At 65.3% G+C, this 57,671-nt stretch carries 51 protein-coding genes (1 of these 51 running past the window's edge); 34 read left to right on the top strand and 17 right to left on the bottom strand.

Features of this window, described 5'->3' with window-relative positions; translation table 11 throughout:
• Positions 1-1,574 carry the 3' portion of an NAD(P)/FAD-dependent oxidoreductase gene (locus GXP34_14390; GenBank protein ID NOY57156.1) on the top strand. It extends 7 nt beyond the left edge of the window, so only the last 1,574 of its 1,581 coding nucleotides appear in the window; its start codon lies beyond the left edge, outside the window; it ends in the stop codon at positions 1,572-1,574.
• Between the two features lie 28 nt (positions 1,575-1,602).
• Here the strand turns inward: GXP34_14390 and GXP34_14385 are convergent, their stop codons facing one another.
• From GXP34_14385 to GXP34_14350, 8 genes are all read right to left on the bottom strand, one after another.
• Complete coding sequence (locus GXP34_14385) at positions 1,603-2,754, bottom strand: aminopeptidase P family protein (GenBank protein NOY57155.1); 1,152 nt, start codon at positions 2,752-2,754, stop codon at positions 1,603-1,605.
• Positions 2,751-3,674, bottom strand: a complete 924-nt coding sequence (locus tag GXP34_14380) for a 2-dehydropantoate 2-reductase (GenBank protein ID NOY57154.1) — start codon at positions 3,672-3,674, stop codon at positions 2,751-2,753. The genes GXP34_14385 and GXP34_14380 overlap by 4 nt, the downstream gene beginning before the upstream one ends.
• 12 nt (positions 3,675-3,686) lie before the next feature.
• Positions 3,687-4,637, bottom strand: a complete 951-nt coding sequence (locus tag GXP34_14375; protein NOY57153.1) for a 2-dehydropantoate 2-reductase — start codon at positions 4,635-4,637, stop codon at positions 3,687-3,689.
• 4 nt (positions 4,638-4,641) lie between these two features.
• A complete protein-coding gene (gene aksA, locus GXP34_14370; protein NOY57152.1) occupies positions 4,642-5,826 on the bottom strand; it encodes a homoaconitate hydratase in 1,185 nt (394 codons plus the stop codon).
• Positions 5,823-6,992, bottom strand: coding sequence for an aminopeptidase P family protein (locus GXP34_14365; GenBank protein NOY57151.1), 1,170 nt, complete (start codon positions 6,990-6,992; stop codon positions 5,823-5,825). The genes aksA and GXP34_14365 overlap by 4 nt, the downstream gene beginning before the upstream one ends.
• Positions 6,989-7,798, bottom strand: coding sequence for a fumarylacetoacetate hydrolase family protein (locus tag GXP34_14360; GenBank protein ID NOY57150.1), 810 nt, complete (start codon positions 7,796-7,798; stop codon positions 6,989-6,991). The genes GXP34_14365 and GXP34_14360 overlap by 4 nt, the downstream gene beginning before the upstream one ends.
• Before the next feature lie 86 nt (positions 7,799-7,884).
• Positions 7,885-9,135, bottom strand: coding sequence for a M20/M25/M40 family metallo-hydrolase (locus GXP34_14355; protein ID NOY57149.1), 1,251 nt, complete (start codon positions 9,133-9,135; stop codon positions 7,885-7,887).
• Positions 9,132-10,181, bottom strand: a complete 1,050-nt coding sequence (locus tag GXP34_14350; protein ID NOY57148.1) for an LLM class flavin-dependent oxidoreductase — start codon at positions 10,179-10,181, stop codon at positions 9,132-9,134. Before GXP34_14350 ends, GXP34_14355 begins: the two co-directional genes overlap by 4 nt.
• Positions 10,182-10,417: 236 nt before the next feature.
• Between GXP34_14350 and GXP34_14345 the strand changes: the two genes are divergently transcribed.
• The 12 genes from GXP34_14345 (at position 10,418) to GXP34_14290 (ending at position 22,907) form a co-directional block, all read left to right on the top strand.
• Entirely contained in the window at positions 10,418-11,632 is a 1,215-nt protein-coding gene (locus GXP34_14345) for an ABC transporter substrate-binding protein (GenBank protein NOY57147.1), read from the top strand.
• 14 nt (positions 11,633-11,646) lie between these two features.
• On the top strand, positions 11,647-12,564 hold the full coding sequence (locus tag GXP34_14340) for a branched-chain amino acid ABC transporter permease (protein NOY57146.1): 918 nt from the start codon (positions 11,647-11,649) through the stop codon (positions 12,562-12,564).
• A gap of 2 nt (positions 12,565-12,566) precedes the next feature.
• Positions 12,567-14,000 (top strand): branched-chain amino acid ABC transporter permease, encoded by a 1,434-nt coding sequence (locus GXP34_14335; GenBank protein NOY57145.1) that lies wholly within the window; start codon positions 12,567-12,569, stop codon positions 13,998-14,000.
• The gene (locus tag GXP34_14330; protein ID NOY57144.1) at positions 14,000-14,791 is read left to right on the top strand and encodes an ABC transporter ATP-binding protein; all 792 of its coding nucleotides are present in this window, start codon (positions 14,000-14,002) and stop codon (positions 14,789-14,791) included. The genes GXP34_14335 and GXP34_14330 overlap by 1 nt, the downstream gene beginning before the upstream one ends.
• Positions 14,784-15,497, top strand: a complete 714-nt coding sequence (locus GXP34_14325; GenBank protein NOY57143.1) for an ABC transporter ATP-binding protein — start codon at positions 14,784-14,786, stop codon at positions 15,495-15,497. The genes GXP34_14330 and GXP34_14325 overlap by 8 nt, the downstream gene beginning before the upstream one ends.
• 19 nt (positions 15,498-15,516) lie before the next feature.
• Positions 15,517-16,662, top strand: a complete 1,146-nt coding sequence (locus GXP34_14320; protein ID NOY57142.1) for an aminotransferase class V-fold PLP-dependent enzyme — start codon at positions 15,517-15,519, stop codon at positions 16,660-16,662.
• A 204-nt stretch (positions 16,663-16,866) separates the two neighbouring features.
• Complete coding sequence (locus GXP34_14315; protein NOY57141.1) at positions 16,867-18,144, top strand: amino acid ABC transporter substrate-binding protein; 1,278 nt, start codon at positions 16,867-16,869, stop codon at positions 18,142-18,144.
• Between the two features lie 2 nt (positions 18,145-18,146).
• A complete protein-coding gene (locus tag GXP34_14310) occupies positions 18,147-18,932 on the top strand; it encodes an ABC transporter ATP-binding protein (GenBank protein NOY57140.1) in 786 nt (261 codons plus the stop codon).
• Complete coding sequence (locus GXP34_14305; protein NOY57139.1) at positions 18,817-19,641, top strand: ABC transporter ATP-binding protein; 825 nt, start codon at positions 18,817-18,819, stop codon at positions 19,639-19,641. Before GXP34_14310 ends, GXP34_14305 begins: the two co-directional genes overlap by 116 nt.
• On the top strand, positions 19,638-20,519 hold the full coding sequence (locus GXP34_14300) for a branched-chain amino acid ABC transporter permease (GenBank protein NOY57138.1): 882 nt from the start codon (positions 19,638-19,640) through the stop codon (positions 20,517-20,519). Before GXP34_14305 ends, GXP34_14300 begins: the two co-directional genes overlap by 4 nt.
• Positions 20,516-21,532, top strand: a complete 1,017-nt coding sequence (locus GXP34_14295) for a branched-chain amino acid ABC transporter permease (protein NOY57137.1) — start codon at positions 20,516-20,518, stop codon at positions 21,530-21,532. The genes GXP34_14300 and GXP34_14295 overlap by 4 nt, the downstream gene beginning before the upstream one ends.
• Positions 21,533-21,707: 175 nt before the next feature.
• The gene (locus tag GXP34_14290) at positions 21,708-22,907 is read left to right on the top strand and encodes an aminotransferase class V-fold PLP-dependent enzyme (GenBank protein NOY57136.1); all 1,200 of its coding nucleotides are present in this window, start codon (positions 21,708-21,710) and stop codon (positions 22,905-22,907) included.
• A 139-nt stretch (positions 22,908-23,046) separates the two neighbouring features.
• On the opposite strand, the gene GXP34_14285 is transcribed toward GXP34_14290, so the two are convergent.
• Together GXP34_14285 and GXP34_14280 are read right to left on the bottom strand one after the other, a co-directional pair.
• Positions 23,047-23,304: a metal-sensitive transcriptional regulator gene (locus GXP34_14285; GenBank protein ID NOY57135.1), complete on the bottom strand. Its 258-nt coding sequence runs from the start codon at positions 23,302-23,304 to the stop codon at positions 23,047-23,049.
• Positions 23,305-23,368: 64 nt separating this feature from the next.
• Positions 23,369-24,484, bottom strand: coding sequence for a GAF domain-containing sensor histidine kinase (locus GXP34_14280; GenBank protein ID NOY57134.1), 1,116 nt, complete (start codon positions 24,482-24,484; stop codon positions 23,369-23,371).
• 108 nt (positions 24,485-24,592) lie between these two features.
• Here GXP34_14280 and GXP34_14275 point away from each other — a divergent pair, with 108 nt between their 5' ends.
• From GXP34_14275 to GXP34_14255, 5 genes are read left to right on the top strand one after another with little or no spacing between them, the layout of a single operon-like run.
• Positions 24,593-25,336 (top strand): response regulator transcription factor, encoded by a 744-nt coding sequence (locus tag GXP34_14275; GenBank protein NOY57133.1) that lies wholly within the window; start codon positions 24,593-24,595, stop codon positions 25,334-25,336.
• A complete protein-coding gene (locus tag GXP34_14270; GenBank protein ID NOY57132.1) occupies positions 25,333-25,764 on the top strand; it encodes a universal stress protein in 432 nt (143 codons plus the stop codon). Before GXP34_14275 ends, GXP34_14270 begins: the two co-directional genes overlap by 4 nt.
• Positions 25,761-26,396 (top strand): CBS domain-containing protein, encoded by a 636-nt coding sequence (locus GXP34_14265; GenBank protein ID NOY57131.1) that lies wholly within the window; start codon positions 25,761-25,763, stop codon positions 26,394-26,396. The genes GXP34_14270 and GXP34_14265 overlap by 4 nt, the downstream gene beginning before the upstream one ends.
• Positions 26,393-27,184: an alpha/beta hydrolase gene (locus tag GXP34_14260; protein NOY57130.1), complete on the top strand. Its 792-nt coding sequence runs from the start codon at positions 26,393-26,395 to the stop codon at positions 27,182-27,184. Before GXP34_14265 ends, GXP34_14260 begins: the two co-directional genes overlap by 4 nt.
• Before the next feature lie 10 nt (positions 27,185-27,194).
• A complete protein-coding gene (locus GXP34_14255; protein NOY57129.1) occupies positions 27,195-28,400 on the top strand; it encodes an isochorismate synthase in 1,206 nt (401 codons plus the stop codon).
• Positions 28,401-28,446: 46 nt separating this feature from the next.
• Here the strand turns inward: GXP34_14255 and menD are convergent, their stop codons facing one another.
• Positions 28,447-30,084, bottom strand: a complete 1,638-nt coding sequence (gene menD / locus GXP34_14250; protein NOY57128.1) for a 2-succinyl-5-enolpyruvyl-6-hydroxy-3-cyclohexene-1-carboxylic-acid synthase — start codon at positions 30,082-30,084, stop codon at positions 28,447-28,449.
• Between the two features lie 20 nt (positions 30,085-30,104).
• On the opposite strand from menD, the gene GXP34_14245 reads away from it, so the two are divergent.
• From GXP34_14245 to GXP34_14210, 8 genes are all read left to right on the top strand, one after another.
• On the top strand, positions 30,105-30,857 hold the full coding sequence (locus GXP34_14245) for an alpha/beta fold hydrolase (GenBank protein ID NOY57127.1): 753 nt from the start codon (positions 30,105-30,107) through the stop codon (positions 30,855-30,857).
• Positions 30,858-30,914: 57 nt separating this feature from the next.
• Positions 30,915-32,219, top strand: coding sequence for a GTPase (locus tag GXP34_14240; protein NOY57126.1), 1,305 nt, complete (start codon positions 30,915-30,917; stop codon positions 32,217-32,219).
• Positions 32,220-32,325: 106 nt separating this feature from the next.
• On the top strand, positions 32,326-33,426 hold the full coding sequence (locus tag GXP34_14235; protein ID NOY57125.1) for a cytochrome C: 1,101 nt from the start codon (positions 32,326-32,328) through the stop codon (positions 33,424-33,426).
• A complete protein-coding gene (locus GXP34_14230) occupies positions 33,419-34,678 on the top strand; it encodes a hypothetical protein (GenBank protein ID NOY57124.1) in 1,260 nt (419 codons plus the stop codon). The genes GXP34_14235 and GXP34_14230 overlap by 8 nt, the downstream gene beginning before the upstream one ends.
• Positions 34,679-34,777: 99 nt before the next feature.
• Positions 34,778-36,310: a cytochrome C gene (locus tag GXP34_14225; protein ID NOY57123.1), complete on the top strand. Its 1,533-nt coding sequence runs from the start codon at positions 34,778-34,780 to the stop codon at positions 36,308-36,310.
• A gap of 124 nt (positions 36,311-36,434) precedes the next feature.
• Entirely contained in the window at positions 36,435-37,400 is a 966-nt protein-coding gene (locus GXP34_14220) for a hypothetical protein (protein ID NOY57122.1), read from the top strand.
• Positions 37,397-38,227, top strand: a complete 831-nt coding sequence (locus tag GXP34_14215; GenBank protein ID NOY57121.1) for an aldolase — start codon at positions 37,397-37,399, stop codon at positions 38,225-38,227. Before GXP34_14220 ends, GXP34_14215 begins: the two co-directional genes overlap by 4 nt.
• Positions 38,227-39,381 (top strand): Gfo/Idh/MocA family oxidoreductase, encoded by a 1,155-nt coding sequence (locus GXP34_14210; GenBank protein NOY57120.1) that lies wholly within the window; start codon positions 38,227-38,229, stop codon positions 39,379-39,381. The genes GXP34_14215 and GXP34_14210 overlap by 1 nt, the downstream gene beginning before the upstream one ends.
• 65 nt (positions 39,382-39,446) lie before the next feature.
• On the opposite strand, the gene GXP34_14205 is transcribed toward GXP34_14210, so the two are convergent.
• The 4 genes from GXP34_14205 to GXP34_14190 form a co-directional block, all read right to left on the bottom strand.
• The gene (locus tag GXP34_14205; protein ID NOY57119.1) at positions 39,447-39,809 is read right to left on the bottom strand and encodes a hypothetical protein; all 363 of its coding nucleotides are present in this window, start codon (positions 39,807-39,809) and stop codon (positions 39,447-39,449) included.
• Positions 39,810-41,402: 1,593 nt separating this feature from the next.
• Positions 41,403-43,559: a cytochrome c3 family protein gene (locus GXP34_14200; GenBank protein ID NOY57118.1), complete on the bottom strand. Its 2,157-nt coding sequence runs from the start codon at positions 43,557-43,559 to the stop codon at positions 41,403-41,405.
• Between the two features lie 148 nt (positions 43,560-43,707).
• The gene (locus tag GXP34_14195; protein ID NOY57117.1) at positions 43,708-44,604 is read right to left on the bottom strand and encodes a 1,4-dihydroxy-2-naphthoate polyprenyltransferase; all 897 of its coding nucleotides are present in this window, start codon (positions 44,602-44,604) and stop codon (positions 43,708-43,710) included.
• Position 44,605: 1 nt separating this feature from the next.
• Entirely contained in the window at positions 44,606-45,505 is a 900-nt protein-coding gene (locus tag GXP34_14190; protein ID NOY57116.1) for a 1,4-dihydroxy-2-naphthoyl-CoA synthase, read from the bottom strand.
• Positions 45,506-45,540: 35 nt separating this feature from the next.
• Here GXP34_14190 and GXP34_14185 point away from each other — a divergent pair, with 35 nt between their 5' ends.
• Positions 45,541-46,866 carry a 2-succinylbenzoate--CoA ligase gene (locus GXP34_14185; GenBank protein ID NOY57115.1) on the top strand — a complete coding sequence of 442 codons (1,326 nt, stop codon included), beginning with the start codon at positions 45,541-45,543 and terminating at the stop codon, positions 46,864-46,866.
• The gene (gene arfB / locus GXP34_14180; GenBank protein NOY57114.1) at positions 46,863-47,291 is read left to right on the top strand and encodes an aminoacyl-tRNA hydrolase; all 429 of its coding nucleotides are present in this window, start codon (positions 46,863-46,865) and stop codon (positions 47,289-47,291) included. The genes GXP34_14185 and arfB overlap by 4 nt, the downstream gene beginning before the upstream one ends.
• On the opposite strand, the gene treS is transcribed toward arfB, so the two are convergent.
• Positions 47,257-48,870, bottom strand: coding sequence for a maltose alpha-D-glucosyltransferase (gene treS, locus GXP34_14175; protein NOY57113.1), 1,614 nt, complete (start codon positions 48,868-48,870; stop codon positions 47,257-47,259). The two genes, arfB and treS, sit on opposite strands and share 35 nt — an antisense overlap.
• Before the next feature lie 90 nt (positions 48,871-48,960).
• Between treS and GXP34_14170 the strand changes: the two genes are divergently transcribed.
• The 6 genes from GXP34_14170 to GXP34_14145 all read left to right on the top strand — a co-directional run bounded on the left by GXP34_14170 (position 48,961) and on the right by GXP34_14145 (position 56,804).
• Positions 48,961-49,401: a hypothetical protein gene (locus tag GXP34_14170; protein ID NOY57112.1), complete on the top strand. Its 441-nt coding sequence runs from the start codon at positions 48,961-48,963 to the stop codon at positions 49,399-49,401.
• A gap of 133 nt (positions 49,402-49,534) precedes the next feature.
• Positions 49,535-50,536, top strand: a complete 1,002-nt coding sequence (locus tag GXP34_14165) for a YihY/virulence factor BrkB family protein (protein ID NOY57111.1) — start codon at positions 49,535-49,537, stop codon at positions 50,534-50,536.
• Positions 50,533-52,299 carry an ABC transporter ATP-binding protein gene (locus GXP34_14160; GenBank protein NOY57110.1) on the top strand — a complete coding sequence of 589 codons (1,767 nt, stop codon included), beginning with the start codon at positions 50,533-50,535 and terminating at the stop codon, positions 52,297-52,299. The genes GXP34_14165 and GXP34_14160 overlap by 4 nt, the downstream gene beginning before the upstream one ends.
• Positions 52,296-54,077: an ABC transporter ATP-binding protein gene (locus GXP34_14155; GenBank protein NOY57109.1), complete on the top strand. Its 1,782-nt coding sequence runs from the start codon at positions 52,296-52,298 to the stop codon at positions 54,075-54,077. Before GXP34_14160 ends, GXP34_14155 begins: the two co-directional genes overlap by 4 nt.
• 218 nt (positions 54,078-54,295) lie before the next feature.
• Positions 54,296-55,708 (top strand): Fe-S cluster assembly protein SufB, encoded by a 1,413-nt coding sequence (gene sufB / locus GXP34_14150; protein NOY57108.1) that lies wholly within the window; start codon positions 54,296-54,298, stop codon positions 55,706-55,708.
• A gap of 256 nt (positions 55,709-55,964) precedes the next feature.
• Positions 55,965-56,804 (top strand): hypothetical protein, encoded by an 840-nt coding sequence (locus tag GXP34_14145; protein NOY57107.1) that lies wholly within the window; start codon positions 55,965-55,967, stop codon positions 56,802-56,804.
• 78 nt (positions 56,805-56,882) lie between these two features.
• Here GXP34_14145 and GXP34_14140 read toward each other — a convergent pair whose 3' ends face one another.
• Positions 56,883-57,521, bottom strand: coding sequence for a DUF4389 domain-containing protein (locus GXP34_14140; protein NOY57106.1), 639 nt, complete (start codon positions 57,519-57,521; stop codon positions 56,883-56,885).
• Between the last annotated feature and the right edge of the window lie 150 nt (positions 57,522-57,671).

Raw genomic sequence — 57,671 nt, 5'->3', positions numbered from 1 at the left:
ACCGGTACGACATCGTCATCGTGGGCAGCGGGATGAACTCGCTGGTATGCGCGGCGATTCTCGCACGGGCGGGGAAGCGGGTCGCGGTGCTCGAACGCAACGAGCGCCTCGGCGGCTGCATCCGGACCGAGGAGCTCTTTCCCGGCTTCAGCCACGACGTCCTTTCGTCGTGGTACCCATTGTTCACCGGCGGCCCCGCCTACGCGGAGCTCGGTGAGGAGCTCCATGACAGGGGGCTCGTCTTGGAGAACACGACGACGCCGACCGGGGTTCTGCTCCCCGATGGCCGCAGCCTCGTCTTTGGAACGGACCGGGCCGAGAACGTTCGCCGCATGAACGATGCCGGCGACGGCGACGGGGACCGTTTCGCGGCTGCGATGGACAGGTTCCTCGAACGGGACGCCGCGATCTCCTTTGGTCTCCTCGGGAATGAGATCTGGTCGCGTTCGACGGCGAAGCTTCTCATGAAGGAGGCGCGACGCCGGAGTGTGAAGGGGGTCGCAGCGTTCTTTGGTGAGGGGCTCGAGACCTGCCGGGCGTGGCTGGAGCGCGATATCCGGTCCGAGACGGTGCGGGCTCTCATCGCTCCGTGGGTTCTTCACAACGGGCTCGGGCCGGACCAGGCGTTCTCGGGTCTCATCGGCAAGATCATCATCGCCGCCCTCGAGATGGGCGGCCTCCCCGTCGTGGTCGGTGGAAGTGAACGGATCACCGAGGTCTTCCGCTCCATGGTCGAGGAGCGGGGCGGGGTGATGCGGACCGGCGTGGAGGTTGCGGAAGTCCTTCTCGTCGGCGGGAAGGCCGGCGGTGTGCGCACGGTCGACGGGGACGTCTACGAGGCCGGAGATGCGGTGGTATGCAACGTCACGCCCACGCAGCTCTATGGGCGCCTTCTTCCCTCGGAAGTCGTCCCGGAGGCGGTCGCCGGGTCGGCTCGCGCCTACCGGTACGGCAGGGCCGCCATGCAGATCCACTTCGCGCTCGGCGCGTCGCCCGTGTGGTCGGACCCGGAGATGGGCAGCGTCGCCCTGGTGCATCTCACCGACGGGCTCGATGGGGTCTCCCGAGCGGTGAACGAAGCCGAACGCGGGCTACTCCCGGCCCGTGCGACGGTCGTCGTCGGGCAGCCGACGGTACTGGATCCTTCGCGGGCGCCGCAGGGCGGTGCGGTCCTGTGGATCCAGCTCCAGGAGCTGCCCTCGAAGATCGACGGGGATGCTGCCGGGGAGATCGACGTTCCGGCCGATGGCCGGTGGAACGTGGAGGTGCGCGAGGCGTACGCCGACCGCATCCAGGCACGGCTCGCCGAGCACATCGAGAACCTGGATGAGATCGTCGTCGGCCGCCGGACATTCTCGCCGGCGGACCTCGAGTCGCTCAATGTGAACCTCGTCGGCGGCGACCCCTACTCGGGGTCGTGCACGATCGATCAGTTCCTCCTCTGGCGACCGTTTCCCGGTAGTCGGGGGCATCGCACGGCGATCAAGAACGTCTTCCACATCGGCGCGTCGACACATCCGGGGCCGGGGCTGGGAGGAAACTCCGGGTACCTGGTCGGCAAGGCGTTGAGCTGAGCGTGCCGGCCACGGGCCGTTTCGCGTGTCACGGCGCCTTCCTTCGTTCGGATCCGTCGAAGCTCACGATGGGAACCCCCGAGAGCTGCTTCCCGCCCGACGCGGTGACCCGGAACGTCTCTTGCACGTAGAGGCAATGGCGCTCGTCGTTCGTCACGATGTGGGGGTGGATGGAGATGATCATGTTCTCCTCGAGCACGGTCTCGACACCGACTCCGATGCGCGGATGCGCCACCATGATCATGTCGATCGAATGCCCGGTCACGTGGCCCGCCTTGACGTCGAGACCCGCGAAGGCCCCGAAGACGGCGGTGTGGACGTCGTGGGCGGTGTTGCCGGCGCGCAGGGTCGTGCGGGCCCGCTCGAAACAGTCCTGATATGCGGCCATGATCTCGATCGTGGGGGAGGCGAGGCCGCCGGCGCAGATCGGGCGGGCGAACTCGGCCCAGTATCCGGATGGGCCGGCGATCTCGATCGAGTAGAGGAGGAGGTCGTCGGCCGCAACGGGACGCGACGGATCGGGGTGTTTGAACTCCGGGCCGGCCGTGCCGTGCCTGCCCGAAAGGACCATGTTCATCGTCGTGCGGGTGGTGCCGTGAGCGACGAAGAACGCCTCGGCGGGGGCCATGATCTCCGCTTCCGTCTTCCCGGGTTCGTAGGCGTCGAGAACCTCCCAGAATCCTTGCTCGTTGAGATCGAAGCTCGAGCGGACGAACGTGAGCTCCTCCTCGCTCTTGACCGCACGGATGAGATCGAACTCGACGTCGTAGTCGACGATCTCGACGTTTCCCGCCGTGAGCGCGACGTGGTCACGTACCGGCATGATGAAGTTGACACCGTACACGCCGATACGGCGCCATCCCCGTGCCTGTGCGAGTTGGCGGATCCACAAACCGGGTATGTCCGCGAAGACCTGTTCGTCGAGCCAACACTCCGCATGCCTGCCCACCCATCTGGCCTCGGTGGGGAACACGGCGATCGGATCTCCGTCTCGCGGCACCACCGCATACGCATAGCGGTGCACCATCCGAAATCCCGAGACCCATCGGATTGCCCCCTCGAAGCCGGTGTACTCGGAGCCGGCGACGACGAGGGCGTCGAGATCGTCGCGGGCGAGCGCATCACGGATCACGCGGTGGCGGCGGTCGATCTCGGCACGGCTGGGTGTGGGCGTCGTCATGTCTCCTCCAGTTGCCACGAGGCTTCGAGACCTCGGACGAGATACCAGGCGGTGCGGTTGAACGGTGTCGCGATCCCGACCTCGTCACCGAAGCGGCAGATCCCTCCGTTGAGCTGATCGATCTCGGTGCGGCGCCGTGAGGAGACGTCCTGGAGCATGCTCGGCTTGTGATCGAGTGCGACGGCGATGCTCTCCTCGAGCAGATCCGCGGGATCCTTCTCCATCGTGATGCCGAGTGCGTCGGCGACCGTCTTGCCCTCGGCGATGACCGCGTCCATCACCCAGCGAACGTCGGGGTGCAGGGCGGCCCGGCCGTGGGGGAGGTGCGTCAAGGAGCACAGGGCGTTCGATGCCGCGTTGAAGATGAGTTTCGTCCACTGTGCTCCGCGAGCATCCGCAAGTGCCTCGGTCTCCATGCCGGAGCGTGTCAGCGTTTCGGCCAGTCGGGTGACATCCTCCATGGACGCCGGTTTCGGCTCGAAGGGGCCGATCCAGGTCTTTCCTGCCGCATCCCACTGCACGAGACCCGGGGCGGTGACGCGTCCCGCCGGGAACGTCGTCCCCCGGATCACGCGCGGCACGTACTCGGCGATGACTTCCTCATTGCCGACGCCGTTCTGCACCGAGCAGACGGCGGCATCGGCGAACGCGTGGGCAGATGCGGCGATGGCGTCGCGGGTGTAGAGGCCCTTGGTGGCCACGATGCCGAAGTCGAGTGCGGGAAGCCTGTTCGCGTCGGCCGTGGCTCGTGGTCGCGTGTGAAGCTCTCCGATTCCGGTCAGCCGCAAGCCGTCGCGCTCGATCGCTTCCACGTGCTCCCGCCAGACGTCGAAGATCCAGACTTCGACGTCGTCGAGTGCGGCAAGATGTGCGGCGAACAGGCTTCCGACTGCGCCACATCCAATGATCCCGATCTTCACATCGATCCTTCCTCAGTCGTCGAACGAGCGGTCGCGTGCCTTCACGAGCCGGTACAGAGCGGTGGTCAACGGCACCGCCACGCCGGCCAGGGCCGCCTCCCGCACAAGTGAGCCCTGGATGAAGTCTGCCTCGGTGCGGCGCCCGGCCCGGACGTCGGCAAGCATCGACGGGACGTGTGCGTAGTCCTCGGCGAGTGTGCTCCCGCGGCTGACGGCTTCGACATTCATCTTCCACGGGTCTTCCCAGAGGGTCAGGCCTTGCGCCGCTGCCACCTGTAGGCCTTCCTCCATGAGGTCGTGGACGAGATGTCCGAGGTCGCTCTCACGATCGCGCCGTGCGAACAGGGCCACATGCGGGAGGTCGGTGACGGCCGCCACACCGTTGACTGCGGAATTGAAGATCAGCTTGGACCACTGGGCGGGGCGCAGGTCGGCGAGCACTTCGACACGGAGCCCGGCTTCCTGGAACAGACGCCCGACGTCCTCGACGTCGGGGAGCGGTGTGGACGTGCCGGCGTAGGGCCCCATCCACGTGGCGGTGTCCAGTTCGTACTCGACGTGGCGATCGTCACGTCGAGTACCGCTCATGAAGGTCACCGCCGAGATGAGCCGCCACGGGCCGTGGCGACGGATGACCTCTTCCACGCCGAGACCGTTCTGTATCGACATGACGGTGGCATCGGGAGAGTGTCCGGTGAGAGAAGACACGGCGGTTGCGACGTGTGGAGCCTTCGTGGCGACGATGGCAAGGTCGAACTCGGGAAGGGTGGCGGGATCGGTCGTGGCGTGCACGCGTACCGTGAAGTCCGACTTGCCGGAGATACGGAGCCCCGCGCCGTTGAGTGCTCGGGCCTGCTCCGGGCGCCGCACGAGGATCGAGACATCGGCGACGCGAGCCAGATGGCCGGCACAGAGCGAGCCGATCGTCCCTGCCCCGACGACACAGATCCTCGCCAAGGTCATCGGCTCACCCCTGCTCTTGGCGGTGGGCGACGATATGTCGGAACTCGGCGTCGGTCACGAGGTCTCGTTTGGCCGATCCGAGGGCCTTGACGTCCGCGAGCACTGCGGCTTCGAGTTCGTCGGGGAGGTCGATGCCGAGCTCGACGGCTTTGATGCGGATGCTCACGATTCCACTCTTCTTGCCGAGGACGATCCCGCGTTCGGCTCCGACGAGTTCGCAGGAGTACGGTTCCACGGCGGCCGGCTCGTGAAACTGCATGGCGACGGCTCCCGACTCCCGCACGAAGAGGTTCTTTCCGGTGACCGCCTTCCACGGTGCGAGGTCGTAGCCGGAGAGTTCCTGGATGAGACCGGCGACGGCGGTCATCCGCTCGAATCGCAGTCGTGTGGAACCGCCGTAGAGTGCTTCGAGGGCGAGCGCGAACTCTCCGAGGTCGGTGTTGCCCGCTCGTTCCCCCATTCCGTTGATCGACCCTTGCACCCAGGAGGCGCCGGCCCGGACGGCCGCGAGAGAGCCCGCGACGGCGAGGGCGAAGTCGTTGTGGCCGTGCCAGTGGATCGGGATGTCGGGGCCCACCCACGCGCGGCACCGTTCGACGAGCAGTGTGACCGCTTCCGGGGATGCGACGCCGAGGGTGTCGACCATGGCGACCTCGGCCGCACCCGCGTCCACCGCCGCCCGATAGATACGTTCCATGAAGACCGGATCGGCGCGGGAGCCGTCGACTCCGAAGAAACATACCGTGACGCCGTGCCCGGTGGCATATTCGACCGCCCGAACGACCCGTTCGGTCACCTTCGCCCGGTCGAGGCCGTAGGCGGCGAGCTTGCCGTCGCTGACCGGCGCCTCGATGACCGCAGAACCGACGCCGAGTTCGGTGAGCTGCTCCACGTCGGCGGGGACCGCACGGGAGAATCCCCAGATCTCGGCGTCGAGGCCATCGGCCATGATGAGCTCGTAGGCGCGGGCATCCTCGGGCGTCACTCTCGGGAAGCCGGCCTCGATCCGGTCGACGCCCAGTGTGTCGAGTGCACGGGCGATCTCGAGTTTCAGTTCGGCGCCGAGGACGCACCCGACGGCCTGCTCGCCGTCGCGCAGGCTCGTGTCGTAGATACCGACATGACCGAGAGGACGATCGATGGCTTTCTCGTTGAGTGTGCCGGTCCAGACTCGGGATCGGTCGATCATCGGAAGTCGTCCTCGTACCGGCAGAGTTTTCTGGCACCGTCGGCGGTGATGAGGAAGTTGTCTTCGAGGCGGAGCCCGCCGCCTCCTGGGAAGTATGTCCCGGGTTCGATGGCGAGCACCATTCCCTCCTCGATCATGCCTTCACCCGCCTGGTGGGGCCATGGTGCCTCGTGTGCTCGGGTACCGACACCGTGCGAGACCGGGTGAGAGGGCGAATCGTACCCTGCCTCGACGATGCCTTCCCGAATGATCCGGTCGAGTCCGGCCAGGGGGACGCCCGGTCTCGCGTACTCGATCGCGCGCCGGAAGACGGCCAGGAGGTCGTCGAGGAGTCGGTCATAGCGGGGAGTGAGGGTACCCACGAGCAGATTCTTCGTGAGGTCGTTCCAGTATCCGTCGGCACAGACCCAGATCTCGAAGAGCGTGGGCTCGTCGGAGACGACAGGCTCCCCCTTGGTCGGCGTGAAGGTGCGGATCCCGTCTCCGGACCAGACGAGCGAGAAGCCGCGGGCCATGAGCACCTTGTCGTCATACCCGACGCCCACCTCGTGGACGTGACCTTCCCAGAGGGCGCCGAGTTCGGCGGTGCTCATTCCGACGCGGATGCGCTCCCGGCAATGTTCCAGGGCGAGGGCGGCAAGCTCATTGGCGATGCCCATCCGCTCGATCTCCTGGGGGGTCTTGATCAGCCGGGCGCGAGTGAGGAGTGGGACGGCATCGACGACCTCCTCGGCGACGCCGTCGAAGGCACGGAAGTATGCCTCGGTGAACACGGTCGGTTCTCCAGCCATCCGATCCGCGCCCTGGGAGAGTTGGGACCGTTCGATCCCGATTCGCCCCGTGAGGCCCCGTTCACGGAGGACTTCCAGGGTTCGGTCGAGTGAGCGGGCGGCCGGTGGTCGCGGATCTGTGGGATCGTACCCGTTGAAGAGGTGGATGTCGGAGGTCCATGCCATCTCGTGGGCTTCCTCCTCCTGGGGTACGAGGACCATGAGGATCGGGTCGCCCTCGCGAGGGAAGACCGCCATGGCATAGCCCTTCATCGGCCAGTAATTGGTCAGGTAGCAGACGTTGTCGGGAGCTCGAACGACGAGCGCATCCAGACCGTCGCCGGCCATCAACGCCCGAACCCGGTCGAGTTTCGTGGTGTCGATCGGATAGGTCACGGTCCTGGCCTCCTGGTCGCCGGCGGTGGGGTTCCGTACGCCTGTTCCCACGAGATGATCGGGTTCGCGAGAATCCCGATGTTCTCGATCTCGCATTCGACCTGATCACCCGGTTGCAGGTAGAAGTCCTCTGCATCGGCTCGGAACGCGGCGACGCCTGCCACCGTCCCGGTCGAGACGATGTCGCCGGGGCTGTATCCGAGCGGGGAGTAGTGGGCGATGATCTGGGGGATCGTGACCGTCATGTTGGAGGAGTGTGACTTCTGCCGTGTCTCTCCGTTGACGCGAAGCAGCATGTCCAGTTGGCGCGGGTCTCCGAGCTCGTCCGGCGTCACGATCCACGGACCGATCGGGCAGAACGTGTCGATCGCCTTGCAGAAGCTGAAGACACCCGATTTCATCTCGACTCGCTGGATGTCACGAGCCGTGACATCGTTGAAGATCAGGTAGCCGCCGATGTAGTCCTCGGCCTCCTCGGGGCCGAAGTGCTTGCCTGCCTTCTTGATGACGATCGCGAGCTCCAACTCGTAGTCGAGCTCCGAGGTGAGGTGGGAGGGGTAGATGATCGGTTCGTCCGGCCCGATGATGGCATCGACATTCTGAAAGAACACGATCCATGGGGCGATCTCGTGCGACCAGCCGACTCGCTTCGACTCGTCCTCGTGCTCCCGAAAGTTCCCGGCGGTGTGGAAGAACTTCTTCGGGATGATCGGCGCCCGGAGTGTGACATCGGCGAGCGGCCAGGACGGGCCTCGGCTGTTCGCCGCATCTCCCTGGGCGTTGCCGTTCTCGAACACGCTTCGCATGTCGGGCGCATCGATGGCGACTGCACGATCGTCGCGAATGAGACCGGGGTGTCGTGTACCGGTCGGGTCGTCGAACGTGATCAGTTTCATGCTTTCACCCCACAGAAGGAGACGGCTGTCATTGCATACGATTTCGCGATGTTGACGAGAGACTCGATCGGAACGCTCTCGCCTTCGGGCCCTGGAAGGGCCGACGAGATCGGACCGTAGTTCACGGCCGGCACGTCGTATCGCTGCAGCGTGGAGGCGTCGGACGCCCAGCGCACGTAGCCGTACTCGGGAGCGTTCCCGAAGGCCGTTCGATGCGCCTGGTCGATGGCCGCCACGATGGGGTGGTCCGCATCGATCTCGGCTCCACAGGCGGTCACGTAGACCTCCATCCCGATGCCCGACTCCGGGTGGCGTTCATCGAGGTCGTGTACGAGCTCGCGGATCGCCGCCTCCGCAGCCTTCATCGGCATGGTCGGTGGGACACGGACATCGAGGAACAGATCCGTCTGGTGTGGAGTTCGACTGACGCGCCACGGGAACCCTCCTCGGATCGCTCCGATGTTGACGACACCCGGGACACCGTGGAAGGTGGATCGTTTCTCCCAGGAGGGGATCCACGCGGTGATGTCATCCAGGACGCTCTGCATCCGGATGATCGAGTTCTCGCGGATTCGGCCTTGGCTGTAGGCGGAGTGGAAGAAGGGTCCTTGCGTCGAGATGCGAACCCACATCGTTCCGAAATGCCCGAGGACGACCTTCTCCTCGGTCGGCTCGCCGAGCACGCAGGCATCGGCGAGGACGCCGTGGGTCACCAGGTGGCGCGTCCCGACTCCGTACCCGCGGTATTCGGCACCCTTGAAGGCATCGCTCCATTCCGCCTTTTCGATCTCTCCGGCGACGCCGGCGACGATGACATCGCCCTCGAGTCGGATGCCGGCGTCGAGGATCGCACGGACGGCTTCGACGTAGCATGCGACCGAACCTTTCATGTTCATGATCCCGAGCCCGAGGATGGCGTCGTCTCGGATGATCGGATCCGGCTTGAAACCTGGGCCTTTCAACCACGGTTCGTCCCCCGAATAGGACGTGTCGAGGTGTCCGTTGAACATGAGCGATCGCCCGACGCCCGCCCCGGCGAGCCGGCCGACCGCGTTCGCGCGCCCGGGCTCGATTCGCTGTTGGATCGTGGTGAGCCCGAGATCGGAGAAGACGGTGCAGAGGTAGGCGGCTGCCTCCTCTTCCCGGCCGGTCGGGCTGGGAATGGCAACGAGTTCCATGGCCGTTTCGACGAGTCGGTCTCGGTCCACCGCCTCACCGACGAGGCGGATCGCGTCGGCCGGGATCATTCGACTGCCCTTACCTTGGGTAGCACGTCTGATCCGAACAGCTCGAGTTGGCGCACACGGTCGGCACCCCAGAGTTCCAGCATGATGTGGGTGCAACCTGCCGCCCGGTACTCCTCGATGGCGGCGACACAGTCTTGCGGTGTGCCGGCAATGGGATGGACCTTGTCGAGAATCTCGTCGGTGACCTCTTCTTTCGCAGCCAGACGCCCCCCGCGTTCCATCGCGGCCGCGACCGGGCGAATCTCGTCGAAGGTCAGCCCGGCCTTCTCGAGGAGGACATCGGCGGACCCGCGAATGTTCTGTACCTTGTTGGCAAGATACATCCCCGCGATCTCGCGCGCACCGTCACGACCTCGATCCCGATCCTCGTCGATGCTTGCCACGATGGTGCACCCGATGTCGATGTCGTCGATGTCGCGACCGGCCCGGAGCGCACCGATGCGAGCCTTCTCCTTGGCGTATCGGACGAATTCGGGAGTGGTGATACTGGCGGTCAGCACCCCGTCGGCGATCTCACCGGCCATGTCGAGCATCTTCGGTCCGGTGGCGGCGATGTACATCGGTACCGGCCACACGGGCGCGTCCGCTTCGGGTGCCAGGGCGGGAATGTGGGCCGAAAACGCCGTTCCGTCGAACTCGAGGGCGCTGCCGGACAGCGTGGCCCGGATGATCTCGATGCTTTCTCGGATGGCCGCGAGTGGCCGTGCAGCGGTGCGACCGCCGGAGGCCACCTCCTTCATGAAGATCTTCGATGCTCCCAGGCCGAGGAGGAACCGGCCGGGCCCCGCCGCCTCCTGGACGACGCGCGCCTCCATCGCGATCTGGAGTGGGTGGCGCGTATAGGGGGAGATGATGCCCCATCCGATGGCGATCTTCGAGGTCTCGCGGGCGATGACGGGGGAGAGAGCGGTGGAGGACCGGGCTTCCATGCCGTGCTTGCGCCACCAGGGATAGGCCTCGGCGAGCCAGAGGGTGTCGATGCCGGCGGCGTCGGCGGCTCGGGCATGATCGAGGATCTCCTCGAGTGGCTCCATCGTGAGCTGCATCACTCCTACTCGAAACGGTACCGACACGATGCTGCCCTGCCCTTCTGTCCTCGGTCGTTCTGCCCTCGGTCGTAAGAACGATATGATACTATGATACTTGCTCAAACTTGGTCCGCGTAATTCGGTACCTGGTTGCCGGCGCGGATCACCACGGATGTGCTCCATCCATCGAATCGGCGATCCACGGATGCGGCGCATCGAATGGTGCGTCAGGAGTACGGAAGGAGAGGTTGGGCATGAACAAACGGATACTCGGATTCATCGCTGTGCTCGCGCTCGTTGCAGCGGCCTGTAGCACAGGCGGCACGACGACCACGACGACGGCGACGACCACGACGACGGCGGCCCCCACGACGACGGCGGCCCCCGCATCCACCGTGACGACCGCAGGGACGACAACGACGATGGCCACGGCATGTGTCGCCAAGATAGGTGTGATGGCGCCGATCACCGGGCCTGCGGCTTCGATCGGGGTCGAGCAGCTGAACTGGGCGAAGTTCGCAGTGGACCGGTTCAATACCGCCAACGGCACGGAGTTCGAGATCGTCGAGGGTGACACACAGTTGGATCCGGCCCAGGCCTCGACGGTGGCCCAGCAGTTCGTCTCGTCGGCGGATGTCATGGGAGTGGTCGGACCGGCCGGCAGCCAGAGCGTGCAGGCGATCGGACCCCTGTTCACAAAGGCCGATCTCGCCTTCGTATCGATGTCGGCGACGAGGACGGACCTGACCGACGGCACCTATCCCACATTCTTCAGGGTGGTTCCGCGTGACGACGTTCAGGGGCCGACGGATGCCAACTTCATGATGTCGCAGCTCGGAGCGAAGAAGGTCTTCATCATCGACGATCAGACTTCGTACTCCACCGGCCTCGCGGATGCGGTTGCAGCGGCCCTCGATGCCGCGAACGTGACCGTCGCCCGCGACTCGGTGAGTCGGGACCAGACCGACTACTCGTCTCTCGTGGCGAAGATCTCGGCCGACACGGATGTTGTGTTCCTTCCCTGGCAGATTGCGGCGAATGCGGAACTCTTCGGCCAGCAGATGCAAGCCCAAGGGAAGAAGGCGATCATCTTCGGATCGGACGGGTTGTTCTCTCCGCAGGACTTCACGATCGAAGGGGCATACGTCTCGGCGTTCGCTCCAGATATCAAGAACATCTCGGCCGATGCAGCACTGGTCGACGACTATGGGAAGCAGTACGGCGAGTTCGGGACGTTCGGTCCCCCCACCTTCGCTGCCGCCAATGTCGTCATGACCGCGATGAAGAGCGTGTGCGATTCCGGGACCGCGTTGAGTCGAGGAGCGGTGGTTGCCGCGATCGGCGCGACCGACCTGTCTACGTCGATTCTCGGACAGCCCATCAAGTTCACGAGCAACGGTGATCTCGAGGGAGCGAAGTTCTTCATCTTCCAGATCAAGGGTGGGGCGTACACCCTGGTTGCCGGCTGAACGACGCCAAGACCATGGAGTTCTTCTTGGTGCTCTTCGTCAACGGCTTGACGTTGGGCAGTGTGTATGCGCTGATCGCCCTGGGGTACTCCATGGTCTACGGCATCCTGAAGTTGTTGAACTTCGCACACGGTGACATCTACATGATGGGGGCCTTTGCCGGCTACGGCGTGCTGATCACGTTCGGTGGCCCGAAGGCTCCCACCATTCCGGTCGTGTTGCTGGTCATCTTCATGTTCGTGGTGGCGATGGTCTTTGCAGGAGTTCTCGGCGTGGCCATCGAGCGGTTCGCCTATCGACCGCTGCGCCGGGCTCCGCGCATCGCTCCACTGATCAGCGCCATCGGCGTGTCGTTCTTCCTCGAAAGCGTCGCCCTGCTGCTCTTCGGGGCGCAGTTCCGCTCCTACAACACTCCGTCGATGATCGATGTGAGGACCGGGATCCAGATCGGACCCGTGCACGTGTCGCTCGTTCGCATCATTGTGATCGTCTCGGCCGTCGTGCTGATGGTGGCACTGCAGCTTCTCGTCAACAGAACGCGACTTGGACGGGCGATGCGTGCGACGTCGTTCGACATGGAGGCCGCCGCCATGATGGGGGTCGACGTCGATCGGGTCGTCGTGGCGACGTTCCTCATCGGTTCGGCCCTTGCGGGTGCCGCGGGCGTCATGATGGGACTGGTGTACAACCGGGTGTTCCACTTCATGGGCTTCGTGGCCGGCCTCAAGGGATTCACCGCCGCGGTGATCGGTGGAATCGGGTCGATCCCCGGAGCGATGTTGGGGGGTCTCCTGATCGGGATGGCGGAGTCGTTCACCGCCGGGTACATCTCCTCGACGTTCCAGAACCTCATCGTATTCGGTCTCCTGATCATCTTCCTTCTGGTGCGACCGGTCGGGTTCTTCGGCCGATCCGAGATCGTGAAGGTGTGATCATGCCGGGCATAGGCCGCGACGAGTGGGTGGACTCGGTCGAGGCCCGGCGCGACGAGGATTCCGGAGGTCTCGGTCTCTTCCGCCGGCGCATCGGCGGCTCGGGTCGTCGGTGGGTTCCCCTGGTGGTCGGGGCCGTCGCCGTGGCATATCCCTTGCTGCTCCGGTCCGAGTTCCTCGTGCGGGTCGGTGTCAACGTCTTGTTGTTGATGCTGCTGGCCCTGGGCCTCAACATCGTCGTCGGGTGGACCGGATTGCTCGATCTGGGGTATGTCGCGTACTACGGGATGGGTGCGTACGGATACGCCTTTCTTGCCTCGGACCAGTTTGGTATTCATCTGCCGACGTTGGCGGTGATCGGGATCGTGGTGATCGCCATGGGCGTCATCGGGTATCTTCTCGGTCTTCCGACGCGGCGGCTCTCCGGCGACTATCTCGCCATCTTGACGCTGTTCTTCCTGCAGGTGTTCGTCGAGCTGACCCTCAACCTCGATCGGCTGCGGCTTCCCTTCATCGACCGAACACTGTCGATCACCGGCGGACCGAACGGTATCGCCGGTGTCGATCCGATGAGCATTCTGGGACTCCATTTTCAACGTGTGAGCGACTATTACTATCTTCTCCTCGGCCTGATCATCGTGATGATCTCGGGCCTCGTCCGTCTCGAACACAGCCGCACCGGGCGCGCGTGGATGGCCATACGTGAGGATCCTCTGGCGGCAGAGCACATGACGGTGCCGGTCGCACGGATGAAGGTCATGGCGTACGCGATCGGCGCCGCCGTGGCGGGGCTGACAGGAACGGTCTTCGCCGCGGTGCAGACCGGCGTGTTCCCCCAGAACTTCACGGTCACGTTGCTGATCGTCGTCTACGCGGCATTGATACTCGGCGGGTCGGGAAGTATCGCCGGCGCGGTGTTTGGCGCCGTGGTCATCGGCGCGATCCCCGAGATCCTGCGGATCCCGGGCGGTGGGAGGGTGCTCTTCTACGGGGCGCTGCTGGCAGGCGGCCTCATCTGGCTGCGTCCACGCCGGCGACTGGTGGTGGTCGGAGTGGGGACGTTGGCCCTCGGCCTCGGCGTGCGCCTCATGACGGCGACCTGGTGGCCCGAGGTCATCGCGGGCCCACAGGACGGAAGCGGGATCGGCCGTCTCTTCGGTCGGTGGCTGGTGCAGCTGGCACCGACGAAACTCTGGGTGGCGAATCTGGCGTTCGTGCTCCTCGTGATCCTGGTGCTCACCGCGGTGATCGCGATCGAACCGTGGCGAACGGCGCTCTTGATCCCCGTGGTGTATCTCGCCGTGTTCGTGTGGGAGAACCGGCTCGTCACCGAGCCGAGCATCACACGCCAGCTGATCTTCGGGGTCCTGCTCGTCGTCATGATGGCGATCAGGCCGCAAGGACTCCTGGGAAAACCGCGCGTGGAGATCGTCTGATGGGTCCGATGCTCGAGCTCCGGGATGTCTCGAAGGGGTTTGGCGGACTGGCCGCGATCAAGCATCTCGATCTCATGGTCATGCCGGGCGAGATCGTCAGCGTCATCGGGCCGAACGGCGCGGGCAAGACGACGATGTTCAACCTCATCACCGGCGTGTACCGCCCGGATGAAGGCGAGATCCTTCTCGACGGGGAGAGCATCGTCGGGCTCGAGCCGCATGTGATTGCCGATGCCGGCATCGCCCGAACCTTCCAGTCGCTTCGCGTGTTTCTCAACATCTCGGTGAGGGACAACGTGATGGTGGGTGCGTTCGGGAGAACCCGTTCGCCATGGTGGGCGAGCGCCCTGGGCACGCCGGGTGCCCGCAGGGAGGAGAAGGAGATCAGGGAACAGGCCGAGCGGAAGCTGGCATTCTTCGGGTCTCGTCTGATCGGCTATCGCTTTGAGCAGCCCGCGTACAGCCTCTCGTATGCGAACCGGCGGCGTCTCGAGATCGCCCGAGCGCTCATGACCGAGCCGAAGCTGATCCTTCTCGACGAGCCGGCGGCGGGCATGAATCCCGCGGAGACCAATGAGATGACCGACCTCATCGGCCGGCTTCGTGATGAAGGTGGCCACGCGATTCTGGTCATCGAACATGACATGCATGTGGTCGAGGGGATCTCGGACCGGGTGGCCGCGCTCGATCATGGTGAGAAGCTCGTCGAGGGGACATTTCTCGAGGTGGCCGGCGACCCACGGGTGATCGAGGCCTACCTCGGCCGCAAGGGCTTGGATGCGGATGAGTGAAGAGCCACTTCTCGAATTGGAGGGGATCGACACCTACTACGGCGAGATCCATATCCTTCAGAGCGTGTCGCTGCGGGTCGGGGCGGGCGAGCTCGTGTGCCTCCTGGGAGGAAACGCCTCGGGCAAGTCGACGACGTTGAAGACGATTCTCGGACTGGTCCCGGCCCGAAAGGGAAGCGTGCGCTTCGAGAACCGTGATGTGACACGGTGGACGACGAGTCGACGCATCGAACTCGGGATGGCGATCGTGCCCGAGAACCGGCGGGTGTTCGGGCCGATGACCGTCTTGGAGAACCTCGAAATGGGGGCGTATCTGCGGCGGGGTGATCACAGCGAGGACCTGGAGAGGGTGTATGCGTTGTTCCCCCTGCTGCGCGAGCGCAGCTCGCAGCTCGCCGGGACGCTGTCGGGCGGCGAACAACAGATGTTGGCGATGGGTCGCGCCCTCATGTCACGCCCGCGGCTCCTGTTGATGGATGAGCCGTCGATGGGGTTGGCCCCGGTGCTCGTGGAGCAGAGCTTTCGGTTGATCGACGAGGTGCACCGATCCGGCGTCGGCATACTCGTCGTCGAGCAGAACGCGAACATCGCACTCTCGATCGCCGATCGAGGTTATGTGCTGTCGACGGGCAGCATCGTACTGCAGGGGAGGGCTGACGAACTCCTCGACAATGAAGAGCTTCGGAAGGCGTATCTCGGAGCATGAAGCCAAAGGAGTAAGGGCGATGTCCGACCCGATGTTGACAGAATGGCGTTCCCGGTTTCCGATCCTGGCGCGCAAGACGTATTTCAACTCGTGCTCGCAAGGAGCCCAGTCTGATGCCGCCGCACAGGCGTATCGTCGGTTTCTTCAGGACTGGGACGAGAAGGGATCTCCCTGGGAGTACTGGATCGAGCAGGAAGAGGCGGTGCGAACGGCGTTCTCACGACTCATCGGAGCGACCTCCGACGAGATCGCGGTGACCACGTCGGTGTCGGCCGGGGTGAGCAGCCTGATCGGCGGCTTCCCTCTCGATCCGGCACGGAATCGCATCGTCACCACGGATCTCGAGTTCCCCACGATCGGTCAGATCATGCATGCGCAGGAACGACGCGGGCTCGAGGTGGTCCACGTCCCGGCGGAGGACGGCGTGCTCCGGCCGGAGTCGTTCGCCGGAGTGATCGACGAACGGACCGCCTTGGTCGCCGTGACGCACGTCTGCTACCGGAATGGGGCGAGGAGCGACGTCGAAGGCATCGTCGCGCTCGCACGTGCAGCCGGTGCGCCGGTCCTGCTCGATTCCTATCAGGCCATCGGGGCCGTGGACATCGACGTGAAACGCCTGGGTGTCGATTTCCTCGTCACGGGAGCGCTCAAGTACCTGCTCGGGTCGGCGGGTCTGGGTTTCCTCTACTGCCGCAGCGATCTCATCGAGGAGATCGTTCCGACGGCGACCGGATGGTTCGCCGACGAGGACGTGTTCGCCATGGATGTCGGCGACTACAGCCCGTCGACGACGGCTCGCCGTTTCCAGACCGGCACGCCGCCGATTCCCGCGATCTACGCGGGGCTGGCCGGCATCGAGATGATTCGCGACGTGGGCGTGGCCACCATCGAACGGCATATCGCCGGATTGACGAGTGCGCTGATCGCCGGGGTCGAGGAGATGGCGGCGCGCGTCGTCACACCGAGCTCGGCGAAGCCGAGAGGCCCGATGGTCGCGATTGCGGCGGCGGACGTGGACGTGCTCGTCGACCGGCTGGGATCCGAGGGGATCGTGACCTCGTCCCGGGACGGCAACCTGAGAGTGTCGTGTCATGGCTACAACTCGCAGGAGGACGTGGCCCGTCTTCTCGATGCGCTGCGCCGCAATCGCGATCTGCTCGCCTGAGGGGCTGCGGTGTCGGAGTGCCCTCCGGGATCGCGACCGCCCGCCGACGGTCCGGTCACATCGCCGGGAGGCCATTTGAGCCCGCTCGAGTTGGGACTATGTTTGATATTTGATGAAATGTTATCATTCCTGTGATACAGTCCACTCGGCCAGTAGTCATCCGGACGGCCGGCCGACGTGGTCATCGGAGAGGAGGCAGGCCAAATGCGCATGCGGAGTTTGATCGGAATCATGGTGGTGGCGATGGCGTTGTTGGCGGCTGCGTGCAGTGGCGGATCGACAGCCACCACGACCGCCACGACAGCGGCCACGACGGCCACGACAGCGGCCACGACGGCCACGACAACGGCCACGACGGCCACGACGGAGGCTACGACGACCACCGTTCCCGCAAAGCCGATCATGGTCGGCGCCGCCATCGACCTCACGAGCTTCATGGCTCCGTTCGATGCACCGGCCGCCCTGGCGGGCAAGCTGATCTTCGATGACACGAATGCGGCGGGTGGCGTGGATGGCCGCCAGTTCAAGTTCGTCCAAACGGATACTCAGGCCGTGGCAGAGCAGTACAAGGCGGCCGCGACAGGAGATGTGGCGGACGGCGCCAGCGTGATCTGGGTGACGTGCGACGTCGACATCGCCACTCCGGCGATCCAGGTCGGTCTCGAGGCCGGTCTGCTGACCGTGGCGCCGTGCATCGGAACCGACCAGATGGGACCCAAGCGCTTCGGCGAGGCGGGGAATCTCGCATTCAGCTTCGGGAACGAGGCTCAGGACGAGGGCGCGGCGATGGCCGAGTATGCCATCGGTCAGGGATGGAAGACGGCCGTGATCGTTCGCGACAACATGCTGGTGTACTTCCAGAATGTCGTCGATGCGTTCAAGCAGCGGTTCGTCGAGCTTGGCGGCGAGATCGTTCTGGAGGAGAACTTCACCAACGGTGACGGGACCATCGGAAACGTGGCATCGTCCGTAGCCAACACCCAGGCCGACGTCGTGGCGATCTCGACCAGTTTCAACGATCTGCCCGGATTCGTGACCGCGGACCGGAGTCTGGCCGACAACAAGCCCATTCTCTGCTCCTGGGCGTGCGACGGTGCGTACTGGGTGCCGAAGGACCTGTCGAACTTCTACTACGTGACGTATGCGTCCGTGTTCGGTGATGATCCTTCTCCCGAGGTGACCGATCTGATCGCACGGATGGATGCGGCGGGTTCGAAACCCACCACCGGTGGATTCGTCGGCGGAGCCGATGCCGCAAAGGCCATAGCCGCGGCGATCGAGGCGACCGGTGGCACCGACGGGCAGGCACTCGCCGGCTTCCTGGAGAACCTCAAGAACTTCCCGGGGGTTGCCGGACCGATCTCCTTCTCGAAAGACACCCACACGGTGTTCGGCCGCCCATATCGGGTGATCCGCATCACCAACGGGGAGCACGCGGTCGTGGACGTGCTTTCGGCGACCTCACCTGCGACAATTCCTTGAGCATGAACGCAATCGCCTCAGCCGCCTCTGCGGTTGATGAGAGACGGCCCGCATTGAACCTGCGGGCCGTCTCGATCAGCCGGACCTTCGCGGGGCTGGTGGCGCTGTCGGACGTCGACCTGGACATCGGACGCAACGAGGTCGTGGGGCTCATCGGTCCCAACGGCGCCGGCAAATCGACACTCGTGAATATCCTGACCGGGTTCGATCAGCCGACCGATGGTCGAATCCGGCTCGACGATGAGGACATTACGGCCGTCGCGGCCCACAACCGGGTCAGGATGGGGATCGCTCGGACCTTTCAACACGCCCGGACCTTTCGGGGTCTGTCGGTACGCGAGAACATCGAGGTGAGCGCACTGGGAGCGGGCGCGACGCCGGGGCAGGCGGCGAAACGGGCAGACAACCTCCTTCGGCTGCTCGATCTGTCGGATGTGGCAGAGCTGCTGGCCCATGCGCTCCCGCACGGTGAGGAGCAGAAACTCGGTGTCGCACGGGCGCTGGCCACGCATCCGAGTTTCGTGTTGCTCGACGAGCCTGCCGCGGGACTCGACGAGGCAGAGATACCGGCGTTCGCAGAGGTCGTGCGGACGGTCAGAGAAGTACAAGAGGCAGGGGTACTCCTGATCGAGCACAATTTCGACCTCATCGTTCAGGTCTGCGATCGGATCCATGTGCTCGAAGAGGGCCGGACCCTGGCCGTCGGCAGTCCGGACGAGATCAGACGCCATCCCGAGGTGGTGGCCGCCTATCTGGGAACGATCCCATCGGGAGTCGCCGGTGGCTGACGCGCTGCTGCAGATCTCCGATCTGCTGGTGAGGTACGGACCCGTTCGAGCGGTCGACGGTGTCGAGCTGTCGATCGGCGCGGGCGAGGTCGTGGGTCTCATCGGTCCCAACGGCGCGGGAAAGTCCTCGCTGCTGTTCGGAGTGACCGGCGTCGTGAAACCCGACCGGGGCGACGTGTTCTATGACGGCGATTCCATTCTCGGGGTCCCGACCGAACAGATCGTCCGGCGCGGGATCGCGCTGGTGCCGGAGGGTCGCCACGTGTTTCCCGAATTCACGGTCCGAGATAACCTTCGACTCGGAGCGCTCGGCAGGCCGACGCCGGACTCCCTGGCCGACGACATGGCCTGGGTCGAAGAGCTGTTCCCGGTGGTGGCCGAACGCCGGGAAGATCTCGCAGGCGTCCTCTCGGGCGGTCAGCAGCAGATGCTCGTGATCGCGAGAGCGTTGCTGAGCCGGCCACGTGTCCTCCTCCTCGATGAACCGTCGCTCGGTCTGGCTCCTTCGGTCGTCGCAGACGTCTTCGGCGCCCTTGCCGAGGTTCGGGATCGCGGCGTCGCCATCCTGCTCGTGGAACAGCGGGCACAACTCGCCGTCGAGTTCGCGGATCGAACCCACGTGATGCGCAATGGCAGGTTCGTGATGACACTCGGACCGAATGAAGAGATGGATGTCGATGCGATGGCGTCGGCATACTTCGGCTCATGAGCATCGTCCAGGCGATCCCGGACGCCATCGCCCTCGGCACGCTGTTTGCACTCGTCGCCATGGGGGTGGGTCTCGTATTCGGGGTCATCCGCCTGGTGAACTTCGCACACGGCGAATTGATCACCGCAGGTGCCTACGCGCTGTTTCTCACGAAGGATCTTCCAACCGGCCTTCGGGCGGTGATCGCCGTCGGCGTGGTCGTCGCGCTCGCCGCACTGATGGAGATCGTCTATCGACCACTGAAGAATGTCGCACCCGCCACGATGCTCGTCGCGACGTTCGCGGTGTCGTTCCTGCTGCAGAATGTCGCCCTCGTCGTCTTCGGCGCCCAGGGCGGGAACATCGGTTTCCTCTCCGGGCTGAACCAGGCGTTCCGCATCGGCCCGCTCCAGGTCAGATGGATCACGCTCGTCGGTCTGGTCGTGGGGAGTCTCTCCCTGGCCGCCATGGCACTCTTTCTGCGGCGCACCGACCTGGGACTGCAGATGCGGGCGGCGGCTGCAGACGTTCGGATGGCCAAGCTCCTCGGGGTCCCGACCACGCGTGTGGTTCGAGCGGCCTTCCTTCTCGGCGGGGTGCTGGCCGGAGTCGTCACCCTGGCGCTCGCGGTTCAGCGACCGTTGGTCACGCCCACGTTCGGGTTCCAGGTGCTCATCCCGGCGCTCGTCGGCGTCGTCGTCGGTGGGATCGATCGACTCGTGCCGGCGACGCTCGGAGGTTTCTCGATCGGAGTTGCGACCGTGCTGATCAGCGTGGCGTTGCCCGGTTCGCAACGGGTGTTCCTCAACAGCGTGCTGTTCGCTCTCGTGATCACCGTCCTGCTCGTCAAACCGGCCGGGCTGTTCGCCGGTCGGAGTCAGAACACGGAGCGCGTATGACCCGGCCCTCACGAACGTGGCAGCTCGTCGGACCCGCTCTGCTCGTTGTCATCGTCGCACTCGTCGGGAGCGTGACATCCGCGACGCTGCAGCTGCAGTTCCGGTCGGTGCTGGTGACGACCGCCATCGTCCTGTCGATCTACGTCTTTGTCGGGAACTCGGGTGTGATCTCGTTCGGTCACATCAGTTTCGCCGCCGTCGGTGCCTTCGCCGCGGGTCTCGCCACCGTGCCCGTCGCCGTGAAACCGTCGACGTTTTCGAACATGGCGCCGTTTCTGGCCCACCTCCAGTTGAACAACGTCGAATCCCTGATCCTGGCGGCGCTGGTCGGAGGCATCTATGCCTTCTGGGTGGGGATCCCGCTGATGCGTCTCAACGGGCTTTCCGCCGGCATCGGGACCTTCGCCGTCCTCATCATCACGCACAACGTGCTGCGGAACTGGGAGTACATCGGTCCGGGCGCCAAGACGCTGGCTCTGGTTCCGGCGACGACCGGCTTCGTGCAGGCGACGGTCGGTGTGTTGCTGGTCATGGGGATTGCCTTCGTCTACCAGCGTTCACGGTGGGGCAGGATGCTGAGGGCGACTCGGGAGGACCTCGCCGCGGCCGAGGGGTCGGGCATCGAAGTTCACCGCCAGCGGCTCCTCGCGTTCACGCTGAGCGGAGCCTTGGCGGGGTTCAGCGGGGGACTGCTCGTGCACCTGCTGGGCAGCATCACGACCGAGCAGGTGTTCCTCGACCTCACTTTCGTCACACTGGCCATGCTCGTCGTCGGTGGGATCGGAAGCCTCTGGGGTGCGGTGATCGGGGCCGTGTTCGTCGCCGGCCTCAGTGCCCTTCTGATCGAGATGGAGAACGGGGTGACACTGGTGGGGCACACGATCAATCTGCCCACGGGAACCCGTCTGGTGACCTTGGGGCTCGTCATGCTGCTCGTCCTGCTCTTCCGACCCGACGGAATCACCGGAGGACACGAACTCAAGTGGCCGTTGCTTCGTTCTCGCGCACGATGAGTCGGCGGTTCCGTTGCGCCCGGAACTGCGAGACGGCGCATCGACGCGAGCGGGTCGAGTTGCATCCGATGGGCGGGTGGTCCACACCGGCCACGGGCCATCGATGCGGCCGTGCCATGAGGGTTTCATCTTGGACGAAACGGATAGGATTCACCTGCTATCGAAGGAGATTGTCATGACAGACTGGGTGTCGGTTGCAGCGGAGTTCCCGGGCCTTGACGATCGGACGTTTCTCGACGCGGCCTGTGTGAGCCTGTTGCCCCGGCGTGCACACGAAGCGGTTCGGCAGTTCTCGTCACGGCTGGTGAGACCGGAGGCCGACTCCGCCACCGAGCATCACATCTGGATGGATCAGCAACGGGAGCAGGCGACCCGAGAGGTTGCCCGGATGCTCGGTTGTGGCGTCGATCAGATCGCTCAGATCGAGAGCACGACCCACGGCCTCAATATCGCGGCCCAGTCGATTCCCTGGCAGGCCGGTGACGACATCGTCATGTGTGATCTCGAGTTCCTTCAGGTGGCCATCCCCTTCGCGAAGTTGTCCGCGCAGAACGGGGTCGAACTGCGGTTCGTACGTCATCGTGACGGCGTGGCGGACGTGGATGCCTATGCCGCCAAGGTGGGCCCGTCCACGCGGGCCATCGTCGTGAGCTCCACACAGTGGAGCAATGGCTATCGGATCGATCTGAGCGGCCTGGCCGAAGTCGCCCACTCGGTGGGGGCGTGGCTCGTGGTCGACGGTATCCAGCAGGCGGGCGCTGTTCCCTTCGACCTCGATGGTGTGGACTTCCTCATAGCCGGTGGCCACAAATGGCTCAACGCCCCGATGGGGACCGGCTTCATGTACCTCTCGAAACGGGTCTTGACCCAACTCGACCCGGCAAGCTGGGGTTATCTGGCCCTCCAACCGCCGGAAGGTGGCTGGGGTCGATACTTCTCGACACCCGACATCACGCCTGACCGCGCCTACGAGTTCGTCGACGATGCCAAGCGTTTCGAGATCGCCGGGACCGCCAATTATCCGGGAAGCATCGCCTTGGCGAAGAGCGTCGAGCTGGTCAACGAGATCGGCATGGATGCGGTGGCCGCACGCGTGTGGGATCTCGGTGGGCGGCTCATCGAAGGTTTCAGGCGACTGGACGTCGGACTCGAGACGCCGTTCGAAGCGGCGCATCGCAGCGGGATCGTCTCGTGCTCCCTCGGGAGCCGTGACAGGGATCGCGCGTGCCTCGAGTTCTTGCTGGCCAAGCGGATCTTCGTGTCCCAGCGGTACACCGCCGATACCGGAGGGGTTCGGGCGAGTGTCCACTTCTTCAACGACGAGGACGACATCGACCGGCTGCTGGAAGGGATTGCAGCCTTCTTGCGGTCCTGAGGACGCATCCGACCCCACCAACCCCGTTCTCGTGACGGTTGGGCCGGATTATTCCCGTGAAGCGTCACGAGAACGGTTGGAGTGGGGTCCCGATGTCGTGCTGCCGCGTGCGGCGGGCGAAGCGATTCGGCCGGTCTCCTCAGGCGAGGGTCATGAAGAGCTTCTCCAGAGAAGCCGTGTCCTTGAAGTCCGCATCTTCGAGAATGCAGCGTGTGAGGTTGGCGGCGAGAAGCTTGAATCCGACCTTGTCGAGAGCCTTCGATGCGGCGGCCACCTGCGTGAGGATTTCGGTACATTCGCGACCGTCCTCGATCATGCGGATGATCCCGGCCACCTGGCCTTCGATGCGGCGAAGCCGGGGAAGGACGGTCTTCTTGGATTGCTCGTCGAGTTGCATGGCGTCCTTTACTTGGTTCAGGGCAATCGTACTCCGCGAGATGGTCCGTGCGCAGTCGGTCCGCCTACAGGGGAAGCACGACCCGGATGGTCGTCCCCCCACCGGGACGGCTGGTGATGTCGGCTTCTCCACCCGCCGTTTCGGCACGGCTGCGGATGTTGTCGAGACCCATTCCCCGTGTGACGGTTTCGAGATCGAACCCCTTCCCACGGTCGGAGACAGCGAGGACCAGCCGATCGATGCCGCGGCTCACCGAGACACTCACGACATCCGCTCCGGAGTGCCGCAACGCGTTGCTCACCGCCTCCCGGATGATGTGGAGCGTGTCTTCGATGATCTCATTGGGCAGGTCGTCGACCGGCCCGGTGACGCCGATCCCGATGCTCGCCTCGTAGGGGACGGCGAGCCGCCCCAGCAGCTCGGAGAGTTCGTCCTTGAGGTTGCGCGCGCCCAACGTCGGGGGGCGGAGATCGAAGATGAACCGTCGCAACGAGGTGATCGAAGCATCGAGGTGCGAAGCGGCTTCTTCGAGGCGCTCCCGCATCTCCTGGTCGACCAGCTTGGCGGTCAACGCCTGGAGTGACAGACCGACGGCGAAGAGATCCTGGATGATGGAGTCGTGCAGATCCCGGGCGATGCGCTGGCGGTCTTCGAGGACCGCTGCCCTGCGCAGACGCGCCTGAACGCGGATCGTGGAGATGGCGGACCCCGCGATGAGGGCCAGCGCGCGAATCAGCGTCTCGTCCTGCTCGGTGAAGCCGCCGTCGGACGCTCCCAGGTAGAGATTGCCGAAGATGTCTTCGCCGATACGGATCGACGTGCCGAGAAAACCTTCGAACTTGGGGTGATGATCGGGAAACCCGGTCGCTCGTGGGTGCGTCTGCGTGCGGTCGAGCCGGATAGGGTCGGGCTGCCACGTGACTGCGCCGAGCAGCCCCTTGCCCTCCGGCGGGCCGCCGATCATCTCGACGATCTCCTCCGGGACGCCCTGATGGACGAACTGGATCAGCTGCCCTTTCTCGCTGACGACACCGAGCGCACCGAACGGCGCACCGGTGAGTTCCTTGGCCGTTGCGACAACGGTTTCCAGCACGGCCGTCAGCTCGGTTTGTCCGGTCACCGCCGCGGCGGCACTGATGAGATCGGCGAGGCGCGAGGCCGGGATCGTCGGTCGGTCCACATGCATAGGCTAGTGACCTTCCGGGTACCCGGTATCGCGACCTGTCCGGCACCAGGACCGTGGGGCGAGCGTCGCGATTTCTACCCGCCGACGACCGGCTGTCGCCCGATGACCGGCCGCCGGTGGCAGCGACAGGAACGATCACCCGGTAGCCTTGGGGGTAAGGAGGAAGGCAGATTGCGGATACTGATCGTCGATGACCACGAGATCGTGAGGAAGGGCCTCGTCATGCTGCTCGAAGGCGAGGAAGGCCTCGAAGTGGTGGGCGAGGCGGGGACGGCCGAGGAGGCCATCCGGAGGGTCGGATACGACTCTCCCGAAGTCGTGGTGATGGATGTGCGCCTTCCGGACGGAACCGGGATCGAGGCGTGCCGGGAGATCAGGGAGCGGTGGCCCGAGGTGCGTGTTCTGATGCTGACGTCGTTTGCCGATGAGGAGGCGCTGTTCGCCTCGATCGTCGCCGGGGCGGCCGGCTACGTGCTCAAGAGGGTCGATGCGCGTCAGCTCATCGACAGTATCCGCCGGGTCGGGGCGGGAGAGTCGCTGCTCGATCCGACGATGACCGAGCATGTCTTCCGCAGGATTCGGGGCGACGAACCGACCGACCCGCTGATCGCGCGCCTCTCACCGCAGGAGCGCAACATCCTGGACCTGATCTCCGAGGGTCTTACGAACAAGGAGATCGCCGAGAGGTTGTTCCTGGCCGAGAAGACGGTCAAGAACTACGTCTCGAACCTGCTCAACAAACTTGGGATGACCCGGCGGACGGAAGCGGCTGCGTTCTCGGCCCGCCTGGCGGCCAAACGGGAACGGGAGTACGCACCCGAGCAGTGGGGAGATGCATTGTCATGATCATCGTCGTCGGAGCGGATGGATCCGATCGTTCGACCGTGGCGCTTCGGAGGGCGGTCCAGTTCGCCGAGGCGTGGGGCGCCGAGCTGCACGTCATACACGTCATGCATATTCCCAGCGCCCTTCTCGGCGCCCTCAGCCAGGTGCCCGCAGACCTCGCATCACTGGAGCAGGCGCAGCGCCAGATGGTGTGGGACGTCATCGATCCGGTGGTCGAAGGAGCGTCGGTGCAAATGCACCGGGTCGACCTGGACGGGTATCCGGCGGACGCGATCGTCGAGTACGCGAAGAAGGTGGAGGCAGACCTCATCGTTGTCGGCTCCCGGGGGAGGGGGGAGCTCGCAGCGTTGGTGCTGGGCAGTACGAGTCACAGGATCGTGCACATCTCGCCGTGTGACGTCCTGGTTGTGAAAGGACCGTTCGAATGAGGGTGCTCGACATTATGACCATGGACGTGCTGACAACGAGCCCTTCGACCTCGTTGAAGGAAGCCGCTCGCAAGATGGTGAGAGCAGGTGTCAGCGGCCTGCCGGTCATCGACGAATCGGGCGAACTGGTGGGAATCATCACCGAAGCCGATTTCCTGGAGCGCGAAGCGGACCGTTCCCGGCGGCGGCTGCTCAATGCAATGTTCAAAGAGCGTGAGTCCGTCGTCGACGCGGAGACGGTGGGCGAGGTGATGACCAGGGATCCTGTCGTGATCTTTCCCGAAGCGAGCGTCACCGAAGCGGCCCGTGTCATGGCGCACCATCATGTCAAGCGGCTGCCGGTGGTGGGCGCAGGGGGCAAGCTGGTCGGGATCGTGAGCCGGGCCGATGTCGTCGCGGTGTTCACCCGTCCGGACGACGTCATCGAGGACGAGATCCGCGAGGACATCGTCCGAAGGGTGCTGCTCCTCGAAGCCGACAGCATCGACGTGACGGTCAAGGACGGCGTCGTCACCGTCTCCGGGATCGTGCCGACGGCGACGGACGCCCGCCTGTTGGAGGAGCTGATTCGCCGCATCGACGGCGTCGTCAGGCTGGAATCGCACATCACGTTCGACGTGGATGACGCTTGACCCGGCGTTGGCCCGCATCCGGGCACGGCCGGCTTGCCCTCGCTCACGCAACGGGGTTCTGCAAGGAGGTGTGGGCGCCGGTGGTCACCGAACTGCGCGCCGCCGGGGAGGAGCGATCGATCATCGCCTGGGATGCGCCCGGACACGGTGACGCCGAGCCGTTGTCCTCCTTTCCGGTCGACTGGTGGGACTTCGCCAGGCACGGGCTCGAGGTCATCTCGGGGATCACCGAGCCGGTCGTCGGTGTCGGACATTCGATGGGTGGTGCGGCGCTCGCCATGGCCGAGTTGCTGGCTCCGGGCAGGTTCGCCGGGCTCGTTCTGATCGAGCCCGTGATCTTCCCGCTCGCGGTCGGGAGGAGAGAGCTGTCTCTGCTTGTCCAGGGCGCCTTACGGCGCAGGGACGGATTCAAGAGTATCGATGCGGCGGTCGAGCATTACCGCAGACCGTTCGCATCGTGGGATCGGCGTGCCCTCGAAGCCTATGTGCGCGGAGGTCTCGTCGAAAGAGACGGTGTCTGGCGGCTGAAGTGCCGGCCGGAGGTCGAGGCGGAGGTGTACCGCGGTGGTATCACTCACGGCGCCTACTTGCGCCTGGGGGAACTGGACCTGCCCGTTCTGGTGCTCGCCGGTGAACGATCCGCCGCATTCACCGCCGACTACATCGCCGAGTTCACCGCGCTGATTCCGAATGCACGGTTCGAGATACTGCCGAACGCCTCGCACTTCGCTCCCATGGAGCGGCCGGACCTCGTCGCAGCGCAGATCGTGTCCTTCGTGGCTCCGTAAACTCGGTCCCGTGCTTTTTCCCAACGATGTCTGCACCGACCTGGCGGCGGGCCTGTCGGTGCCATGCGCGGTGCAACCGATCGATCTCGCCCGCGCAGCGTCGCGCGCCGGCGCTCCCGTCTTCTTCTTCGGAGGTCGGGAGGAAGCAGTCGGGGTCGGTGTGGCCTGGCGCAGCGATGATCTCCTGGCTCGGCCTCCCTCCGAGGGCAGGCTGTTCTTCGCGTTTCCGTTCGACGGTTCCAAGAAGACCGGAAGCGTCGTCCTGCCGGCGGTGACCCTGGTCAAGGGAGAGGGAGGAGGCCGTCTTCGCATCGCTCCGGGCCAGGAGGAGATGCCGGCGATGCTCCGTCGGCTCGATCACCCGGGAGAGACGCTCGTGCCGGTCGGCCGGGTGACGGCCAGGGATCCCGAATCCGACGTGTGGGCGGACATGGTCGAACGGGCACGCGAGACGATCGAAGCCGGGCTTCTCTCCAAGGTCGTGTTGGCGCGTTCGGTGATGCTGGCCTTCGACGACATCCGGCCGTTCGACGTCGTGGCCTTGCTCCGGGAACGGTTTCCGGACGCGTTCGCGTACGGGTGGGTGGAGAATGGGAGTGCGTTCGTGGGTGCCAGCCCGGAGTTGCTCGTGGAACGGTGGGGGGCATCGATCCGATCGTTTCCGCTGGCGGGCAGCGCGGTGCGTGGCAGGGGCTCGATCGAGGACGAGGAGTCGGCGCGGACGCTGCTGGAGAGCGCGAAGGATCGTAGGGAGCATCAGTTCGTCGTCGATGACATCGTCCGCGTGCTGGGTCCGTTGACGTCGGAGCTGTCGGTTCCCGGCGGTCCGACGGTCATGCGCCTCGCCAACATCCTGCACCTGGGGACGGAGATCCGGGGGCTGCTCGCCAGGCCGATGGGCGTGCTCCAACTCGCTCTGGCGCTGCACCCGACCCCCGCGGTGTGCGGCACACCCACCGCCGCCGCCCTCGCCTACATTCGAGAGGTCGAAGCGATCGATCGGGGTTGGTATGCGGGCGGTGTCGGATGGACCGACGCCTCCGGCGATGGGGAGGCGGCCGTGGCCCTGCGCTGCGCCCTTCTTCGGAACCACGAGGCACGCGTGTACGCGGGTGCCGGGATCGTGCGGGACTCGAACGTGGTGGCCGAAGTGGCGGAGACCGAGGCGAAACTGCGGGGGCTGCTCGACATCCTCCAAATCCCCCCGTTCTCGTGACGGTTGACGGGAATAATCCTGCTCAACCGTCACGAGAACGGGGAGATCAGAGTCTCGCGAGCGCCTCCTCGTGGATCCGGACGTTCGCATCGCGATCGGTCGTCACCTCGATGAGCAACGGCCCCGGTTCACCGAGCGCCGAAACGAACCGATCGCGGCGGTCGACGTGGACGGCGCGCAGACCCAACGCCTCGGCCACGGGCACGAAGGACAGACCGTGCGGGGTGGAGAACACCCGCTCGAAATGGCGCGGCAGCTTCGCCTGCGGGAGGAACGAGAAGATGCCACCGCCGTCGTTGTTCACCACGACGATCGTGACCGGCAGGCGAAGCCGTGCAGCGGTTGCGAGCGCCCCCAGGTCGTGCAGAGCGGACAAGTCGCCGGTGAGGACAAACGTCGTCGTGCCGGTGGCGGAGGCGCCCAGACCCGAAGAGACGAGACCATCGATGCCGTTGACGCCGCGGTTCGCCAGCAGTCGGATCGGCCGGTCGATCGAGGGGAAGAACAGGTCGACATCTCTCACCGGCATCGAGGAGGCGACGTAGAGGTTCGAGCGGGCCGGGAGTCGCTCCGCCAGGGTCTGCACGACGGCAGGCCCGGAGGGGAACACCATCCCCGCCAGGGCGTCCCGGGCGTGTCCATCGGCATCCATCCAGGCGTGCGTCCAGTCCGCGGCCACAGGCTCGACGGACAGGGCTTCGGCGAACTCGACGGGATCGGCGGTGATCATCAGCCGTGCCGTCCGGGAAGGGTCCCGGCCGCCGACCTCGTCCACGACGACTTGGGGGACGTGCGGATGTCCCTCCAGCCAGGTCATGAACGCCTTGGAGGTCGGAGGCGCCCCGAAGCGCAACACGGCTTCGATCGGTCCCGGGATGCGGTCCGTGCGAAAGAGTGCGTCCCCGGAGGTGACCACGTGCGATCGATCGTGGGGGCCTGCGCGCAGCTGGCTGAGCGGATCGGCCAGGATCGGCCAGCCGGCCTGGGCGGCCAGTGCGGTGACGGCATCGGTGAAACCCGGATGGTCGAGGGGGCCGGCGGCGACGAGCGCTCGCTTGCCCGACAGCAGCGCTGCAGCCGTCCGGAGGGAACCCGCATCCGGCGTCTTTCCGACAGGGTCGGCCGCGGGCACGTCGACCTCGGCAACGGTGAGATCGGTGGGAACGAACGGTTCGCGGAAGCCGAGATTGAGGTGGACCGGGCCGCCCGGGCGCCGGATCGCCTCGTTCCACGTCGCGACGGCCAGATCGGTGATTCCGTCCGGACCCAGTTCGGTGAGCATCGCGTCGGTCGACCGGCGCACCATCTCCCCGAACATGCCGACCTGGTCGATCGTCTGGGGAGCGCCGATACCGCGAAGTTCCGGGGGACGATCCGCGGTGATCAGCAGGAGGGGCACCGTCCCGTGGCGGGCTTCCACGGCGGCAGGGAAGAGCTCCGCAGCGGCGGTTCCGGAGGTGGTCACCACGGCAACCGGTGCCCTCGTCGCCTTGGCGAGCCCGAGGGCGAAGAAGGACGACGACCGCTCGTCGTGGTGGATCCAATCGGTGACGTCGGGGTGCTCGGCGAATGCGAGTGACAGCGGCGTGTTCCTCGATCCCGGCGTGAGGCACGCATGCCGCAGACCCAGGCGGGCGAGGGCGGCTACGAGCACGGCGGTCGCTCTGTAGGCGGAGTTGCTCACGAGCAGCAACAATACAGTCCATGGAAGGACTCCCCGTCAGAAGATTCGCCGGTCGGCCGCCTGCCATCGTCGCGCTGCACGGCTTCACGCAGCACGGAGGCATGTTCGCGGAACTGGCAGCGATCACCGGACGCGAGATCCTGGCTCCGGACCTTCCCGGTCATGGAGGAGCCGCAGCGTTTCCGGCAACCTTCCCCGCGGCGATCGCGGCGGTCGCCGCCGTGACGGGTGGTCGAGCGCTCCTCGGCTACTCGCAAGGCGGGCGCATCGCGCTCGGTGTCGCGCTCGAACATCCGCAGGCCGTCTCGCACCTCATCCTGATCTCTACGGGAATCGGGATCGCCGACGAGCGGCGCCGCCTCGTCCGGCAGACCCGTGACGAGGCACTGGCGCGTGTCATCGAGAGTGAGGACCTGGAGTCCTTCTTCGAACGCTGGATGAACCGGCCGATCTTCGATGGTCTTCACCGAAGGGGTGCCGCGTGGCTCGAAGCGGACGTGGCGCTTCGGCTGGAGAACACCGCTCGAGGCATCGCCGGTGCCCTGCGGGGGATGGGCCAGGGGGCACAGCCGTGGTACGGGGATCGCCTCGAAGAGCTGGAAATGCCGGTGCTGGTCATCGCCGGAGAGCGGGATCCCCGGTATGTCGCCATCGCCGAACGGGTGGCCGCCGCCACGGGAGGCCGTCTCGTGGTCGTCGAGGACGCAGGACATGCCGTCGTCGGGGAGGCGCCCCGCAAGGTCGCTCTCGAGATCGAGCGGTTTCTCGGTTGATTGGGAGCGTTCCCTCGATCCGGCGACAATAGTGGGACTGTTGTTACGGAGGTCGCAATGAGCGAACGGATACTGATTCTGGGGGCTGCCGGACGGGACTTTCACAACTTCAACGTTCTGTACCGGGACGATCCTCACTATGACGTCGTGGCGTTCACCGCCACACAGATTCCGAACATCGACGGCAGGAGGTATCCCGCATCGCTGGCGGGCGAGTTGTATCCGTACGGGATCCCGATCCTCCCCGAGGAGGACATGGAACGTCTGATCGCCGTCTACAACGTCGATCGGGTCGTCTTCGCCTATTCGGACGTCACCCACGAGCACGTGATGCACCTCGCTGCGCGTGCCGTGGCGGCAGGCGCCTCCTACGAGCTTCCCGGTGCGCAGACGATGATCCCTTCGGACCTGCCCGTCGTCGCCGTCACGGCCGCCAGAACGGGCGCGGGGAAATCTCCGACCAGCCGTGCCGTCTGGCATACGCTCAACGCCGCGGGGAGACGCGTCGCGGCGATTCGCCACCCCATGCCCTATGGAGATCTCGTCAGACAGGCGGTTCAGCGGTTCGCGAGCAATCAGGACCTCATCGACGCGGATTGCTCGATCGAAGAGCGCGAGGAGTACGAACCGTACATCGAGCAGGGCGGCGTCATCTTCGCCGGTGTCGATTACGAGGCGATCTTGCGTCTCGCCGAGCAGGAAGCCGATGTCATCCTCTGGGACGGCGGGAACAACGATCTTCCCTTCTACCGGCCCGACCTGCACATCTGTGTCGTCGACCCGCACCGCCCGGGGCATGAACTGAGATACTGGCCGGGCGAGGCCAACCTGCGGCGCGCCGATGTGGTGATGATCAACAAGGTCGGCACTGCGGAGGAGAAGAACGTGGCCGCGGTGCTCGCCGACGTGAGGGAGGCGAACCCGAGCGCGGTCGTGCTCGAGGCCCACTCGCCGATCACCGTCGCCGACCCGGACCTCATCGCCGGCAGGCGTGTGCTTGTCGTCGAGGATGGACCGACGCTGACCCACGGCGGTATGGCGTACGGTGCCGGTGTCATCGCCTCCAGGCAGTTCGGGGCGGCCGAGTTGATCGACCCTCGTCCCTTCGCCGTCGGTTCGATCGCCGACACGTTTGCGAAGTTCTCCCACATCGGCCGGCTCCTCCCGGCGATGGGCTACGGAGAAGAGCAGCGGGCCGAACTCGCCGAAACGATCAGGCGGGCGAACCCCGAAGTCGTGGTTGTCGCCACACCGGTCAATCTGCTTCCGCTGCTGGACCTCGACATGCCGGGAACGCGCGTCACCTACGGGATCGAGATCGTCAAGGGCCCCTCTTTGCGAGAGATCCTCGCCGGGCTCTGAGATCCAGTAAGGGTCTTTTGCGGTCGGCAAAGGTCCAAAGGTCCCGAGGGGATGGAGGACCCGTACTTAGAGTGGGGGCGCAACTCGGAAAAGAGACAGTTCGCGCATGCAAAGATGTAGAAGGATCGTTGTACTCGGTGCACTGATCATCGGTACGGCGATCCTGCTCGGTGGGCAATCTCGGGCAGCCGCGCAGACCGACCCTCGGTGGGACAACTCCTACTGTCTCTCCTGTCACGAGGGAAGCTCGCTGGGAATACCACTGCCCTCGGGGGAGACGCTCGACATTGCCGTCGACGGTCACGAGTACGCCGATTCGGTTCACGGCAAGCTCGATGTGGCGTGCGTTCTCTGTCACACGGACATCTCCACGTATCCGCACGCTCCGATCACCGCCGAGAGCCGCCGCGGCTTCACGCTACAGATGTATACGTCCTGTGCGACGTGCCACTACTCCGAGTACACGGGGACTCGCGACAGCGACCACGAGCTCGCACGCCAGGCCGGCGTCACGGAGGCGGCCGTCTGCACCGACTGCCACGGTTCCCACAACGTCCAACCGCCCGGCGAGCCTCGAACCAACATTCCGCTGATGTGCAGGAAATGTCATTCGGAGATCTACAACGCCTACGAGGACAGCGTGCACGGGGAGGCGCTCACGACCGGCAACCCGGACGTCCCGACCTGCACGGACTGTCACGGCGTCCATGACGTGAAGGGTCCGCATGACGATTCGCCGTTCCGGCTGTTCTCGCCGCAGATCTGCGCGGACTGTCACGCCAACAAGGCCCTGATGGACAAGTACGGCATCTCCACGAACGTGTTCAGTTCGTACCTGTCGGACTTTCACGGCACGACGGTCGTTCTCTTCGAGAAGCTGGCTCCCGGTCAGGACACGAACAAGCCCGTGTGCGTCGATTGTCACGGTGTTCATGACATCAAGGCGCCCAGCGACACGGACAGCTCCGTGTACAAGAAGAATCTGCTCGGCACGTGCCGGCGGTGCCACCCGGATGCCACGGCGAACTTCCCCGACGCATGGCTGAGTCACTATGCGCCGAGCACCACCGAGGCCCCGCTCGTGTACTGGGTGAACATGTTCTACAAGATCCTCATCCCGCTCGTGATCGGCGCGATGCTCCTCGCCGTGGGACTCGACGTGCGGAGAAGGCTCGCCGCTCGCCTCAGGAGGCGACGACATGACTGAGACGACGCGTCCCGACGAGAAGATCCTGAGGTTCACGGTGTCGGACCGGATCGAGCACGCCGTCCAGGTCATCACGTTCACCGGTCTGGCGATCACCGGACTGGTGCAGAAATACGCCGACCGCTGGTTCTCGGACTGGATCATCGGGCTCTTCGGAGGGATCGACTACACCCGCAGAATCCACCACATTCTCGCAACCATTCTGCTGCTCTCGCTCGTGTACCACCTCGGTGTGCTGGGCTACAAGCGCTTCGTGCTCCGCAGACCCCATTCGCTGATCCCGGGGAAGGCGGACCTGTCGGCCGCGTGGGGCTGGATCAGGTTCAACCTCGGTTTGGCGTCGGGCCCGCCTCCCGAGGGCCGGTATACGGTCGGCGAGAAGATGGAGTACTGGTCGCTGGTGTGGGGCACCGTACTGATGGCGGTGACCGGCTTCATGCTCTGGAATCCGATCGCCACCACCCGGTTCCTCCCGGGGGTCTTCGTGCCGGCGGCCAAGGCGGCCCACGGTTGGGAGGCGGTCCTCGCCGTGCTGGCCATCATCGTCTGGCACTCCTACGACGTCCATTGGCGGCACTTCAACCCTTCGATCTTCACCGGGTACCTGTCGCGTGCCCAGATGAAAGAGCTCCACCCGCTCGAACTGGCCACGATCGACGCGGAAACGGATCGGATCGAGACCGATCCCGAGGAGCGACGCAACCGAGCGCTCAGGTACTGGCCGGCCTTCACCGTCCTGGCCGCCGTGATGCTGATGGGGGTCTACGAGTTCGTGACGTTCGAGCAGACGGCGATCACGACCGTCGCGCCTTCGCCGCTCGCCGGACCCATCTACACGCCGCTGCCGACGACGACCCTTCCACCGTCGACCACGCCTCCCACGACGACCCTTCCACCGACGACCGCGGCTCCGACGACGACCGCGGCCGCGTCGGCGACCACGTCGGCTGCGACGCCCTCGACCACGGCGGCTTCTGCCGGCGTGACATGGAACTCCGGTGTGGCGGCGGTGTTCGAGGCGGCGTGCGGGTCATGTCACGGTGGCAGTGCGCCGGCCTCCGGTCTGGACGTTACGTCGTATGCGGGGTTGCTGGCCGGGGGTGATAGTGGTGAGCCCGGGTTCGTGGCCGGTGATGCGGATGCGAGCCATGTGATCGTCAAAGTGGGGGACGGGTCGCATTTCGGCAAGTTCACGGACGAGGACCTGGCGTTGGTGAAGGCATGGATCGGCGCCGGCGCGCCGCAAGGCTGATTCGAGGAACAGGTTCGACAAGAAGAGACGGTCGGTCGTGAGGCCGGTGAGGGCCGATCGACTAGCGTGGATCAGAGATCGGTTGAGGAGGGATCGAGCGTGAGTGACAGGGAGAGCGAGACCAAGGCCGAGGCGGTCGAGGGCAGGAGCCTCTACCGCCATCCTTTGGCTGCGGTGGGCGGCGCGCTCGTCGTCGCCGGGATACTCGGGTTCGCCATCCTCGCATTCGTCGACCTGAGTTCACCCGCCGGCAACCCGTATCGAGGACTCGTCACATTCATCGGTTTTCCCTCGGTGGTTCTGCTCGGCCTCATCCTCTTCCTGCTCGCCATCCGCATCCAGGTCGTCAGGGCTCGCCGGCGCGGAGAACACGTCCGGTTCAACCTTCGGTTCGAGCCGTCGAACCCCCGGTACATGCGCTCCCTTGCGCTGTTCGGCATCCTCACGGCGATGTTGCTCGGCACGGTCGCCTGGGGTGGTTACAAGGGGTACGAAGTCACCGACTCCGCAACGTTCTGCGGGGAGGCGTGCCACACGGTGATGAACCCACAGTGGGTCACCTATCAGCAGTCTCCGCACGCTCGCGTCGCCTGTGCAGAGTGCCACATCGGCCCCGGCGCATCGTTCTTCGTGCGCGCCAAGATCGACGGTATCCGCCAGGTGGTGGCGGTGCTGACCAACTCGTACGACCGTCCCGTGCCGACACCGGTGACGAGTCTGCGACCTGCTCAACAGACCTGTGAGGGATGCCACTGGCCCGATCAGTTCTATGGCGAGAAGCTCGTCACGAAAACGTACTACCGGACCAACGAGGCGAACTCGCCGTGGACGATCAGTCTGCTCATGAAAGTCGGTGGGGGGAACCCCCGAACCGGCAAGCAGGAGGGCATCCACTGGCACATGCTCGGCGAGAACAAGATCGAATACGTGACGACCGACAAGAAGCGCCAGCAGATGATCTGGGTGCGGTTCACGGACGGCGAGACGGGGAAGGTCACCGTCTTCAAGCGTCCCGATGCGGTGGTCGATCCCGATTCGCCCGACGTCGAAGTTCGTATCTTGGACTGCATGGACTGCCACAACCGGCCCAGTCACGACTTCCTCCCTCCGGCGACGGCGATCAACCTCGAGATGACCAAGGGCACGATCTCCAAGGACCTCCCGTTCGTCCGCTGGCAGGGGCTGACCTTGCTCAACGCGCCATATGACACGAAACCGGAGGCAGACGAGGCGATCCGGTCCGGGCTCCTGGCCTACTACGCGAAGCAGTATCCCGGCAAGGTGGATCAGGGCCAGGTCGAGAAGGCCGCCGACACCCTGGTGCGCATCTACGACGCCAACTTCTTCCCGGAGATGAAGACCGACTACCGGGCCCGCGAGGACAACCTCAGCCACTTTGTCAACGACGGCTGTTTCCGGTGCCACTTCTCGGATCTGGAGAGCGATGACGGGACACGGATCTCCTCTTCGTGCAACTCGTGTCATACGATCGCCGCCCAGGGCCCCTCGGACAACCTCGCCGACATCGAGAACAGCGTGGCCGGTCTTGCCTTCCAGCATCCTGTCGACATCGGAGACGCGTGGAAACAGATCAAGTGCACGCAGTGTCACACCCCGGCGCAGGGGTATTGACGGTCGTCGGTGATCGGTCGTCCGTGGGAGCGGCCACGCCCGCCCCACGGTCTTGCATCGACGCGAGGTCGCGATACGAAGTACAAAGTACGAGATACAAAGTACGAAGTACGGAGTCTCTCGAATGCCCGACCGCCGGCGATTCGCCGGTGATGCCGTGACCTCGGTCGAGGTGACCTGTGCCGGCATAGCGGTGTGCGACGTCGTTGTCCGCACCGTCCGCCACCCCTTTCCGCTCGGCCTCCTGCAACTGGTCGACGACCTGACACTGGTGGAAGGCGGATGCGCGCTTCGCACCGCCAGGGCACTCGCCGGCATGGGGGTCGGCACGACGCTGATCGCTCCGGTCGGCCCGGATCTCTTCGGCGAGGTACTCCGCCGGTCGGTGGAGGGCGACAGGCTCGACACCCGATGGGTGGAGGTCGACGCCAACACCTCGTCGTCGGCCATCCTGGTCGACGACGCCGGTGAGCGCACCATCTTCCATCAGATCGGAGCCAACCGATTCCTCACCGCCGAGCACATCCGTGAGCGGACGAAAGGGCGGTTTCTCCACGTCGGAGGTGCGCTGGTGCTGCCGGCACTCGACGGCGAGCCCCTTGCAGAGCTCTTCGCCCACGCCAAGCGGAACGGGATGCAGACCAGCCTCGACGTCGTCTACAACGCCGCCAACGACTGGGACCTGGTGAACCCGGCTCTTGCCCACACCGACCTGTTCTGCCCCAGTCTGGCCGAGGCTCGGGCGATCACGGGCGAATCCGCTCCCGAGGACGCCGCCGCCGAGCTGAGACGGCGAGGGGTGCGGGTGGCCGTCGTCACCGACGGAGTCGACGGCTGCTGGTTCGACTGTGACGAGACACGTGGCCATGTGGCCGCAATCGAGGTCGACTCGGTCGATAGTACCGGTGCAGGAGACGCCTTCACGGCCGGTGTCCTCATCGGCCTCCTGCGGGGCCTACCATCGCCGAAAGCCGTCCGGCTGGGCACCGCCCTCGGTGCCCTGGCAGCCACCGCCAGCGAGACATTCGCCGGACTGAACGATCCCGACGAAGCCTGGCGCATGGCCGGGCTGGAGGAACCAGACAGATGAATGGCCCGCGGCTACACCGACTGTTCGATCCGGTCTCCGAGCGTTGCCTGGACGTGGCCGTCGACCACGGCTTCTTCAACGAGCCCGGCTTCCTTCAAGGCATCGCGCACATGCCGAGCGTCATCGCAAGCCTTGTCGAAGCCGCACCCGACGCCATCCAACTCTCTCCCGGGCAGGCGAGGCTTCTCCAGTCGATGCCCGTTCGCCCGCGACCGGCGCTCGTGTTGCGGACCGACATCGCCAACGTCTACGGCTCCGACGTGCCGGACCGCCCGTTCTCCGAGCTGATCGAGGACGCGGTGGGCCAGGCCGTTCGGCTCGACGCCGCGTGCGTGGTCGTGAACCTCCTCGACATCGACGGTCGCCCCGAGCTGCACCGCGCGTGCGTTCGTAACGTCATGGCACTGCGCGCCGCCTGCGACCTGGCGGCGATGCCGCTCATGGTCGAGCCGCTGGTGATGCGCCCCGACGGAGGCGCCTACACCGGGGTCCGCGACGTGGACCGGATCAAGGCTCTGGCTCGTCAGGCCGTCGAGCTGGGAGCGGACGTCGTGAAGGCGGATCCCAGCGACCCGGCGGACCGCTACGGGGACGTGATCGAGGCATGTGCACCGATCCCGGTTCTCGTTCGTGGTGGCGGCAAGGTCGATTCCGCCGAGCTCTTCCGGCGGACGGCCGCCGTCCTGGAGCAAGGTGCGGCCGGGATCGTGTACGGCCGGAACATCGTCCAGCATCCGAAGCCCGCCGTCATCACCCAGGCGCTGATGGGGATACTTCATCGAGGCTGGACCCCCGAGGAGGCCGTCGAGCATCTCGACGCCGCATGATGGCTCGACAGGTACGCGTCGGGATCATCGGTGGCGGCTTGATGGGCCGCGAGGCCGCCGCGGCGTTCGGTCGCTGGATGGCACTCCTGGACGTTCCCGTGGTTCCCCGCCTCGTCGCCGTCTGCGACATCGACGCCGAGCGGAGAGCCTGGTTCGAGCAGATCGACACGGTGGAGATGACAACCGGTGACCACGCCCGGCTCATCGAGGCCGGCCTCGACGTCGTGTACGTTGCGGTCCCACACGTCCTTCACGGCGCCATCTACCGTGACGTCCTCGATGCGGGCATCGACCTCTTCGGGGAGAAGCCGTTCGGTATCGACCTTCCGACGGCGCAGTCCATCGTCACCGCGGTAGGAGACTCGGGCGTCTTCTCGCGCTGCTCGTCGGAGCTGCCGTTCTTCCCGGGTGCGCAGATGGCGATGGCCGAGGTCGCCTCCGGTCGTCTCGGCCAGATCATCGAGGCGCGCGCAGCGTTGCTCCACTCATCCGACATGAACCGGGACAAGCCGATCAATTGGAAGCGCAAGGTCGCCACGTGTGGCGAGATCGGAGTCATGGGGGACCTCGGTATGCACGTCGTCCATGTTCCGCTCCGGCTCGGGTGGCTCCCCACCTCGGTGTACGCAACCCTTCAGGACATCGTTACCCACCGGCCTGGACCGAACGGTGAGCCGGTCGCCTGTGACACCATCGACAACGCCTCCCTCGTCTGCACCATCGACTCTGCGGAGGGTTCGTTCCCGCTTCATCTCGAGACCAAGCGAATCGCTCCCGGCCAGTCCAACACCTGGACGTTCGAAGTGCTGGGCATGGAGGGCGGGGTGTCTTTCTCGACCCGTTCGCCCCAGATCGTGCGCCGCTTTCGTATCGATCCGTCGGGCCGGCAGATGTGGGAAGAGATCCAGCCCGGACACGCTTCCGTCTTCCCCACCATCACGGGATCCATCTTCGAGTTCGGGTTTCCTGATGCCCTGCTCCAGATGTGGGCGGCGTTTCTCACCGAGAGGGCAGGCGAGTTGGGCGACCGATTCGGTTGTGCCACTCCCGAAGAGGCGCTGGCCGGCCACCGGATATTCGCCGCCGCTCTCACGAGCGCCGCCGAGGGGCGAGCCGTACCGCTGCCGGTCACCGGAAAGCAGGATGAGGCCTGAGGAGCGCGCCGAGCGATACGAAGTACGAAATACGAGATACGAAGTACGGCGAGCCCAGCGAGCCGTCAACCGGTGGCAGTTCCCTGTCGGCTGCAGTCGACACACGTCGCCGTCGTGGGGCGGGCGTCGAGTCGTTCCCGGGGTATCGCGTCGCCGCAGAGGTCACAGATGCCGTAGGTGCCCTCGTCGAGTTTGGCGAGCGCCCGGTCGGTGGCGGCGAGGGAGGCCGCGAGAGAACGTGCCGCCGCCGTGGTGTTGATGCGCTCGACCGCTTCGGTGGTCCCGTCTCCGATTCGCTTTCCGAAGGACAGGTTCGTTCCGGCGACGGGAGGCTCGACAAGGTGTGCCAACTCTGTCTCGAGAACCCGCTTTCTCTCCTGCAGCGTTCGGGCGATGTCTGTGTGGTCCACTGTCCGGTCTCCCGTCATCGGATCGAGGGTTGCGTTCCCGCCGGAGGACGCGCCGAGCGCCAGACGCTCCCGAGGTCTCGTGGCGCTCCCACGTGAGCGTAGCGAGGGGGAGGTGGAAGAAGCGAGAGGCCCGGGGCTTGCCCGGGCCTCTCGAGCTGCTGGTAGTTCAGGCGTATTACGGTTTCGAGTGGTATCCCTCGGCCGTCGCCTTCAGTTCCTCGTCCGTCTTGACGCTCGCCGTACCACCGTCACGGTGACACGACTTGCAGGCCCAATCCAGCGTGATCGCCGAGTTGGCTACCGAGCCGTCCTCGGAGAACTGGTTGGTCAGGTTGGGGTCGATGGCGAACAGGTGTGTTCGGATGTCGCCGGTCCATGCAGCGGGATCACCGACCGCGGACTTGACGATCCGTGGCATGTGACAGTCGATGCATTTGACGAAGCCCGACATGACGGTCGACTTCTGGTAGTCGGCCTGTTCCTCGTGGCAGGTTTGACACGGGAAGTTCGCTGCGAAGTCCTCTCCGGCCTTACGTAGCGCGATGACGCCTGTATGCGGATCATGGCACGTGACACAGCTGAGGGACGCGTGCTTTGTCTGCAACAGCTCCTCACCCTGCTCGTGGTGCTTGATGAATCCTCCTTTGGCGTCGATCGTCAGGGTCGACCCGCGTCGGTGACATGAAGTACATGCCTCGGACGACACGTCCACCTTCATCGCGACTCCATACGGATCCGCCACGTGGTTGCTTCCAGGGCCGTGGCACTCTTCACACTGGATCCCGGGCTCCGCCCAGGTTCCGATAATCCCCTCGAGTCCATCCTGATGGCCTTCGGGCCGGTATCCCGTCGTATGACAAGGACCGCAGTCATACGCCTTCTGTTGACCCGCGTGGTACGCGACCCAATTGTCTCCGAGCCCGATGGTCGGGTTCGGCAGGTTGTACTGCGTTTTGGCGTTTTCGTCGCCGGTGATGATGAAACCGTCGAGTCCGATGAAACGGGCCTTCCAGTTGTACCCACCGATCACGTACGTGATGTCGTCCCAGGTGTACCCCTCAGGAACCTGGGTGATCTCGGTGAACGGGTACGTCGGCGGTTGTCCGTCGACCACCTTGTTCAGTTTGTACGGATGTCCCGACTTGAGGAACTTCTCGGCGTTGTCCGGATGGCATCCGGCACACGTCTGTGTTCCCACGTAGTCGGCTCCGACGGTTGCGGCGGCAGGCGCCGCGGGTCCGGCAGGTCCGGCCGGCCCGGCAGGTCCTTGGGGCCCCGCGGGCCCTGCAGGTCCTGTGTCGCCGGCCGGTCCGGCACACGCGGCGAGAATCATTGCAAAAACGACTACCAGCAGCAGTAGGGATCGTTTCATATCTCCGTCCCTCCTTCCGATCCTCAGGATCTGTAAGGGATACTCTCTTGTCGACGTCCCGTTGGGCTAGGGCCAAAAGACCCATTCATGGTCGTATATCAGAGAGGCTGATCAGGTGTGCTGATGACACAGGACCGGAACCATAAGGATGGAACGAGAGAGGCGTCCCGTGGAGGGGAGCGCTCCCTGTCGAGAGGGGCCCGACATACGTCGGGCCCCTCCGGCTTGGGTTGCGGTCCCTACGGTCGGGTCATCCCCGAGACATCGCCGCCGACGTCCTTGATGCTGTCGTACAGGGTCTGGACGATGTACTCGCCGTTGTGGGCGAACCCGCCCGGATCCTTCGTCGCGTACTGATAGTTGTACGCGGCCCGCAGCAAGCGGGGTGTCCATGTGCCGTAGCGGTTTCCGTAGTTCGCCTCGTCGGCGCCGGCCACTCCATCGCCGTTCGTGTCGATGAAGTAGTACGGGTACGAGTTCGGGTCGTAGACGATCGCTTCGGCCCCCGCCGTCTTGGCCGCGTAGGCCTGGATGGCGGCGAGCAGGTCGGCCCGCATGGTTTGGATCTCGTCCCACATGCCTTCGGTCGTGTCGCCGTCACCGTCGTAGTCGATGCTGGACATGCGGATGGCGTGCAGGTCGTCCTCGGTGGCGACCGTGCCGTGACAGGCCGAGCACTTGTCGACCCGGACTTCCAGGGCGTGCTGATCGTGACACTGGGTGCACTGGTTCAGCGGGTGATCCTCGTTGTAGCCGACATAGGTCTTGCCCGCGTACTCGTAGGCGCCCTTCGCCTGGTCTCCGAAGATCGTCGCTCCGGCCGCGAAGTAGTGCACGTTCAGGAACCGGAGCGAGTCGCTCACCACATCGGCCTTCGTGTCGCCGATCAGCTTGTCGACCGACACGGTCGACTCCCTGCCTTGGTGACACGTCATGCACAGGTTCATGTTGTTGCTGCCGCTGTCGATCTTTGCCCCACTCGGGAAGGTCACCGAAGCAACCTCGTATCGATCAAAGGTCGACAGATCGCTGTGGCAGGTCGAGCACAAGAGGCCGTTGGAAACCGGCTGCGCGATCGTGACGCCTTCTTTGAAGAAGAGCGGGAGACCGGTCGCCGAGTGGCACTTGCTGCACGACGCCGGGATCTCACCGTCTTTGTCCCAGTGGCGGAACGCCGCTTCGGATCCTGCGAAGTGGCCGGCGTCGATGCGGTGCACGTCGGTCATGGCGATCGGCGATGACAGCACCGAGTTCAGGTCGTCGGTCGAGTCGACGAGCAGCTCGATGATGTACTTGCCGCCGTGGGCATACCCGCCGGGATCCTTGATGGAGACCTGATAGTTGTAGGTCGCCTTCAGGAGTCGCGGGGTCCAGCTCGCATACTTGTTGCCGTAGGAGGCTTCCTCCCCGTCGGCGTCGCCGTTCGCGTTCGTGTCGACGAAGAAGTACGGGTACGACTCTGCGGCGTAGACGATCGGTGTGCCGACCTTGGACGAGGCGTACGCCTGGATTGCTGCGTACAGCTTCTCTTGCAGACCTTCGATCTCGGAGGCGATGCCTTCGGTGATGTCGCCATCGCCGTCGTAATCGACTTCCGAGCCGGCCATCCGGATGTTCTCGAGGTCTTGGACCGACGACACTCCCGCGTGGCACGTCGAGCACTCGTCGACCTTGAGTTCGAGCGTGTGTTGATCGTGGCACTGGATACACGTCGAGTATCCGTCCACATGTGCGAAGACCGCGTCGTACGACTTGCCGTCGTATTCGTAGCCGCCCTTCGTCACGGTCCCGTACTTGGTCGCTGCCGCTGCGAAGTAGTGGATGTTGATGAAGCCGAGGTCTTCGGAGACCGTGTCCTCATCGATTCCCTGAACGGCTTCGTCCACGGTGCCCTTCCATGCCCGACCCTGGTGGCAGGTCATGCATCGCGCCTCGGCGTCGAGGCCGGTGAGTTCGACACCGGAAGGCATCGTCACATGGTCGAGTTTCAGGGTCGCGTCGTTGTGACAGGCGACGCACTCCACCGTCGTCCCGATCGCAGCGTCGGCATCGACCGTCCCGAATGCGGTGCCGTCGGCGCCGACGTAGTCCTGGAAGCCCGGTGTGCTGTGACACTTCGCGCAGCGGGCGGGGATGATCGCCGGGTCGTCATCGTTCCAGTGATTGAACGCCTCGGCGCTCGCATCGGCGTGGCCGGATCCCTGCCAGTCGGCGAGGAATGGTATCTCCACCGCCGGCTCGACGGTCGGCGGGGCTGTGGTAGCGGTGGCTGTGGTTGTGGTCTGTGGTGGACTCGTCGTCGTGGTCGTCTCGGCGGCCTTGTTGTCGCACCCTGCGACCAACAGAATGAGGAACAATCCGAGAACGCCGACCACGAGATATCTCAATCGGGTCATCACGTGCCTCCACGCAAGCGATATAACGTTTCCAAATTCAGTCTGATGGAGTGGGCTGATCTTGAGTAGGGCCGTTCGGCCTTAGTTTCGGCCGGTTCGTCCCGGGCCCACCGTCGCCGAGCGGTCCCGGGCGCGCCGTGAAGGCCCGTCAGCCGATTGCGGCGCCGATGGCCACCAGAATGCCGAACACCAGGTCGAGACGGGCGACCCCCTTCAGCACGCCGATCAACGCGGGCCCCGACGTCTCGCGATGGATCGTGCCCGTCAAGGGAATCGCGAGCGGAGCGGTGACCAGTGCAAGCGCCGTCCAGGCCGGCGTCCATCCGGCGAGTGCGAACACGCCGATCAGGACGAACGATCCCCACACGAGCACGTCGAAGAGGATCCTCGTGCGATCTCGCCCCATGATCACCGCAAGGGTGCGTTTGCCGGCGCTACGGTCCGTCTCGATGTCTCTGACGTTGTTCGCCACCAGGATGGCGGTGACCAGGAACCCCATCGGGATCGCCAACAGCCAGGCGTCCAGTGGTGCCGCACGGTCATACACGAAACGCGACACGACGGTCGCGACGAGACCGAAGAACACGAACACGAACACCTCGCCGAGGCCCCGGTACCCGTAGGGTTTCGGCCCGCCCACATAGCCGAGGGTCGCGAGGATCGATGCGACCCCGACGATCACGATCACCCACCCTGCGATCGCAAAGAGATACACCCCTGCGACCGTCGCGACGGCGAACGCGACCCAGGTGCCGAGCTCCATCGCACGTTCGGTGAGCAGACCGGACGCGACGGCACGTTGCGGGCCGATCCGGTCCTCGTTGTCCGCGCCCTTGCGCGCATCCGAGAGATCGTTGGTGAAGTTCGCGGCCACCTGGATGGCGAGAGCGCCGATCGCCGTTGCGATGAGCGGTCCCCATCTGAAGGCACCGTCGCCGATGGCGAGCCCTGCGGCGACCGCCACGGGGGCGAGGGCCGCAGGCAGGGTGTGCGGTCGCGAAGCCAGGTACCAGGCACCGCTCTTCGTCGTGGGATCCAGCGTCATCTCAGAAGTGATGGGGGAAGGGGGACCAATCGGGTTTGCGTTTCTCGAGGAAGGCATCCCGCCCCTCTTCGGCCTCCTCGGTCCCATAGGCCAGCCTGGTGGCCTCGCCCGCGAAGAGCTGCTGGCCGACGAGTCCGTCGTCGGGGAGGTTGAACGCGTACTTGAGCATCCGGATGGACGTGGGGCTCTTCGCGTTGATCTCGGCCGCCCATTCGAGAGCGAAGGACTCGAGTTCGGCGTGAGGGACCGACGCGTTGACCGCTCCGATCGCCACCGCCTCGTCGGCCGAGTAGTCGTGGCCGAGAAAGAAGACCTCGCGTGCCTTCTTCTGCCCGATCTGACGGGCGAGCAGCGCCGACCCATACCCGCCGTCGAACGAGGCGACGTCGGCATCCGTCTGTTTGAAGATGGCGTGCTCCTTCGACGCGATGGTGAGATCGCAGACCACGTGGAGGCTGTGGCCACCGCCGACCGCCCATCCGGGCACGACGGCGATGACGACCTTGGGCATGAAGCGGATGAGCCGTTGCACTTCGAGGATGTGCAGCCGTCCGAGACGGGCAGGGTCGATCCCGCCTTCACCTTCATACCGGTAGCCGTCCGCGCCGCGGATCCGTTGGTCGCCGCCCGAGCAGAACGCCCATCCGCCGTCTTTCGGGGACGGTCCGTTGCCCGTGAGCAGCACCGCACCCACGTCGCTGGTCATGCGGGCATGGTCGAGGGCGGCGAAGAGCTCGTCGACCGTGTGCGGCCGGAACGCGTTGCGCACCTCCGGCCGGTTGAACGCGATGCGGACCGTGCCCTGGTCGGTGGCCCGGTGATAGGTGATATCGGTGAACGTGAACCCGTCGACCGGCCTCCACGCGGACGGATCGAACAGCTCCGAGACGCTGTTTGTCATCGAGCCTCCATTGCTTGCCCGGTACTGTAGTGAGCGTGAAAGACTGGCCGGCAGAACAGGCGGAGCACAACCCCGACGTGCCGTTCCTCGTCACGCCGGATCGGACGTTCTCCTACGCCCGTATCGAGCAGATGGTGCGGCGCGCCGCAGGCGGGCTCGCCCCGCGGATTCGTTCCGGTCGACTCGTGGGTGTCATCGCCTCGTCGGACGTCGAGACGGTGGTGACGATGTTTGCCATTCCCCGTGCCGGGGGGATCCTCGTTCCGATCGGCGCACGGCTCACCCGGGCAGAGGTCGACGATCTGTGCGACCGCCTGGGTGTCGATCTGCTCCTCGACGGTTCCGTGGAGCTCGACGGGGCTCCGGCCGAGCCGGCAGGCGCGGACCCGGATGATCCCTATGCGGTGGTTCCCACGTCGGGGACGACCGGACATCCGAAGGGGGTGGTGCTGACCCGGCGGAACCTCGTCGCGGCGGCCGAAGCCTCCGCTGCGTTCTTGGGCCATCGGCGAGGGGACGGGTGGCTCTGCGTACTTCCCCTCCATCACGTCGGCGGGCTCTCGATCCTCATCCGATCGGCACAGGTCGGCGGGACCGTCGTGCTGGAACCGGCGTTCGAGTCACGGCGCGCCGCGGCGCTCCTGCACCAGGTGCGGTTCGCGTCGTTCGTACCGACCATGCTGACCCGAATCCTCGAACACGCCGAAGGGCCGTTCCCGGATCTCTCGACCGTGCTCGTGGGAGGCGGCCCGCTCCCGACGGGGCTGCTCGACGATGCACGAGCGGCCGGCATCCCCGCCGTGCCCACCTACGGCGCCACCGAGACGGCGGCACAGATCGCCACGGGCCGGCCGGGAGAAGCCGGCGTGCGTCCGCTGCCGTCGGTGGATCTGCGCATCACCGACCGGAGTGGACGAAGCCTCGGGCGGGGGACCGTGGGCGAGATCGTGATCGACGGTCCGATGATCTCGCCCGGATATCAGGGTGCCGAGCCACGCGTGGGCCCGTACCGCACCGGTGACCTCGGCATGCTCGACGAGGAGGGGAACCTGACGGTGCTCGGGCGCGTCGACGACATGGTCGTGACCGGGGGAGAGAACGTATACCCGGTCGAGGTCGAACGGGTGCTGCTCGCACATCCGGCCGTGTCCGACGCCGCCGTGTGGGGAGCCGATGACCCGCAGTGGGGCGCCACGCTGCACGCGGCGGTCGTTGCCGACGGGATCGATGAAGACGCCTTGCGGACGTGGGCGCGAGAGCGGCTCGCCGGATACAAGGTGCCGAAGGTGTGGCATCTCGTCGAGACCGTGGAGCGCTCGGCGATGGGCAAGATCGACCGGCGGGCGCTGGAGGGGCGATGAGCGAGGAGCCGCTCCGCGTCGCCGAGGACTTCGTGATTCCCGGTGATGAGCTGGTCTGGCGCTTCGAGACGACCGGCGGTCCCGGTGGCCAGCACGCCAACCGGTCACGGACCCGTGCCGAGCTGAGCTTCGACCTGGGGGCGTCGGACGCCGTCGCCGCACAGATGAAGCAGCGCATGCTGGCTCGCCTCGGACACCGAGCCCACGGCGGGGTCGTCACCGTCGCGGTGGACGAGTCACGCTCGCAGTGGCGGAACCGGCAGATGGCCAGGCGCAGGCTCGCCGATCTGCTTCGAGAGGCGATGACCGAACCGAAGCCGCGCAAACCGACCAGGCCATCCGGCGGGGCCCGGCGCCGCAGGCTCGAGGCCAAGCGGGCCAGGGGAGCGATCAAGCGGCTTCGTCGTCCTCCGGAGGTCGAATGATCGACAGCCACCGGGAGCCGTACGGGCCGAGAGAGAGCTCGCCGGCGCCGGTCGGTTCGCCGGTGAGCAGGTCGGTGCCGGGCTGCGGGAGCTGCATCGTCGCCGGGTGATCGGACAGGTTCGCAACCACCAGTACGGCGTCGTCGTCGTAGGTGAGCACATAGGCGAGCAGTGCCGGATCGGTGGGCTGGAGCCATTCGACGTCGCCCCTCCCGAAGGCGGGATGGAGCCGGCGGACCGCGATGGCCTTCTTCGTCCAGTTGAGCAGCGACGACGGGTCCTCGAGGCTCTGGGTGACGTTCACCGCCGCGTAGCCGTACTCGGGATCGTCGATGACGGGTGTGTAGAGCGCAGAGGGGTCGGCGCCGGAGAACCCGGCGTTGGGACCGCCGTCCCACTGCATCGGTGTGCGGAGGCCGTCGCGATCGGGAAGGTCCAGATTGTCGCCCATGCCGATCTCGTCGCCGTAGTAGAGAAACGGCGTGCCGGGCAGACCGAACAGCAGTGAGAGCATGAGGCGTAGTTTGCGCGGGTCGTTGCCGAGCAGGGGGGCGAGGCGCCTGCGAATGCCGACGTTGAGCTTCGCCCTGGGGTCCGTGGCGTAGTAGCCGTACATCTCGGCGCGTTCCTCTTCGGTGACCATCTCGAGGGTGAGCTCGTCGTGGTTGCGCACGAAGATCCCCCATTGGGCCGATGGCGGGATCGCGGGGGTGCGGTCGAGGATCCATTCGATCGGTGCGCGCTCGCCCCGTGCGAGGGCGAGGAACAGGCGGGGCATCAGGGGGAAGTGATAGTTCATGTGGAGCTCGTCGCCGTCACCGAAATACGCTGCAGCATCTTCGGGCCATTGGTTCGCCTCGGCCAGCAGCATGCGGTCCTCGTAGCGGGCGTCCAGATGTGCGCGGATGGTCTTGAGCTCGGCGTGCGTCTCGGGAAGGTTCTCGCAGTTGGTCCCTTCCCGCTCGTAGAGGTAGGGGACGGCGTCGAGTCGCAGGCCGTCGACGCCCATGTCGAGCCAGAAGTCCATGATCTCGAGGACCTCGGCCCGGACCGCGGGATTGTCGTAGTTGAGGTCGGGTTGATGGGAGAAGAACCGGTGCCAGTAGTAGGCGCCCGCCACCGGATCCCATGTCCAGTTCGATGTCTCGGTGTCGGTGAAGATGATGCGTGCGTCGCCGTAGCGATCCGGCGTGTCGCTCCACACGTAGAAGTCCCGTTCGGCGGATCCGGGTGCTGCGCGACGGGCACGCCGGAACCAGGGGTGTTGATCCGAGGTGTGGTTGACGATCAGTTCGGTGATGACCCGCAGGTCCCGCCGGTGGGCCTGGTCGAGGAAGCTGCGAAAGTCGTCCAAGGTCCCGTAGCGGGGATGGACCGATCGGAAGTCGGAGACGTCGTACCCGTCGTCTCGCAGCGGGGATGGGTAGAAGGGCAGCAGCCAGATGGCCGTGATGCCGAGATCGCAGAGGTAGTCGAGTTTGGAGGTCAGGCCGGCAAAGTCGCCGAACCCGTTCCCGTCCGCGTCGCGAAAGGATCGGATGTGGGTTTCATAGACGATCGCGTCTTTGTACCAGTTCATCGGGTGGAGCCTAGGCCCCTCGTTCTCGTGACGTTTCGCGGGAATAAACCGGCTCAACCGTCACGAGAACGGGAAGTTTAGGCTGGAGGCATGACACTGTACGGTCCGAAGCCCGAAATCGAGGTGGCCATCCTGGCCGACGCGGTCCAGGCGGTCGGCGGCAAGCTGTACGTTCTGGGCGGCGGTTGGGACACGCTGTTTGCCACCAAGTTTCCTGCACGACATCCGAGCCTCGGGATCGGCGTGCGCATCAGGGTGCCGTGGAGCTCGGTCGATCAGGAGTTCCGCCTGTCCGTGGATCTGCTCGACGAGGACGGCCACAGCGCGTTCGGGGGCAAGACGATCACCCAGACGTTTCGTGCAGGGCACCCTCCAGGGCTTCCGGACGGCGCCGACGTGGGGATCGTTCGGGCGCTCACGATCAACGGGTTGGTCTTCTCGCGCTCCGGTGGCTACTCGTTCGTCGTGGCCATCGACGGCGCCGAGGCGCACCGGATCTCGTTCCGGGTGCGGGAGCGCGACCAACCCTGACCTTTCTCGTCAATGCGGGCGTCGCCATTCGACGCTGCCATTGACAGGAAACGGGGTTGGTGTCTTCTCGTCAATGCGGGCGTCGCCATTCGACGCCGGCATTGACAGGAAACGGAGCTTCTAACCTTGCGGGGTGAAACCGATCATCGACCGCATCGAACGCCAGCCCGTCGTCCGCTTCTGGAAGCGGTTCAACGCCGCCGGGCCGGGCGTGCTCGCGGCGGCGGTCGCCTACAACCTCTTCTTCGCGCTCGTCCCCGTCGCGGCGGTCCTGCTGATCGTCGCGTCGCTGCTCGGCAAGGACGCCAAGGCCACCGAAGATGCACTGACCGGTCTGCTGCCGGCCGACATGGCGAAGACGGTCGCCCAGGTGCTCAGCAGCGTCGCCGAGCTGCTTCCCGAGAGGCGGGGGATCTTCATCGCGGTCGGCCTCATCGTTGCCGGCTGGTCCGCTTCGCGAGGCGTGATCACGCTGATCCGGGTGCTGCTCCAGATCGAGGAGCTCGACGAGGACCGTCCGTGGTGGAAGGTCCGCCTCATCGCCATGGCACTTACCATCGGCGGAGCGGTCGTGTTCACCCTCACGATGGTCCTCATCCCCGCCGGCGGGGTGATCGCCGATCGTCTCGAGGAGACGACCGGGATCGGTGGGATCCACGCGGTCTGGAGCGCTCTGCGCGTCCCGATAGCGGCGATCGGGATCCTCGTGTTCCTGTGGCTCTTCTACCGGTACGGGCCTCCGCGCCGGCTTCCCGGGATCGCCCTGGCCGCCCCGCTTGCCGCGGGCGGCATCGTCGGATTCTCGCTGGCATTCCAGGCGTTCATCGACTGGCGGGGCGGCGCACCCGGAGCAACGTTCGCGGTGTTCACCCTCGCCGTATTGCTGGTGTGGCTCTACGTGATCGCCTACGTCATCATCGTGTCTGCATCCGTCTCGGCGGCGCTTGTCCACCGGTTCGGCCGGTCGGTACCGGATCTGGAGCCGGCCGGACCCACGAAACACGCGAAGAGAGACTCCGTCGGAGATGAAGGTCCTGACGGGTACTTCGCCGAATACGCAGATGGGCACCACGGTGGGGACGACGCAGATGGCGGGGAAGACGCCGACGACGCCGATGGCGGGGACGACGAATGAGTTCGACGCTGCGCGACCCGACGGTGAAGGCCGGGCTGAGCCTCCTCGGCCGGACGCTGTTGCGGTACCGCAAGGCATCGGCGCTCTCGATCGGCAGCGCCCTGCTGTGGATGTCGATGGTGGCGCTCGTGCCATACCTGACGAAACTCGTCGTGGACCGAGGCATCGACGGCAAGCGGCCCGATCTGCTCGTGCCACTGTTCTGGCTGATCGTCGCCGTCGGATTCCTCAAGGCACTCGGGATCGGTGGCCGCCGATTCTTCGCGTTCAGTCTCTCGTACCGTGCCGAGACCGACTTGCGGAACCGCCTGTTCGAACACGTCCAGCGCCTCGCGTTCAGTTTTCACGACAAGGTCTCGACGGGTGAGCTGATGGCGAGAGCATCGTCGGATCTGTCGCAGGTTCGACTGATCTTCGCCATGATGCCGATCACGATCGCGAACGTCGCCCTCACGATCATCATCGTCGTTGCCCTCATCGCGCTCGACCCCGTGCTCGGAGTCATCGCCTCCCTGTCCGTACCGGCGCTGTACCTGCTCGCCAATCGCTACGCCACCCGGATTCTGGGAGTGTCCTGGGAGGTGCAGCAGAATCTCGCCGACCTCTCCAGGGTCGTCGAAGAGGTGGTGGCGGGGGTGAGGGTCGTGAAGTCCTATGGCCAGGAGGAGCAGGTCGTCGACCGCCTGAGCAGGAGCGCGGATCGCATCTTCGGGCGGACGATGAAGATGCTGCGGCTGCGGTCGGTGTTCGTGCCGATGTTCGAGATGATCCCTGCCCTGGGGACGGCGGCGGTCCTCGCCATCGGCGGGATCCGTGTCGTCTCGAAGGCGATGACGCTGGGCGACTTCGTCGCGTTCACCCAGTACATGGCCGTGCTGACGTTCCCGCTGCGGATCACCGGTTGGTTCTTCGCCGAGCTTCCCCGGTCGGCCGCCGCCGCGTCGAGGGTGACCGAGCTGCTCAAGACCGGGCCGGACATCGAGACTCCCGAGAAGCCGGTGCCGCTGCCGGACGGGCAGGGTTCACTGCGCTTCTCCCATGTCTCGTTCGCCTACCCGGAGGGTTCCGCCGTGCTTCGCGACGTCGACCTCACCATTCCCGCCGGCACGTCGGTCGCGGTCGTCGGCTCGACCGGATCGGGCAAGACGACCTTCGCCTACCTCGTGCCCCGCTTCTATGACCCCGACAGCGGCTCGATCCTGCTCGACGGCGTCGACATCAGCCGTCTACGGATCGACGACCTCCGCAGCCAGGTGGCGCTGGTGTTCGAGGAACCGTTTCTGTTCTCGGCGAGTATCGGCGAGAACATCTCGTTCGGTGCCCCCGACGCGACGGACGAGCAGGTCAGGCTGGCGGCTCGTCTCGCGCAGGCGCACGAGTTCATCTGCCGGCTCCCCGACGGCTACGACACCGTCGTCGGAGAGCGCGGTTACAGCCTCAGTGGCGGTCAACGCCAGCGGATCGCACTGGCGCGGGCGATTCTCCGGGACCCGCGGGTCTTGATCCTCGACGACGCCACCTCATCGGTCGACGCCGTCACCGAGATGGAGATCAGGGAAGCACTCGAGGAGGTGATGGCAGGCCGCACGACCATCATCATCGCCCACCGCACCTCCACGCTGACCCTCGCCGACAGGGTGGTGCTGCTCGACGACGGTGAGATCATCGCCTCAGGGACGCACGACCAGCTGCTCGCCGAGTCACCCCGATATCGCGAAGTGCTTGCCGAGACCGGCGTGATGCCCAAAGGGGCGACGCCATGATGTATGCACGCTACGGCGGGGAGCACGAGATCGACCGCCCGTTCAGGCTGCTCGCCAGAGCAGGACGATATGGCCGGCCGCTGCTCCGGGCAGCGCTGTGGGCACTGTTGCTCACGGTCCTCGCCACGGTCGCGAGGCTGTCGGTCCCGCTGATTATGCGTTCGGGGATCGACAGCGGCGTCATGGCAGGCGACGTGGGGGTCATTCTGCGCGACACCGGCGTGTATCTCGTCGTGTTGGTGGCGCAGTACTTCACGCAGCGTTTCTCTGTCTTTCAGGTGGCCGCGGTCGGAGAGCGGTATCTGCGCGACCTGCGGGTGCGATTGTTTCGCCACATGATGAGCCTCGACATCGCTTTCTTCTCCCGGTCGAAGGTCGGTGTGCTGGTTTCGAGGATGACGTCCGATGTTGAAGCCTTGACCGCGTTCGTCGATCAGGGGGCGATCTCGGTGATCACGAGCGGGCTCATGGTGACCGGCGTGACGATCGCGATGTTCGCGATCGACACGACGCTGGCATGGACGGTGCTCGCGCTGCTGCCGGCCCTCGTCGGTGTCTCGATGATCTTCCGCAAGTACGCGAACAGGGCGTACGAGGCGATCCGGGAGCAGATCGGTCGTGTCCTGGGAACGCTGCAGGAAGGGATCTCCGGCGTGAGGGTGGTGCAGGCGTACACGCAGGAGCGCCGTCAGGCCATCGAGTTCGGACGGGTGAACCAGAAGTACTTCGAAGCCAACCTGCAGGCGGCGAAGGCCATCGCCTCCTACTTCCCGTCCGTCGACTTCATCGCCACGATCGGGACCGGTCTGGTGCTGTTGGTCGGTGGTCGCCGGGTGCTCACCGGCCAGCTGAGTTTCGGCTCCCTCGTCGCGTTCTTGCTCTACCTTGGGTACTTCTTCGATCCGATCGTGCAGCTCTCCAACGTGTACAACCTGCTGCAGGCGGCACTCGCTGCGCTCTCGAAGCTGTTCGGGATCCTGGACACCGAACCCGGCCTGGCCGAAGCATCCGAACCGGTTCACCTGCCCGATGGGGCGTGTGGCGAGGTCGCGTTCGAGGACGTCACGTTCGGATACGACCCGGAGCTGCCGGTGCTGCATGATGTGAACCTGCACCTGCGGTGCGGAGAGCGACTGGCGATCGTCGGTGAGACCGGCGCGGGCAAATCTACGATTGCCAAGCTCGCCATCCGCTTCTACGACCCGACGAAGGGCCGCATCACCCTCGACGGCGTGGACCTTCGAGACCTCGACTACGAAGAGCTGCGGCGCAGCATCGCCATGGTTCCGCAGGAGGGGTTCCTGTTCGCAGGATCGCTGCGGGACAATCTCGCGTTCGCCAGGCCCGGCATCGACGACGAGGAGCTGTGGCGGATCTGTGAGACGGTCGGGATCGCGGATTGGGTGAGGAGCCTGCCCGAACGCCTCGATACCGACGTGCGCGAGCGGGGGAGCAGGCTGTCGTCGGGGGAACGTCAGCTCGTCGCGCTCGCCCGGGCACTCGCCGCGGACCCGGCGGTGATCGTGCTCGACGAGGCGACCTCCAACCTGGATCCCGAGACCGAGGGTGTCGTCGAGGCCGCCCTCGATCATCTTCTGGAGAACCGCACGGCGATCGTGATCGCCCACCGGTTACGAACCGCGAAGCGCGCCGACCGGATCGTCGTCATGGACGACGGCCGGATCGTCGAAGAGGGCAGCCATGAAGAGTTGCTGCGGGCGGGGGGTGCCTACGCCCACCTGAACGAGGTGTGGTCGCGAGGGGTCGGAAAGCGATAGGTACACGCCGGGGCTCTCCCCTTCTTGGTCTGGAGGGTGAAGTGTCGGGCCCTGCGAGGGGGGCGTGGCCGAAGGAGGGGGGATGCTCCACGCCATCGTCCCCGGCTCGTTCCTCGCCTCGGCCACTTCCCCTGTGAGGGGAAGGAAAAGGCCGAGTAACCTGCGAGTTCCGACCCATGATATTATGCACTACCGGCGTAGTGTAAAAGGTGTGAAGCATGTCCACAGTTGATCTCGACCTCGGCGCATACTCCCTCGGGTGGCACGACTCGGAAGAGACCACGGTCTACAAGGCCCGCAAGGGCCTCGACGAGGACATGATCCGTGACATGTCGGCCATGAAGGGGGAGCCGGAGTGGATGCTCCAGTTCCGTCTCAAGGCCTACAAGCGCTTCCTTCGCAGGCCGATACCGAACTGGGGTGGTGGCGGTCTCCTCGACGAGATCGATTTCGACGACATGTACTACTACGTGAAACCGAGCGAGGGCACCGTCGAAGACTGGGACATGGTGCCCGAGTCGATCCAGGAAACCTACGAGAAGCTCGGCATCCCCGAAGCCGAACGCAAGTATCTCGCCGGGGTGAGTGCCCAATACGACTCCGAAGTCGTCTATCACCGCAACCGGGAGAGTCTCGCGAAGCAGGGCGTGCTCTTCTCCGACATGGACACGGCCCTCCAGGAGCACCCGGACATCGTGCGCGAGTACTTCGGAACGGTGATCCCACCCAACGACAACAAGTTTGCCGCCCTCAACTCTGCGGTCTGGTCGGGCGGCTCGTTCATCTACATCCCGCCCGGGATACACCTCGACCAGCCGCTGCAGGCCTATTTCCGGATCAACGCCGAGAGCATGGGGCAGTTCGAGCGGACGCTGATCATCGTGGACGAGGACGCCTTCGTGCACTACGTCGAAGGGTGCTCGGCGCCGGTCTACTCGAAAGACTCGCTGCACGCGGCCGTCGTGGAGATCATCATCAAACGAGGCGGCCGCTGCCGTTACACGACGATCCAGAATTGGTCGCGCAACGTCTTCAATCTCGTCACCAAGCGTGCCGTCGCGTACGAGAACGCGACGATGGAATGGGTCGACGGCAACCTGGGATCCCGCCTGACCATGAAGTACCCGGCCGTCTGGATGATGGGCAAGGGCGCCCACGGTGAGGTGCTCTCCATCGCGTTCGCCGGTGAGGGCCAGCATCTGGACGCCGGGGCGAAGATGGTGCATGCGGCATCGAACACGACGTCGACGATCACGTCGAAGTCGATTTCGAAGGGCGGCGGTCGTGCCGGATACCGTGGCCTGGTTCGTGTGGAACCCGGAGCGCACAAGACCAAGTCGTTCGTGCGCTGCGACGCGTTGATCCTGGACAAGGACTCACGCTCCGATACGTATCCCTACATGGAGATCGAGGAGGCAGACGCCCAGATCGGTCACGAGGCGACCGTCTCGAAGGTCGGTGAGGATCAGCTCTTCTACCTGATGAGCCGCGGGCTCAGCGAGGAGCAGGCGACGTCGATGATCGTCGCAGGGTTCATCGAGCCGATCGTGAAGGAACTCCCCATGGAGTACGCCGTCGAGCTGAATCGTCTCATCGAGCTGAACATGGCCGACGCCGGCGCGGTCGGTTGAATGGGCGCACTCCGGGCTTTTCCCCCGTTCTCGTGACGTCTCGCCGGAATAAACCGGCCCAACCGTCACGAGAACGGAATTGGAGGGGGTGGGATGGTCGAACCACCCGCCCCGCCCGGCCTACACTCACGGCTGCAAACCCGCACGCACTCGCACCGGACACGCACAAGCCGAACAGGGACGGTAGACGATCAGACACGCCACATCGCGGCCAGACCGGCCGACACGAGGTCGCCTGGCCAACTACGCCGTGCTGATGGTCGTCGGTGCGATCGTCGCGGCGGTGTCCATCTCGACGCCGCCGACTCGATGGGAGCAGTCTGTCCCCGTCACGACCGCCACCGGACTTCCCGTCGCATACGCCGTCCCCGTCACCTTCGCTGACCTCGGACCTCGACTCGTCGCCGCAGGAGTGATCGACCCTGAACGGTTCACCATGGCGACAAGCGGTGGACGTTCCCTGACCGCGGATGAGCAACGTATTCTCGACGGGACCTTCGACGGCCGGTTCGTCGTCGATGCATCCTCGGCCGGATTCCTGCTGAACTTCTTCTGGGCGGCCGGACTCGCGAACGACAACCCCATCCTCACATCCGGACCCATGTCCTCGAACGGCGACGTCGGACGGTTCGCGTCGACCGGCGGTTGGACCGTCGGGGCGCGCCCCGGGGCCGAGCTGTTCGCGTCGATCCCCCTCGTGACGCTGTCACCGGCTCAGCAGGCACGACTCGAGGCCGTCGCCCACGCCGTGTATCGCCCTTGCTGTGACAACCCGACATCGTTTCCAGACTGCAACCACGGCATGGCGATGTTGGGGTTGCTCACCGTCATGGCATCGGAGAACGCGTCCCAGGACGCCATGTTCGACGCGGCGCGCTGGGTTTCTGCACTCTGGTTCCCGGCGCAGGCGGCGATCTCCGGCGCGTACGCCGGCGTTCAGGCCGGCGGTCACGATTGGTCCACCGAGGACCCTGCCGTCCTCCTCTCCCGTGACCGGTTCTCGGCTTCCGGGCAGCGCAACATCACCGCCGTGCTCGCATCCCTCGGCGTCGTCCCCGGCGGCGGCGCCGGTGGCACAGGGTGTGCACTCGGGTAGCCGTCGCTCATCCTTGGTGCCGGCGCGTGAGGTCGCAACGCTCCGCCGTACGTCTCGTCCTGCAGCGCTTCGGTCCTTTCAGGCGAGTGAGAAGGGCGGGTAGCGATCGGTGATGAAGAGCAACGCGTAGGCCTCGACTCGAAGCCCCCACCGTAGGACGCCTTCCACGAAGTCGAAGATGCCCCGGGGATAACGGCCGGTGAAGAGTATGGCGAACCAGGCGACGACCACGGCGACGATCGCCGCGATGCCGAGGAAGAACAGGACGATGTAGTGGGGAATGGCGAGCAGCCATTTCACCAACGGCAGCCAACGGTTGAGATCCCGTTCGACGTTCGGGTAATCCAGGTCCAAGCGAACGAACTGCTCCTCGTCGGTGGACGGATACGTGTCCGACATCAGGGCCAGATAGGAGGCCACCCTGGTGCAGAACCGGGTGAGCTGCAGATTGAAGTCGAACCACCAACGCGGGTACTTCTGCCGGAACAGGATCATCAGGAGGACCGGCGCCACCAGTAACCCGCCACCTGCCTCCCCGATCCGGGCGCCGCTCTCACCGAACGTGGCGCCGAACGAGGACCCCCCGACGAGGCCCAGCACGATCGCGATCGGGATGACGTAGAGAAGGCGTAGCAGCGTCGACAGGCGGTCCAGGTCACGGTCCGGGTACTCGATGCTCAACCGCGCCGGGTACGTTTCGTCGAGTCCGACGGTCATGGTCAGCTCCTTTCGTGCACCACCAAGCGTACGTGAAACATTGTGAAGCCGCGGTCGAGGTGCGCGAGGTCTTCGACGCCCACGCGGGAACACCCCCATCGCCTCGAAGACTCGGCACTTGCTCCTGAGGCCGCGGGGACACCCCCATCG

This window comes from Actinomycetota bacterium, assembly GCA_013152275.1.
Taxonomy (GTDB): Bacteria; Actinomycetota; Acidimicrobiia; order Spongiisociales; family UBA4744; genus BMS3Bbin01.
Note: the sequence above shows the minus strand (reverse complement) of the source record. Positions and strands in the feature narration are given on the sequence as shown.

Bases quoted from the DNA above. Each gene is read 5' to 3' on its own strand.
- GXP34_14385 (NOY57155.1), bottom strand. From the start codon at position 2,754: ATGACGACGCCCACACCCAGCCGTGCCGAGATCGACCGCCGCCACCGC.
- GXP34_14375 (NOY57153.1), bottom strand. From the start codon at position 4,637: ATGACCTTGGCGAGGATCTGTGTCGTCGGGGCAGGGACGATCGGCTCG.
- aksA (NOY57152.1), bottom strand. From the start codon at position 5,826: ATGATCGACCGATCCCGAGTCTGGACCGGCACACTCAACGAGAAAGCC.
- GXP34_14360 (NOY57150.1), bottom strand. From the start codon at position 7,798: ATGCGAAGCGTGTTCGAGAACGGCAACGCCCAGGGAGATGCGGCGAAC.
- GXP34_14355 (NOY57149.1), bottom strand. From the start codon at position 9,135: ATGATCCCGGCCGACGCGATCCGCCTCGTCGGTGAGGCGGTGGACCGA.
- GXP34_14350 (NOY57148.1), bottom strand. From the start codon at position 10,181: ATGCAGCTCACGATGGAGCCACTCGAGGAGATCCTCGATCATGCCCGA.
- GXP34_14345 (NOY57147.1), top strand. From the start codon at position 10,418: ATGAACAAACGGATACTCGGATTCATCGCTGTGCTCGCGCTCGTTGCA.
- GXP34_14340 (NOY57146.1), top strand. From the start codon at position 11,647: ATGGAGTTCTTCTTGGTGCTCTTCGTCAACGGCTTGACGTTGGGCAGT.
- GXP34_14335 (NOY57145.1), top strand. From the start codon at position 12,567: ATGCCGGGCATAGGCCGCGACGAGTGGGTGGACTCGGTCGAGGCCCGG.
- GXP34_14330 (NOY57144.1), top strand. From the start codon at position 14,000: ATGGGTCCGATGCTCGAGCTCCGGGATGTCTCGAAGGGGTTTGGCGGA.
- GXP34_14325 (NOY57143.1), top strand. From the start codon at position 14,784: ATGAGTGAAGAGCCACTTCTCGAATTGGAGGGGATCGACACCTACTAC.
- GXP34_14320 (NOY57142.1), top strand. From the start codon at position 15,517: ATGTCCGACCCGATGTTGACAGAATGGCGTTCCCGGTTTCCGATCCTG.
- GXP34_14315 (NOY57141.1), top strand. From the start codon at position 16,867: ATGCGCATGCGGAGTTTGATCGGAATCATGGTGGTGGCGATGGCGTTG.
- GXP34_14310 (NOY57140.1), top strand. From the start codon at position 18,147: ATGAACGCAATCGCCTCAGCCGCCTCTGCGGTTGATGAGAGACGGCCC.
- GXP34_14305 (NOY57139.1), top strand. From the start codon at position 18,817: ATGTGCTCGAAGAGGGCCGGACCCTGGCCGTCGGCAGTCCGGACGAGA.
- GXP34_14300 (NOY57138.1), top strand. From the start codon at position 19,638: ATGAGCATCGTCCAGGCGATCCCGGACGCCATCGCCCTCGGCACGCTG.
- GXP34_14295 (NOY57137.1), top strand. From the start codon at position 20,516: ATGACCCGGCCCTCACGAACGTGGCAGCTCGTCGGACCCGCTCTGCTC.
- GXP34_14290 (NOY57136.1), top strand. From the start codon at position 21,708: ATGACAGACTGGGTGTCGGTTGCAGCGGAGTTCCCGGGCCTTGACGAT.
- GXP34_14285 (NOY57135.1), bottom strand. From the start codon at position 23,304: ATGCAACTCGACGAGCAATCCAAGAAGACCGTCCTTCCCCGGCTTCGC.
- GXP34_14275 (NOY57133.1), top strand. From the start codon at position 24,593: ATGACCGGCCGCCGGTGGCAGCGACAGGAACGATCACCCGGTAGCCTT.
- GXP34_14270 (NOY57132.1), top strand. From the start codon at position 25,333: ATGATCATCGTCGTCGGAGCGGATGGATCCGATCGTTCGACCGTGGCG.
- GXP34_14265 (NOY57131.1), top strand. From the start codon at position 25,761: ATGAGGGTGCTCGACATTATGACCATGGACGTGCTGACAACGAGCCCT.
- GXP34_14245 (NOY57127.1), top strand. From the start codon at position 30,105: ATGGAAGGACTCCCCGTCAGAAGATTCGCCGGTCGGCCGCCTGCCATC.
- GXP34_14240 (NOY57126.1), top strand. From the start codon at position 30,915: ATGAGCGAACGGATACTGATTCTGGGGGCTGCCGGACGGGACTTTCAC.
- GXP34_14235 (NOY57125.1), top strand. From the start codon at position 32,326: ATGCAAAGATGTAGAAGGATCGTTGTACTCGGTGCACTGATCATCGGT.
- GXP34_14230 (NOY57124.1), top strand. From the start codon at position 33,419: ATGACTGAGACGACGCGTCCCGACGAGAAGATCCTGAGGTTCACGGTG.
- GXP34_14220 (NOY57122.1), top strand. From the start codon at position 36,435: ATGCCCGACCGCCGGCGATTCGCCGGTGATGCCGTGACCTCGGTCGAG.
- GXP34_14215 (NOY57121.1), top strand. From the start codon at position 37,397: ATGAATGGCCCGCGGCTACACCGACTGTTCGATCCGGTCTCCGAGCGT.
- GXP34_14210 (NOY57120.1), top strand. From the start codon at position 38,227: ATGGCTCGACAGGTACGCGTCGGGATCATCGGTGGCGGCTTGATGGGC.
- GXP34_14205 (NOY57119.1), bottom strand. From the start codon at position 39,809: ATGACGGGAGACCGGACAGTGGACCACACAGACATCGCCCGAACGCTG.
- GXP34_14200 (NOY57118.1), bottom strand. From the start codon at position 43,559: ATGACCCGATTGAGATATCTCGTGGTCGGCGTTCTCGGATTGTTCCTC.
- GXP34_14195 (NOY57117.1), bottom strand. From the start codon at position 44,604: ATGACGCTGGATCCCACGACGAAGAGCGGTGCCTGGTACCTGGCTTCG.
- GXP34_14190 (NOY57116.1), bottom strand. From the start codon at position 45,505: ATGACAAACAGCGTCTCGGAGCTGTTCGATCCGTCCGCGTGGAGGCCG.
- arfB (NOY57114.1), top strand. From the start codon at position 46,863: ATGAGCGAGGAGCCGCTCCGCGTCGCCGAGGACTTCGTGATTCCCGGT.
- treS (NOY57113.1), bottom strand. From the start codon at position 48,870: ATGAACTGGTACAAAGACGCGATCGTCTATGAAACCCACATCCGATCC.
- GXP34_14170 (NOY57112.1), top strand. From the start codon at position 48,961: ATGACACTGTACGGTCCGAAGCCCGAAATCGAGGTGGCCATCCTGGCC.
- GXP34_14160 (NOY57110.1), top strand. From the start codon at position 50,533: ATGAGTTCGACGCTGCGCGACCCGACGGTGAAGGCCGGGCTGAGCCTC.
- GXP34_14155 (NOY57109.1), top strand. From the start codon at position 52,296: ATGATGTATGCACGCTACGGCGGGGAGCACGAGATCGACCGCCCGTTC.
- sufB (NOY57108.1), top strand. From the start codon at position 54,296: ATGTCCACAGTTGATCTCGACCTCGGCGCATACTCCCTCGGGTGGCAC.
- GXP34_14145 (NOY57107.1), top strand. From the start codon at position 55,965: ATGGTCGTCGGTGCGATCGTCGCGGCGGTGTCCATCTCGACGCCGCCG.
- GXP34_14140 (NOY57106.1), bottom strand. From the start codon at position 57,521: ATGACCGTCGGACTCGACGAAACGTACCCGGCGCGGTTGAGCATCGAG.